Origin of the sequence: Flavobacterium chungangensis, assembly GCF_042654045.1 — a bacterium.
GTDB lineage: Bacteria > Bacteroidota > Bacteroidia > Flavobacteriales > Flavobacteriaceae > Flavobacterium > Flavobacterium chungangensis.
In genome coordinates this window covers 1-57,671 of the sequence record NZ_JBHSFY010000001.1, presented here as the reverse complement: position 1 = coordinate 57,671, position 57,671 = coordinate 1, and the positions used below count along the sequence as shown (strand labels likewise).

The window sequence follows — 57,671 nt, the reverse complement described above, 5'->3', positions numbered from 1 at the left end:
ATGCTTATGGTTCAACCGACTCTCGTTTTGAATTAAATACTCATTTCAATAAAAAATTATCAGATAAATGGGCAACAAGTTTGTTTGTTCATGGAAATGCGCGTGTAGCTAAAAACGATATGAATAATGATGGCTTTTTAGATAATCCGTTAGGAAAACAAATCAATGTTTTAAACCGTTACCAATATTATGATCCGGAAAGCGGTTTGGTTAGTTTTATCAATTTCAGATATATGAATGATAAAAAACAAACAGGAGAAGTTGATTTTGATAAAGATCGCGATCGAGGTACAACTAACCATTGGGGTTCTGAAATTAATACAGAACGTTTTGATGTTTCAACAAAAATCGGATATGTGTTTAAAGATATGCCTTATCAAAGTATTGGTTTTCAAAATGCTTTTAATAGTCATAAACAAGATTCTTATTATGGTTTAAATCAATACGATATCAAACAAAATAGTTTTTATTCTAATTTGATTTTCAATTCGATTATCAATAACACCATGCACAAGTTTACTACTGGTCTGAATTTTACTTACGATCAATATCAAGAGTTTGTCAATTTAACCGATGTGGGTAGAATTGATAATTCCGTTGGCGCTTTCTTTGAGTATACTTACGATAATACAGACAATTTTAGTTTGATTTTAGGAGGGAGAGTAGATAACCATAACCGATTAGGTTTTTTTGTTACACCAAGATTGCACATGAGATATAATCCTTGGAAAAATGGAGTAATTCGTTTTTCTGCGGGAAGAGGGAAACGTTCTGCCAATATTTTTGCCGAGAATCAGCAGCTTTTTGCTAGTTCGAGAACATTTTCGATTTTAGATTCTAGTGGAAAAGTATACGGTTTAAATCCAGAGATTGCTTGGAATTATGGCGTGAGTTTCTCGCAGAAATTCCGTCTTTTCAATAAAAATGCCGATGCAGGTTTTGATTTTTACCGCACCGATTTCCAAAATCAAGCTGTTGTAGATGTGATGCAAAGTCCACAACAAGTTTTGTTTTATGATTTGAAAGGAAGTTCTTTTGCAAACAGCCTTCAAGTAGAGTTTAATTATGAATTGATTCATAACTTAAATTTGAGAACAGCTTACAAATATTACGACATTCAAACCGATTATTTAAGAGGGACATTCCAGCGTCCGCTTCAGGCTAAACATCGTTTCTTAGGAAATTTAGAATACGAAACAACGATGAATAATGATAAACAATGGAGGTTTGACTTTACATATAATTGGTCAGGAAAACAGCAATTGCCTTATACGGCGACAAATCCTGTTGACGATCAATTTCCTGATTTTTCGCCTGCTTATGGGGTGATGAATGCTCAAGTAACTCGTGTTTTTTCATCGGTTTTTGAGGTATATGTAGGAGGAGAGAATATTGGAAATTACAAGCAGCAAAAAGCAATTTTAGGAGCAAACGATCCTTTTGGACCTAATTTTGATGCATCGATAGCATACGCTCCAATTTTTGGACAGATGTATTATGCGGGGTTAAGGTTTAAAATTAAATAACAATTTCAATATCAAAAATCAATATCAATAACAATTTCAAAAGTCAATTTTAATAACAATAAAAAATAAATATAATGAATAAGATAGTTTTAATCGCGATGATGGTTTTTTTAGGATTGTCGGCTCAGGCTCAAACGAAGAAAAATAAGAACTTAAAATATGCAACAGAAGTAAATGGTAACTGCGAACAATGCAAGAAACGAATTGAAAAAGCGGCTTATGGAGTTCCAGGTGTAAAAACTGCAAGTTGGGATGTAAGTTCTCATCAGCTTTCAGTTATTTTAAACGAAGAAAAATGTTCTCCTTCAGATTTAAACAAAGCGATTGCCAAGGCAGGTCATGATACTAAGGAGGTTAAGGCGACAACTGAAGATTATGATAACTTACATAGCTGTTGCAAGTATGTAAGAGAATAATGTAAAGGAAAGCCCAGACAAATAGTTTGGGCTTTTTTTAATAGTTAATTTATGTTTAAAATACCGTATTTTATTGTGGTTAAGCTAAATTATTGTTACTTTCACGAACTTATAAGATAACCAATTCCCCTTTTATGAATAATTTTGAATGGACCCAGTTACTAAACCCTGAATTTTATATTACTTTAAGCGTTGGAGGTTTTCAGATTGGGTTGTTTATTGTTCTGTTTATCGTTTTTGCGGAAACAGGACTTTTTGCAGGTTTTTTTCTGCCTGGAGATAGTTTGCTTTTTTTGGCAGGTATTTACAGCCGTGATCTAGTTGAGAATGTTGCCTCTATTCCAAATGATTTTATAAATGTCTTTTTGCTTGCTACAGCAGTTGCTGTAATGGGTGTTTTAGGTAATATGACAGGTTATTGGTTTGGCGCAAAAAGCGGTTATTATTTATTCAAAAAAGAAGATACATTCTGGTTCAAAAAGAAATATCTGTTGCAGTCAAAAGATTTCTTTGAAAAATATGGTGGAAAAGCAATTATTTACGCGCGCTTCCTTCCAATTTTTAGAACCTTTGCTCCAATTGTTGCGGGTATTGTATCGATGGATAGAAAGAAGTTTATGTTTTACAATATTCTGAGTTCTTTCCTTTGGTCGTTTATTTTAATTTTCGCAGGACATTATCTATACGGCATTTTCTTGAAGCAAGGCATAGATTTAAAGAAACACATCGAATACATTATTATAATTATAGTTATAATCTCAACGTTCCCTGTTCTAGTTAAACTATTTAAAAAGACACCAAAGGAACAAATATAATCTTAAAGAAAATAAAAAAATCCGAAGCCTTAAGCTTCGGATTTTTTTGCTTGTTGGTAAAGTTATTATCGGCGTTTCCATGATATGATATATTGTTATATGCGATATAATTAGTTAGCAGATAAAATCGAAGTTAATAGTGTAAATGTAAAATCAAAAAAGCTGTAATTAGTTTTTAAAACATAATTACAGCTTTTGTATTAAATTATTCTACTTGGAATTTGGCATTTAAAAATTGAATATTTTAAACACTTACCATTCATTCACTTTATTTGCATCCATTTTAAGGAAAATAAACAGCAAAATGGTGAATCCCCAGAGTCCAGATCCTCCGTATGAAAAGAACGGCAGAGGAACACCAATTGTAGGGAAAATTCCAATTACCATCGCGATATTTACAAAGAAGTGTATAAATAGAATTGCGGCGACGCAATAGCCATAGACTCGGCTAAACTTTGTCTTCTGTCTTTCTGCCAAGTAAATTACTCTAAGCAATAAACTAACGAAAAGTAAAATAACGACAAAAGAACCTGCAAACCCCCATTCTTCGCCAACAGTTGTAAAAATATAATCGGTGTGTTGCTCAGGAACAAATCCTCCTTTGGTTTGTGTTCCTTCTAGGAAACCTTTTCCGATCCATCCGCCAGACCCAATTGCAATTTCAGACTGATTGGTATTGTATCCGATACCTTTCATGTCTACAGTTTTACCTAGTAAAATATTGAAACGGTCTCTATGGTGTTGTTTAAATACATTATCAAAAACATAATCTACAGAGAAAACAAATCCTGAGATTAAAACTAATAAGATACCGCTTAAGATAATATTTCGATCTACCGCTCTACCTTTAAAATGTATGATTGCCAAAACCACAAAAGCCATTGCAATAACAGCGTATGGTTCTAAAACCAAAGTAAGAACAAAGAGGATAATGGTTATAAATGCCGTCCAAACATACCAAGAAGGCAAACCTTCTCGATACAGAACAAGAATAAAAGCACTGTAAATTAAAGCACTTCCAGGATCTGGTTGTGGTAAAATAAGTAGTACAGGTAATAGCATAATGGCTAAAGCCTGAATTTGTCTATTGGTTTCTTTTAAGTTGATCTGTGTGTCGCTTAAATATTTGGCCAAAGCCAATGATGTTGCGGCTTTTGCAAACTCAGAAGGTTGCAAAGTAAAACTTCCGATGGCGTACCAGCATCGCTGTCCGGCAATTGTTTTTCCGAAGAGAAACAATCCAGCAAGAGATAATAAAGAAACTCCAAATATGATACTAGCATATTTTTCATAGAATTTACCATCAACAAAAAGCACAACAAATATCAAAGGAATTGTACAGCAAATAAAAATCAGCTGTTTTTGATAAGTACCATCTGTTGATAATAAGGAAGACGAATAAATATTAAGCCAACCTAAAGTTACCAGCGCAATGTAGATAAAGACACTTATCCAATCAATATTATTTTTTACACTTTGATTTTTCATTTGAAATAATCTTTCTTAGTTTTTCTTAGTTGTGTCTACCGCTGTTTTTTTAACTTCAGTTTTTGGTGCCGTTGTAACTGGTGCTTTTGGCTTTACAATTTTAGCTTGTAAAGCAGAATCTTTTGGAACAGATTCAATTTTAAGCGCCTCACTTATTCCTCCCAATTTAGCATATTCTGAAAGTAAGCTTTTGTTTAGTACTCTTATTTCTAGATCGGTTCTTGTAATTTTCTTTCTTAGATATTTTTCAATCATTAAACTCGCTATCGGACCCGCAACTGTTGCTCCAAAACCTCCATTTTCAATCATAACCGCAATAGCAATTTTTGGATTGTCTTTTGGTGCAAAAGCAACAAATATAGAGTGGTCTTTAAGCTGTGTTCTTTTGCCGTTTATTTTGGCAAAGTTCTCGGCAGTACCTGTTTTTCCGCAAATATCGATTCCTTCTACTCTTAAACTGTAAGCAGTACCTTTGTTGTAAACATCAAACAGTCCGCTGATAACTGGGGGAAAATATTTTTGATCAACCGTAGTCACGTGTTTTGTAGTGAACTTTTCGTCGATTTTTTCTCCTTCAATTTTTTTAATGATATGAGGAGTATAATAATAACCCTGATTTGCTACAGTCGCCATCATGTTGGCCAATTGAATAGGCGTCATTAAAACCTCTCCCTGACCAATTGCATTGGATACAATTGTTGAGCTTCTCCATCCTCCGTTAGGATAAATTCTTTTATAGGTTTTAGAAGTTGGGATATTTCCTCGTTTTCCAATAGGTAAATCATATCCCATAAATTGTCCTAAACCGAAACTTTTTACGTGACTGCTCCAAACATCAACAGCTTGACCAGGATCTTTGTACTTATTGATGGTAAGCATATAGGCTTGTCCAAAATAAGTATTACAAGAGTTGTAGATTCCGTTATGCAATTGGTGCGGTCCAAAACCGTGGCATTTCATAAATCGGCCTCCACCATAACTAAATCCGTGATGACACATAAAAGTAGTCTGCTCATTTACTACACCTTCTTGAAGCGCAACTAAACCAGTTAGGATTTTAAATGGAGAACCTGGAGGGTACTCTGCTAAAAGTCCTCTGTCGTATAATGGTTTTGAAATAGAATCGTTATATAAAAGCGTATAATTTTTAGATCTTTGGCGGCCTACCAAAATACCTGGATCGTAGGAAGGAGCAGTGACCAACGCTAGAATTTCTCCAGATTTAGGTTCAAGGGCAACAATTCCTCCTCGCTTATTGATCATCAGTTCCTCGCCATATTTTTGAAGTTCAGCATCAATAGTTAAATTAATGTCTTCTCCAGCTACGGCGATGGTGTCGTATTTTCCTTCTTTATAAGCACCAATTTCTCGGTTGTATTTGTCTTTTTGAATGTATTTTACACCTTTTATTCCGCGTAAAATTTCTTCATAACTTTGTTCTACACCTTGTTTTCCAATTAAATCTCCACTATTGTAATAAGGATTTTTTTCAATCTGTTTTTCGTTAACCTGTGTAATAAAACCAAAAATATTTGCACCATAATCTACTTCATAATCACGAAGTGATCTTTTTTGGAAATAAAAACCATCATATTTTCTGATTTTTTCCTGAAAAGCAGCAAATTCATTTTTGTTTAGCTGAGATAAGAAAACAGAAGGAAGTCTAGGGCTATATACTTTTGCCTTTTCGACGCGTTTATGATATTCTTCTTCAGTAATATTTAGAAGAGCGCAAAATTCGGCAATATTTAAATCTTTTTTTACATCTCTTGGAATAACCATGATGTCATAAGAAGCCTGATTCGCAACAAGAAGTTTTCCGTTACGATCATAAATATAACCTCTTTCAGGATAGTCGTATACTTTTTTTATCGCATTATTTTCCGATTTCAATTTAAAAGAATCATCAATAATTTGCAGGTAAAAAATCCTAATCACTAGCAAAGACGCTGCAATAATAATTATAGTGGGCAGCAAGACTTTTCTCATCGTTTATTGGGCTTAATAAGATAAATTATTATTATTGAGGTGATTATAGTAAAGATAGAACTAAATAAGGTTCGGAGCAAAATGTCCCAGATGAATTTGAATTGAAATGCTTCTAATACAAATAATACAATATGATGCATTAAAACCGAAACCAGTATAAATGAAAATCGTTCTGGTGTTAAAGATTCGTTTAGTTTAATGGTTTGATATTCATAACTCAGACCAAAAGAAAATTTAAAAATATAGGGTCTATAATACGCTAATATAACACACGCAGTCGCATGTATGCCTCCAGAATTACAGAACATATCCATTGTAAGTCCAAGTAAAAAACTAGAAATTATTAATCCTGCTTTATTGCTGTTTACAGGGTATAGAATGATATACAAGATATACGGAAAAGGACTTATATATCCTAAGAAATTCATATTGTTGAAAATAACAATCTGAACTGCCAGTAACATAATAAATCGAAAAATATTGACTAACAGAGCGCTATTCATTTTTTTCTTTGTTTTTGTTTTCTAAGTTAATAAGTTCTTCTCTGTCTTTACTTTTGATGACATATACATGACCCAAGTTTGTCATATCGTTAAATAGTTTAACTTTTATAACATAAAAGCTTGTGTTCTCTTTTTTGTATATAACGTCTACAGTTCCGATATTAATTCCTTCAGGGAAAATTACAGATTGTCCTCCGGTAACAATGGTGTCGCCTTTTCTAATTGATGCTAATCTTGGCACATCTTCTAGCTGAACAAATCCTGTGCTTTTACCGTCCCAAGTTAAAGAACCAAAGTGGTTAGATTTTTTGATTTTAGCATTAATATGCGACTTCATGTTCAAAATGCTCACTACTGTAGAATAGTTTGCAGAAGTATTGTCTACTACTCCAATAATACCTAAACTGTTTATAACTCCCATGTCTGGCTTAACTCCTTCTTTGCTTCCAGAGTTTAAAGTGATATAGTTTTCGTGGGTGTTGTATGTATTATGAATTACTTTTGATACCACGATATCTGCAGGTTTTACACCTTTAATGCTATCTGGCAATGGTGCTTTGGTAGTGTCTTCTTTATTGAACAAAAGACTTTTTAACCTTGCATTCTCTAATACAAGTTCATCATTTTCGGCTCTTAAATTCAAATATTCGTTTACACGATTAATTCTTTCGTAAACACCTCCGCTTAAAAAATTAGCTGAACTGATTACTCTGCTTCTGTGGTAGGAATGCGATTGAATTGTGAGCGTCAACGAAATACCTAAAAGCAGCAAAAACAGCAATCGATTACTGTTTCTTATAATGAAATTAAATATTTGCTGCATTTCTTGTCTGGTTATTTTGTTTCAGGATATGCTTAAAGGTTTCAGTTTTTACAAGGGTCAAATATTAAAAATCTGACCCTTATAAAAGTAAATTGATTGTTATTTTGAATCTTATTTGATTAAGATACTTTTAAATTTAGCGATGTTTTTAAGAGCCATTCCTGTTCCTCGTACAACTGCTCTTAAAGGATCTTCGGCAATATAAACCGGTAAGTCTGTTTTTTGAGAAATACGTTTGTCAAGACCTCTTAACATTGATCCACCACCAGCTAAATAGATACCAGTGTTGTAGATATCTGCTGCTAATTCTGGCGGAGTCTGAGATAATGTTTCCATTACCGCATCTTCAATACGCTGAATAGATTTGTCTAATGCTTTTGCAATTTCACGGTAAGAAACATCTACTTGTTTTGGTTTACCAGTAAGTAAATCTCTACCTTGAACTGACATATCTTCTGGCGGGCCATCTAAATCTTCGATAGCCGCTCCAATTTGAATTTTAATTTTCTCTGCAGTACTTTCTCCTACAAAAAGGTTGTGCTGTGTACGCATGTAATAAACGATATCGTTTGTAAAAACGTCACCTGCAATTTTTACAGATTTGTCACATACAATTCCGCCTAAAGCGATAACAGCAATTTCTGTTGTACCACCTCCGATATCTACAATCATGTTACCTTTTGGTTGCATAATGTCTATACCAATACCAATTGCCGCTGCCATTGGCTCATGAATCAAGTAAACTTCTTTTCCGTTTACTCTCTCACAAGATTCCTTCACCGCTCTCATCTCCACTTCAGTAATACCAGAAGGAATACATACAACCATACGTAAAGCTGGAGTAAACATTCTTTTTTTCAATGCAGGAATACTTTTAATGAACATATTGATCATTTTTTCCGAAGCATCAAAATCAGCGATTACACCATCTTTCAAAGGCCTTATAGTTTTGATGTTTTCATGTGTTTTACCTTGCATCATATTGGCTTCCTTACCAACAGCAATGATTTTGCCTGATACTCTATCACGTGCAACGATAGATGGACTATCAATGACAACTTTATCATTATGAATGATTAAAGTGTTTGCGGTTCCAAGGTCTATCGCAATATCCTCGGTCATGAAATCAAAAAATCCCATAAGTTTTTTAGGGGTTTAAAATGTTATAAATTATTTATCGAACAAAGTTAAACAAATTAATGTTTAAAATGACGAGTTCCTGTAAATACCATTGCAAGATTATTTTCATTGCAATAATTTATACTTAATTCGTCTTTAATTGAACCTCCTGGCTGAATTACAGCAGTTATTCCTGCTTTTTTGGCTAATTCTACACAATCCGGAAATGGGAAAAATGCATCACTTGCCATCGAAGCTCCATTTAAATCAAATCCAAAAGCTTTTGCTTTGTCAACTGCTTGAATTAAAGCGTCAACTCTTGAAGTCTGACCTGTACCTGATGAAATCAATGTTCCGTTTTTAGCAAATACAATAGTGTTTGATTTTGTATTCTTGCAGATTTTAGAAGCAAAGATCAAATCTTCGATCTCTTGAGCAGTAGGTTCTGTAATTGTAACGGTTTTTAAATGCTCTTTATTATCCGTAATATTATTTCTGTCCTGAATTAACAAACCATTAAGACAAGTTCTTACTTGACGAGCTGGTAATTCAACTTCATTTTGAACTAATATAATTCTGTTTTTCTTCTCTTGTAAAACTGTAACAGCCTCATCATCATAAGCTGGAGCGATTACAACCTCGCAGAATAACTTGTTGATTTCTTGTGCAGTTGCTAAATCAATTTTTGTGTTAGAAATTAACACTCCTCCAAAAGCAGAAGTAGGATCACAAGCTAAAGCGGCTAAATAAGCTTCGCTAATTGTTTTTCTTGAAGCCAATCCGCAAGCATTGTTATGTTTTAAAATGGCGAACGTTGGTCCGTCAGTTTTAAATTCAGCAATTAAATTTACTGCAGCATCAACATCAAGTAAATTGTTATATGATAATTCTTTTCCGTGAAGTTTGTTGAACATTGCATCAAAATCTCCAAAGAAGAATCCTTTTTGGTGAGGGTTTTCACCGTATCTTAAAACCTGACCATTTGCAATGCTTTCTTTGTAAATAGTCTCGTCTGTGTTGAAATAATTAAAAATAGCTCCATCGTAGTGAGAGGAAACATGGAATGCTTTAGTAGCCAACAATCTTCTGTTTTCCAAAGTTGTTGCTCCATCTTGCTCCGTAATCAAATCTAAAAGCAAACTGTACTCATTAACAGAAGCTACAATTACAGTGTCTTTAAAGTTTTTTGCACCAGCTCGAATTAATGAAATACCACCAATATCAATTTTCTCAATAATATCTTGTTCGCTAGCTCCAGAAGCAACTGTTTTTTCAAAAGGATATAAATCAACAATTACTAAATCGATTTGAGGAATATCAAATTCCTTCATTTGCTGCACGTCGCTTTCATTATCTTGACGATTCAAGATTCCGCCAAAAATCTTTGGGTGTAAAGTTTTTACTCTTCCGCCAAGAATTTCAGGGAAAGAAGTGATATCTTCAACGGGAACCACTGGAATACCAAGGTTTTTGATGAAATCTTCAGTTCCTCCAGTTGAATAAAGTGTTACATTTTGTTCGTGTAATTTTCTAACAATTGGTTCTAATCCTTCTTTAGAAAAAACAGAAATTAATGCCGATTGTATTTTTTTTGTTGTGCTCATTTTGTAGTTATGATTTTGAGACTGCAAAAGTAGTTTTTTTATATATTATATTAAAGAAAATTAGTGTAACAAAATGCTAAAAAAATCTACTGATGAGTAAGTTAACTTTTATTAGGTTTTTGAATTTAAATTATTGAATTTTACTTTATTGAAATATACAAAAATATGATCGTTTATCTAAGATTATTAAAAGAAAGTCTAAGCTTTGCCATCAATGCTTTGCGAAATAATAAATTACGCACATTATTGTCGCTTTTAGGCGTAACGATCGGTATTTTTTCAATCATTGCCGTTTTGGCCGCTGTTGACTCTTTAGATAAAAAAATCTCTAAAGATCTGAGTAGCTTAGATAAAAATACAATTTATTTAATGAAATACTGCTTTGGGCCGTCTGAAATTCCACAATGGAAGAGAGAACAGTTTCCAAATGTAAAATATGACGAATATATTGGTTTAAAAAATTCAATGAATAATACCGACCAAGTAGCATATCAGCTTTTTGTAAATAGGGAAAGTTTAAAATATGATTCTAAAACAGTCAGCGATGTAAATATTATTCCGGCATCAAACGAAATGGTCGATATTGACGGATTGAGTTTTGACAAAGGAAGATTTTATAACGAATCTGAATCTAATTCGGGAACTCCCGTTATTGTTCTTGGGTATGATATAGCCGAAGGACTTTTTGGTTCCAGTGATCCAATTGGGAAAAATATTCGCTTATATGGACAGAGATTTACTGTACTTGGCGTAATGGCAAAACAAGGAGCCGGTTTTTTTGGAGACAGCAATGATACTTCGGTTTATCTTCCGGCTAATTTCTTAAGAAGAATGTACGGAGACAGCGATTCTATGACCCCAGTTATAGTTTTAAAGCCAGAAAAAGGCGTAGACATGGAGGCGTATAAAGCAGAAATTGCCCAAAAATTGCGAGCAATTCGCGGAATGAAAGCGGGAGAAATGGATAATTTCTTTATTAATGTGCTTTCTGGATTTACCGATTTTATTGATGGAATTTTAGGACAGATGAATTTTGTAGGCTGGATCATCAGCGGATTTTCTCTTCTTGTTGGCGGGTTCGGAATTGCGAATATTATGTTTGTTTCGGTTAAAGAAAGAACCAATCTTATCGGGATTCAAAAATCATTGGGAGCGAAAAATAAATTTATTTTATTCCAGTTTTTGTTTGAAGCCGTTATTCTTTCTGTTATTGGAGGAATTATAGGTCTGTTAATGGTTTGGGGAATCGCTGTGATCTTAACAAAAGCCCTCGATTTTGAATTTGTCTTAAGTTTAGGAAATATTCTTTTAGGAACTAGTTTAGCGGCTCTTATTGGTTTGATTTCTGGAATTCTTCCTGCTATTTCGGCGGCAAATTTAGATCCGGTTGAAGCCATTCGAACAGGAATGTAAAATATTGTTTTTGTGTTATTTTACTGTAAATTTTGTTGAGTGGGAATAAATAGATACATTTGATAGGCAACAAATTAAAACACAAGATAAATGAGCTTTAATCTTAAATCTGTTGATACTGTTGAGTCGATTTCTCGGGAAGATTTTAAAAAGAATTACCTCGATAAAAGAAAACCTTTAATCATAAAGGGACTTACAAAAGATTGGCCAGCAAGAGAAAAATGGTCAACAGAGTATTTCAAGCAGATTGCTGGAGATATAGAGGTTAAACTTGTGGATAATTCAAAGGCGGATCCAAAAAAAGTAATCAATGCTTCGATTGCGAGTATGAAATTTGGAGAATATCTGGATTTGATCAAACGTGAACCAACACAATTGCGTATTTTTTTCTTCAATCTTTTCAAGCACAGACCCGAATTAATTGACGATGTAAAAGTTCCTAAAGAATTAATGGGAGGTTTTATAGAAAGTATGCCTGCTATGTTTTTTGGCGGTTCAAAGGCAATTACATTTCTACATTATGATATCGATTTGCCACATCTTTTTCACACCCATTTTGGTGGAAGAAAACATATTATACTATTTGATAATAAATGGAAGAAAAGGCTTTATTGTATCCCAAATACGACTTATGCTTTAGAAGATTATGATGTCGCGAATCCTGATTTTGAAAAATTTCCAGCGTTGAAAGGAGTAGAAGGCTATGAAGTTTTCTTAGAGCATGGAGATACTTTGTTCATGCCAACAGGAATGTGGCATTGGATGCGTTACATTGATGGTTCTTTCTCTCTAACACTTCGCGCATGGGATCAATCTGTTTCTCGTAAAATAGCCAGTGTTTGGAGCTTGTTTATGCATGGAGCAGTAGATAGTGGTATAAAAGTGATATTTAGAGAACGTTATGCTGTTTGGCGCGAAAAGCGGGCGTTTGTAATTGCTGAAAAAGAATTGAAAAAGGATTTGAAAAAAGCGGGATAATTTATTTTGTTGTCTTTTCTAGTTTTGGTTTTATGAAAGGAATTGTAATTCTGCCTTTATCCCATTTAATGTTTTTTGACTTATAAGTTTCATTGCGTTTCTTATACTTCAAAACAGTGTCCTCTTCTTGAGTTGTTTTTCTTATTAAAAAACTAATGTCTTTTTTATTTAAAAAGTTAAAAAGCAATTCGTTTTTTATAGTGTCATTTTGTGAAGCAATTATTAATATTCCTTTATACTCTTTTTTATTTGTAAAATTATTTGAAATAAAATTACTAAGATTTGATTGCGAGACTTTTATCAAATCATTTGGCTTTAAATTTATCAAATGTGGAATTGTGTCGCTTTCTGGTGTTGTTCCACATCCGTCTCTCATGAAATCTTTTTTGTAAAAATAAAACTCTCTTTTTTTATCCATTATTAATTGTCTTTCTGAATAAAAACCTTTTGGAGGCGGGGAAGTATTAGGGTTATCTTTTTGTAATGAATCATAATATCTTTTTAGTTTTCTGTCTTCATAAGAAATGATATAATCTTTGCTTTTTATAGCCGTTTTTTCTTTTTTGTCACAATTCAAAAAGAGAAAACAAATCATAAAACCAATAAAAATTCTTGCCATAAAGAATAAGATTTAAAATAAAGATATAAAAAAATCTCAAGAAGCAATTTCTTGAGATTTTGTATTGAATTTGTATGTTTTTAGAAAGATTATTTCTCTTTCATTAATTTTTCCAAATATTCGTTTTTTTCTTTTTCTGCCAAAACCAAACGTTCATAAAGTTCAACTACTTTATCTAACGGATTAAATGTGCAATGAGTTGGATTGAACATTCCATTTATTCCGGTACTTGTGCTGTTATCGTAAAAATTATTAAAATAATTTATCATATTTTCTTCAGTAAAGTTTTTAATTGCTTCAACAGTTACTCCAAGCGCTTTTGCTACTTCTGCAAGTTTTGCATCATCTATGGTTTCACTGTTCTCCATAGCGGAAATCGACTGTTGATTTGTACCCAAAGCCTGCGCAAGAGCTTCCTGCTTCATATCTTTAAGTTCACGAATACGACTGATTTTTCGTCCTATATGGTTTTGTTTTGTTGCTGTGCTCATAATTCAAAGATATTTATATTACTTTAGAAAAAATAGATTTCTGTAAAAAACAGGTTTGCATTAGTATGATACGCTATTGTCATTTATGCAAAAACAAAAATACAATTTTTCAGACAAGTTGTTAATTGTACTTATAAAACTTATATGGTTTAAAACAAAAAATCCCAAGAAGCAATTTCTTGGGATTTTCTATTTTAAGTAGTTTTAAAACTATCTAATATCATTATTTTGAATCAAATCGATATATAAGTTGATCTTATCTTTCAATTCTTTTCTAGGCGTGATAAAGTCTAAGAAACCGTGCTCTAATAAGAACTCAGCAGTTTGGAAACCTTCTGGTAAATCTTTTCCAGTAGTGTCACGTACAACACGCGGACCAGCAAAACCAATCAAAGCGCCAGGCTCAGAGATGTTGATATCTCCTAACATCGCGTATGATGCTGTTGTTCCTCCAGTTGTTGGGTCTGTACAAAGAGAAATATAAGGTAATTTAGCTTCAGCTAATTGAGCTAGTTTTACAGAAGTTTTTGCTAATTGCATTAAAGAATAAGCAGCTTCCATCATACGAGCTCCACCAGATTTAGAAATCATTACAAAAGGAAGTTTGTTTTTAATAGCGTGATCAATACCTCTTGCGATTTTTTCACCTACTACAGCCCCCATAGATCCACCGATGAATGCAAAATCCATACAGCAGATTACAAGTTCTCTTCCTTTAGATTTTCCTACTCCCGTACGAACAGCGTCTTTTAAGTGAGTTTTTTCCATTACATCTTTCAAACGCTCTGCATATTTTTTTGTGTCCACAAAATGCAAAGGATCTTTAGAAGTCATGTTTTTATCTAACTCAACAAATTCGTTGTTGTCGAATAAAATTTCAAAATAGGTTGCGCTTCCAATTCGAACATGAAAATCATCTTCAGGGCTCACGAATAAATTTCTCGCTAATTCGTCAGCATCAATAATTTTTCCAGTAGGAGATTTGTACCACAATCCTTTCGGAACGTCCATCTTATCTTCTGTCGCGGTCGTAATCCCTTTTTCTTGTCTTTTAAACCAAGCCATTTTTCTAGTATTCAGTGTTCAGTAATAAAAATTTCAGTGTTCAGTGGTATTCAGTTTTAAGTACTCAGATGTTGAATACTTAAAACTGTAAACTGAATACTTTTTTATAACGTGTTTACGTTATTTAAATCTGCAAAAGCTTGTTCCAATCTTGCGTTGAATGTTACTTCGCTCTCACGAACCCATCTTCTTGGGTCGTAATATTTTTTGTTTGGAGCATCAGCACCTTCTGGGTTACCAATTTGTGATTTCAAATAGTCAAGGTTTTTAACCATATAATCACGGATTCCTTCAGTGTATGCAAACTGTAAATCTGTATCAATGTTCATTTTGATAACTCCGTAGCTAATTCCTTCTCTGATTTCTTCAAGTGTAGAACCTGAACCTCCGTGGAATACGAAATCAACTGGATTGTGTCCTGTGTTGAATTTGTTTTGTACGAAGTCTTGAGAATTTTTTAAGATTTTTGGAGTTAATTTTACGTTTCCTGGTTTGTACACACCGTGAACGTTTCCGAAAGCTGCAGCAATTGTAAATTTAGGGCTAACTTTAGATAATTCTTCGTAAGCGTAAGCTACTTCTTCTGGTTGAGTATATAATTTTGAGCTGTCAACATCAGAGTTATCAACACCATCTTCTTCACCACCTGTAATACCAAGTTCGATTTCTAATGTCATACCCATTTTGCTCATTCTAGCTAAATATTCTTTACAGATCTCGATATTTTCTTCGATTGGCTCCTCAGACAAATCGATCATGTGAGAACTGAATAATGGTTTTCCTGTTTCTGCAAAGTGTTTTTCAGAAGCATCTAATAAGCCATCAATCCAAGGTAAAAGTTTTTTTGCACAGTGGTCAGTGTGTAAGATTACAGTTGCACCGTAAGCTTCTGCCAAAGTATGAATATGTTTTGCTCCCGCGATTCCTCCTGCGATTGCTGCTTTTTCACCTGCATTTGATAATCCTTTTCCAGCGTTGAATTGTGCTCCTCCGTTAGAAAATTGAATGATAACTGGCGCGTTTAGTTTTGCTGCAGTTTCAAGAACTCCGTTAATTGTGCTTGATCCAGTAACGTTTACTGCTGGAAGAGCAAAACCCTTCTCTTTAGCATAATTAAAGATCTCTTGTACTTGATCTCCTGTAGCTACTCCTGGTTTAATGTTATGTGCCATTGTAATTTTTTTTATAGTTGTTTTTAGTTTTTAGGTTGCAAAAATAAGAATTAATTAGCATTAGAACGGATAATTTATCCCAAAATTTAAAACCGAGTGCCCAAAATTGTATTCTTTAAACCATCGATCTCCTTTGTCATGCGAGGGATTATAGGTCTTAAAGCCTAAATCTAAACGAATAACAAAAAAGCTTAAATCGTATCGTAAACCGAATCCTGTACCCAAAGCAATTTCTTCTAAATCGTTTAAGTTGTCAAATTTTGCTTTAGGATCTACGACATTATCGAGCACATTCCAGATATTTCCGGCGTCTGCAAAGAGAGCTCCCTTAACATCTCCAAAAATTTTGAAGCGATATTCGATACTTGCCGCAATTTTCATATTTGCTTCATTAAAGTCATTTACAGCATTTGTACTTCCCGGTCCTAAAGCGTAAGGTTGCCAAGCACGGTTGTCATTTGAACCTCCGGCATAATAACTTCGTGAAAACGGAATGTAATTTGAATTTCCAAACGGAACTGCAATTCCGAAGAAGCTTCTAACAGCCAAAACTTTTTCTTTTCCAAAATCCCAGTGTTTGATGTAATCAAATTCAGTTTTAACATATTCTGAGTATTCTAGGTTGAAAATCTCATAATTTCCTCTTGAATTTTTTTGAAGGTTTCCAATTTCAGAGACTAGAGACAATAAAGTTCCCGCTGATTCTATTTTTGTTCTAAATTGATAGAAGTTGTTATCTGCTAAATCTTTTTTAGTTGTTTTGGTAAAAGAGAAACTTGTTGCTAGAATGAAATCATTTTCAGTTAAACGAACTCTTCTTTCTTCAATACTTTTAACTTCTTGGTATTGAGAGTCTGAAGGTGTTAGAGTAGTTTGGTCTGTTAATACGTCATTAGTAAATCCTGTAGTTCCTTTAGGGATAGTAAGATCTTTTCTTGCTTGTTCCTCTGGCGTATCTCCCCAGTTACTGAGTGTTTCGTTGTAATTTTTTCCAATTCCATTCAAATCATCATAAGAAGAAGTGTAAACTCTAAAATAGTTGTCTGGATTTAAGTTGCGAACAAACTGTGCATTCAATAATTCCAATTTTGCAGTATTATGGCGTTTTGGGCTCCAGTTATACGAGATACCTCCTGTGAAGTTTTCTTTATCTAGACCAATATTTCGCTGCTTAGAAAAACCAGAAGATATGGAGGTATACGGAATCATACTTTTCGGAATGATTTTTTCGGTTCCAAAGGGCAGTAAAATTCTCGGAAAATTCAATTTCATATCTAGACCATATTCCGAAACGTTAAAGAAGTTGTTGTTCGGATTGGCCATGTCTCTAGATGAACCAACATTCAAACGAGCTGAAATTTCAAGAGTTTCTGCTCGATTAAATACATTTCGAATCGTTTCAGAAATGCTGGCTCCAATTCCGAAATCCTGAATATTAGAGTGCGTTACGTCAAGAGTAGCCCCAAAACTGTATTTTTTTCTTGGGGTCAAATAAACATTAGCGATAAGAGATTGAGCTGTAGAATCTCTCTTGTCTACTTCGTATTGAATAGAAGGATAGTTGAAAATCCTCAAATTGTTTAAAGAGCGAGAAGAAAGGGTGGTTCTAAAATCGGCAAAAGTACTCCCTTTTGTAATGAAAATAGCATCGGTAATAGCACGCGGTCTATATTTTAATCCTTTGTAACTGTATAGATTAAAATTGTTGTATGTTACGCTATCTGTTGGTTTTTTCTTAGCATTAGCAGCAGAATAATCGGTGTAGATATTTACATCGCTAATTTTGTATAGTTTAAAAGGCTCTGTACGGCTCGAATCTTTTTCCTGAATAGTGTTGTTGTTAATAATTAAGCTAACATCAGCCTTTGCTTTTTTGCCAATGGTATCAATGTCAAAAGTTACATAAGTAGGCTGAAAATAATAAGCTCCGTGATTTCTAAAGTAGGTTGTAATACGGTTTTTCTCTTCTTCAAAATCGGTAGTTTTATATTGATTTCCAGACTTTAGTAAAGAAGGTTCATTGTTGGTTCTATATAAAGAATCTAGCGCAGGAGTCATTATTTTGGTTCTAATAGTGTCCAATTTATAAGCTGGTCCTGTAGTGATGTTGTAATTAATTTCGGCTCTTTTTACTCCAACCGTGTCGATTGTATAATCGGTATTAACATTGAAAAAACCATTATTAAAATAATAATATTTTAAACGTAATAATGATTTTCTGGTTTTTGACGTGTCAATTATTACAGGCGGTTCACCAGTACTTTTTAAAAACTCATGAATTCCTTTGTAATAAAACGATTGTCCAAGGCGATCTACTTGTTTTGCAGAGAGTATTTTAGACATACGCTCATATTTTCCAGGATTATTTTTAAATTTTGCCTGATAAGTAGAATCTGGATTTAAATTGGCTAAATTGTATAAATTTAATCGAAGTTTATAACCTAATAATTTACCATTTGGTTTTTGGTACATTTGGTTAGAAGCTGTTTCGTCATTTGTAGATTTTCCGTTAACTAAAATATTGTTTTTTACAAGAAGGTTTTTTCCATCGGGAACTCTTTTTACGGCATTACAAGCGCAAATTAATATTGCAATTAGAAGAAATGCTATTATTTTTGTGGAATTATTTTTCAAGTGTTTTTTAATATTTAATTCAAAAGTACATTATTTTATGGTTAGTAAAAACCAAATAAAGCTTATCTCTAGTTTACATCAAAAAAAGCAACGTCTTGCTAGTCAATTATTCTTTGCTGAAGGAGTAAAAGTAATTCAAGAATTGCTGCAATCCAATTTTGAATTAGAACATTTATACACCACATTGAATGATTTTGAAACGGTACATGCTTCAAAACGAACTCTTATTAATGACCAAGAACTGAAAAAAATAAGTGCTTTGTCTACTCCGAATTCTTGTTTAGCAGTTTTTAAAATTCCAGTTCCCAAAAAGACAATCGATTCGGGCTTAATTTTAGCATTAGACGACATTAGAGATCCTGGAAATCTAGGAACTATTTTGCGTCTATGCGATTGGTTTGGTATTAAGCAGATTATTTGTTCTAAAGAAACGGTAGATATTTATAATCCGAAAGTGGTACAAGCTACAATGGGTTCGATTACCAGAGTAAATGTAAGCTATGTTGATTTAAAACTTTTTCTTGCTCAAACTAAACTGCCAGTTTTTGGAACTTTTATGGACGGAGAAAATATTTATCAATCCAAATTACCTCAGGATGGAATCATTATTATGGGTAATGAAGCCAATGGGATTTCAGAAGAAATTGAAAAAATAGTAACCAGTCGCCTAACAATTCCTAGATTTGGAGAGCTTCAAAAAACCGAAAGTTTAAATGTAGCTACTGCAACAGCAATTATTCTTAGTGAATTTAAACGAAATAGTTGATATTTTGTTTTAATGAAAAGTGAAATTTATTAAAATTGCTCTAGATTTCATCGAATCGATATTTCCAGTCCAAGGGCTGTCTGGAGTTTTATCTCTAATAAGTTCATCTGTGATTCCGAACATACCTCTAACAGAAGGAGAAAAAATAAAGTATTCAGTAAAAATATCAATTCCTAAACCTAACTCATAAGCAGCGGTCCATTGTTTTACTCTAAATTTTTGCTCAAAGTTATCATCTTGAGACTTCGCATTACTAGATAAATTTAAAGTTGTAGACATACCGCCAACCAAGTACGGACGTATATTTCCTGTGCGCAAGGCAGAAAACTTCAATAATAAAGGAAAGTGAATGTAAGTGCTATTTACTTCTCTTAAATAGTCGCTTTCTGTAGTTCCTACGCCAGGAAAAAACAAATCACGTTTAGTATAATACAAACCTGGTTCAAAACGAAGGTTAATGTATTCCTGAAGTCTTAAATCGGCTACGACACCAACATTAAAACCAGTAGTTTTTTTTACTTGAATATCTTCCTGTACAGGAGTTTTGTAGTCAAATTTAAAGTCAAAACTATTAAAACCTAGATAATAGCCAAAATAGACACGCTGTTTTTGCCAGTTTTCAAGATTAATGATAGGGTCTTTGCTAAACATGTTTTTAGCAAATTGAGAATGTCCTTTTGTCGTTAAGACTAATAAAAATAAGATTACAATTTTTTTCATACTATTTTTTAGATGCAGAATAAATTGTTGCGACACCAAAAGTTTGGGGCATTGCCACAACATCTATAAACCCAGTTTTTCTCAAAATATTGTTTAAGGCTTCGCCATAAGGAAAAGCGGCAGCAGATTCAGACAAGTAGCCATAGGCATCATTATCTTTAGAGAATAATTTACCAATTAATGGAAGTATATTTTTGCTGTAAAAATTATAACCTTGTTTATAAGGAAATTTATCTGGGACAGAAGTCTCTAATATAACAAATACCCCATTTGGTTTTAAGACTCTTAAGATTTCTGCAAAACCTTTTTCTAGGTTTTCAAAATTTCTTACACCAAAGCCAACCGTAATAGCATCAAAGTAATTGTCCTCAAAAGGCATATTTTCAGAATCGCCTAAAACTAATTCAATAATATTGGATAGATTTTTTTCTTCAACTTTCTTCTTGCCAACTTCTAGCATTCCAGCAGAGATATCTAGGCCAATAATTTTTTCAGCATTAGTCTTTGCCATTAAAATTGCAAGGTCACCAGTACCTGTTGCGATATCCAGAATAACTTTTGGTTTTTTGTCTGAAACAATTTTTAATACTTTTTTACGCCATTTAACGTCAATTCCAAATGAAATTACACGATTCAAATTATCGTAATTCCCAGAAATGGTGTCAAACATTTGGGTTACTTGCTCTTTTTTACCTAAGGTAGAGTCTTTATACGGAGTTACTTTTTCAGACATTTTTTTTATTTAGGCAAATATAAACAATCTAGTTTAACTGTAATTGAGTTTTTTAATTTGTCAAATAAATGTTTTGGAGTGTTTATTTTAAAACAGAATAAAAGGGTATTTCTGCCATCCCTAAATCTAGGTATTTTATCAAAATCCCTAAATCACGGTATTGTCTAATAGGCCTATTATGGCCAACTTTGTCAAAGTAAAAATGATTAAAGTTAATGATTGATAATGTCGCTATGACTTAAACAAATGGTTGCTTTTTTTTGCGCTGGTAATTCATTTGTTCATGAAAGAGTTTTGTAAGTATTGTTCTTTGGGGGGATATACTGTATTAAGTGCAAAGTACGTTCTTAGGATTAAATTTGTTTTTGGAAATTTTAATTTTCTGCCTTTAATATCTTAGTGGTATTTGTTATTAAAGGCTTTTTTGAGATTTAGGTCTCAAACAACATTAAATGTTATTCAGTTTTACGAATGTTTCTCAACATTTGTGATTTTTTTAAACAAAATTTTTCTTGAGCGAGTTAAGCTTCACGTCAATTATTTAAAAACATCCTCCGTAAAAAGAGGATGTTTTTTATTTATTTTCTAATGTAAGTTTCATAAGTATAATCATAAAGATGTTTTTCGTCTTTATAATTTTCTTCAGATTCTACTAAAGTCCACTCACTTTTATTGATTTTAGGAAAAAAGGCATCTGCTTCAAAAGAATGATGAACTTTAGTTAATTCAATAATATCGGTAAACGGAAGGGCTAAATTGTAAATTTCTCCACCGCCTATAACATAGCTGTCGTCATTTTCAGGACATATTGCAATGGCTTTTTCAATACTATCTACTACGATGCATCCTTCTGGTTTGTAATTTTCTTGGCGAGAAATTACAACATGAACGCGGTCAGGTAATGGTTTTGGGAAACTTTCAAAAGTTTTTCTCCCCATAATGATATGATGACCTGTTGTTAGTGATTTAAACCTTTTAAAGTCATTTGGCAAATGCCATACTAATTCGTTATTTTTTCCAAGCGCATTATTTTCGGCTGAAGCCGCTATCATTATAATCATGGTATGCCTAACTAAATTTTATTTTCATTTTCTTCATTAATAGAAGATTCGAGCTGACTGATTCGTTTTTGCTGTAAAGCAACCAATCGATCAATTTGTTCTCTTTCCCATTTTTTATTCATAAAACGGTCAGTTATGTACACTTTTATAAAATGCAGAATAAAAAGGAAAAGCCAGATTGTAATTCCCCAAATACACCAGTTTTGGGTTGTGCCCTCACCAAAACCAAAAAATTTGTTGCCAATAAATAGGAATAAACTTCCTAGAAGGAAAAGAACAAAATGAAAATATAAGATTTTTTTTTGTCTTAACCGGCGTCTAGCGTATTCGTATTGTTCGTGTACTTCTTTTTCCATAAGATAAAAATGAGATTATAAAGTTAAAATTTATTTTCGAAAGTCCATATTTTGGATTGGGAATATTTGCTTTTAAAAATTATAAGAATTTGAAAAACAAAATTTTAACCACTTTAAATTACGGATAAAGCGAAAATAATATGTTGTTTTTGGTATTATCATAAATCGGTTCTGGGGTTAGTTAGTGTTTCGTTGAATTTAATTAATTTTAGATGTATAAATCTAAAAACGAAATAGTTATGTCTTTGAAAAAACAATTTATCAAAACGAAGCCGGTTGTTAAAGTTACATTTTCAATAGATGCCAAAGATGCTGATTCGGCAGCGGTGGTTGGAGATTTCAATAACTGGAATGCCTCAGAAGGAACTTTAAGCAAGTTAAAAAACGGAACGTTTAAAGCAACTTACGATTTGGTGAAAGATGCGATTTACGAATTTAAGTATGTAATCGACGGAAATTATGTTAACGATCCTGAAGCCGATTTTTACAAATGGAACGATTATGCCGGAAGTGAAAATGGAGTTTTAGTTGTATAAAAAAATCCGCTTAAATTTTTAAGCGGATTTTTTTATAATTATACGGCAACACTTCCTTTTATGGCTGGATGCGGATCGTAATCTACAAGTGTGAAGTCATTAAAATCAAAATCAAAAATGTTTTTAATCTCTGGATTTAAAATCATTTTTGGTAATGGTTTTGGTTCACGCGTTAATTGTAATTCCAATTGCTCAAAATGATTGTTATAAATGTGTGCGTCACCAAAAGTATGAATAAATTCTCCTGGTTCTAAATCGCATACTTGTGCGATCATCATGGTTAGCAATGCATAAGAAGCAATGTTAAAAGGAACTCCTAAAAAGATATCGGCACTTCTCTGATACAATTGGCAAGATAATTTTCCTTTTGTTTCACCTTTTTCAGGATCTGGGCTTGCTACATAAAATTGAAAAAAGGCATGGCATGGAGGTAACGCTGCTTTGTTATTGGCAACATTCTCTTCAAAAGACTTTTTAGTATCTGGCAAAACCGAAGGGTTCCAAGCAGAAACCAACATTCTTCTGCTATTCGGATTTGTTTTTAATTCTGTAATTAATTCAGAAATCTGATCTATTTCCTCACTGTTCCAATTGCGCCATTGATGACCGTAAACAGGTCCTAAATCGCCATTAGAATCTGCCCATTCATCCCAGATTTTGACTCCGTTTTCTTGAAGGTATTTTACGTTTGTATCGCCTTTTAAAAACCAAAGCAATTCGTAAATGATGGATTTTAAATGCAGTTTTTTAGTTGTAACCATTGGGAAACCTTCACTTAAATCAAAACGCATTTGGTAACCGAAAACACTTTTTGTTCCAGTTCCAGTTCGGTCTCCTTTTTGATTGCCGTTTTCTAAAACGTGTTTTACTAAATCTAAGTATTGTTTCATGTTTTGTGTATTCGGTTATTCGTTTAACTGTTTAATCGATTTAACGAATAAACAAATCAGCGATTAAACATATATTTATCTTCTAGAGATTTCGTCTCTAATTTTTGCTGCTTTTTCGTAATCTTCTTGAGAAACGGCTTGATCTAAAAGCTCGTTTAATTCCTGTAAAGAATGTTTTGCGTAAACATCTCCAGATTGGTTGCTTTCCTCTTCGTGTCCGAAAGTTTCAGGATTTGAAAGAACATCATCTATTTCCTGAGCTCCAGAATCTGTTTCAGCAGTATTTGATTTTAGATAAATACCAGCTTTATCTAAAATATTTTTATAAGTAAAAATAGGGGCATTAAAGCGCAATGCCAAAGCAATAGCATCAGAAGTTCTTGCATCGATAATTTCTTCGATTTTATCTCTTTCGCAAATTAAACTAGAGTAGAAAACACCATCAACTAATTTGTGAATGATGACTTGCTTTACTACAATATCAAATCTTTCGGCAAAATTTTTGAATAAATCGTGAGTTAAAGGACGTGGAGGTTTTATTTCTTTTTCTAAAGCAATAGCGATTGACTGGGCTTCAAAAGCGCCAATAACAATGGGTAATTTTCTTTCGCCATCAACTTCATTCAAAATTAAGGCATAAGCGCCATTTTGAGTTTGACTGTATGAAATTCCTTTTATGGATAATTTTACTAGACTCATATATGTTTGTAAAAAAGGTACTTAGCACCTTATTTTAATACTTTTTTGGTTTGAAAAATAAAGCTGCAATTTTAATCAAAAAATATGGAACAAAAAAGCTGCCTATAAACAAAGATACAACATCTTGTTTTTAGGCAGCAAAAAATTTAAAGAGAATTCTTTGTGTTAAGAATGCTGAGCTTTAAAAGCTTTTAATTTCTCTGTTAATTGTGGTACAATTTCAAAAGCATCTCCAACTACACCATAATCTGCAACTTTAAAGAAAGGTGCTTCAGGGTCGTTATTGATTACTACTTTTACTTTAGAAGAGTTAATACCAGCAATGTGCTGAATAGCTCCAGAAATACCGATTGCAATATATAAGTTTGTTGCAACTGGTTTTCCTGTTTGTCCAACGTGCTCGCTGTGAGGTCTCCACCCTAAATCTGAAACTGGTTTAGAACATGCGGTTGCAGCGCCAAGTACAGCAGCTAGATCTTCTACTAATCCCCAGTTTTCTGGACCTTTTAATCCACGTCCGCCAGAAACTACGATATCCGCGTCAGCGATAGAAACTTTTCCAGATACTTTTTCTACAGATTCTACTTTTACACCAAAATCATTGTCTCCAATTGTTGGATTGAAATCTTCTGCTGTAGCTGCTCCTTCGCTTTCAAAAAGACCATAAGAGTTTTTAGCCAAACCAAGCACTTTTACGTCTGTACTGATTTCTGTAATATTGAAAGCTTTGTTTGAGAAAGCATTTCTTTTTACTTGAAATGGAGAAGTGCTAACTGGCAACCCAACTACATTTGAAGCAAAACCAGCATTTAAAGCAACCGCCACTAGTGGTGAAAGATAAATACTGTCTGTTGTAGAAGAAAGCAATACTACTTTTGTTCCTTCTTTTTCAGCAGCTTGTTTGATAACATCAGCATAAGCTTTTGCATTAAAACCAGCTAATTTATCATTGCTTACTTTTAGAACTTTATCAACTCCGTATTTGCCTAATTCGCTTACATCGCTAATGTTTACAGTCAAAGCCGTAACAGTTGTTCCTAATGATTCAGCTACTTTCTTAGCGTAAGAAGCTAATTCGAAAGCAACTTTTTTAAATTTTCCTTCTGCAGATTCTGCATATATTAATATTGACATAATTTTTTTGTTTAAAGGTTATTTAGTTTCAGGTTTCAAGTTTCAAGTTTTAAACTGAACACTAAAAACTGATGACTGAATACTAGATTACTTTCGCTTCGTTGTGTAATAAATTGATTAACTCATCTAAATTATCTGCAGAAACTAATTTTACTGCCGATTTTGGAGCTGGTTTCTCAAATTTCACTGCTTTTGTATTTACAGCAGCATCAACTGGTTCAAGAATAGTAAGAGCCTTAGTTCTTGCTGTCATAATTCCTCTCATGTTCGGGATACGTAAATCTTTTTCTTCAACAAGACCTTTTTGGCCTCCAATGATTAAAGGAAGAGTCGTGCTTACTGTTTCTTTTCCACCGTCGATTTCACGAACAGCTTTTACGTTATTTCCGTCAACTGTAAGAGCTGTACAAGAGTTTAAGAAATTAGAACCTAAAATACCAGCGATCATTCCAGGAACCATTCCTCCATTATAATCTAAAGATTCTTTACCAGCAATTACTAAGTCGTAACCACCGTTTTTAATAACTTCTGCCAATTGTTTTGCAACAAAAAAACCATCAGTAGGGTTTGCATTAACACGAATTGCTTCGTTTGCTCCAATTGCCAAAGCTTTACGTAAAGTTGGTTCAGTATCAGGACCTCCGACGTTTACAACCGTTACATTTGCGCCTTGTTGTTCTTGGAACCAGATAGCACGTGTAAGACCGAATTCGTCGTTAGGGTTAATTACATATTGTACGCCATTGGTGTCAAATTCTGAGTCACCGTTGGTGAAGTTGATTTTTGAAGTAGTATCAGGCACATGGCTGATGCAAACTAGTATTTTCATAAGTATATATTTTGAATTTATAATATGCTTTTACAAATTTAGAATTTAATTTGGAATAATTATACTATGCACGCATAATATTTTTCAAAACTATTACGATTTCGAAGATTGTGCAATTTTGTGGGATTTTCATCGTAATCCAAAAATGAAATGATAGTCATTTTGTCTGATTGTTAGGAATTTTGCAATGGCTGATGGTTGGAAAGCGAATTAAATTTGTCTTATAAATACTATTTTTTGGTTTTCTGCGTTATGATGAATGAATTTTGGAGAGATAAGAATTAAACAAATCCATAAAACTTTGTCTGAAAAATATTTTGAGGAGATTAAGTGTGATTTATACGTTATTATATCGATTTCGTAATTATCACAATAAAGATTAAAAAGTTAAAACAAGAGAACAGATAGAAGTTCATGCGATTTTAAATTCAATTTATGCTTTTAAGTTATTTAAAATATTTATTTTTGCTCTTCAGAAAATTCAACATACAATATAAAATATGAGAACAATACAATTTAGAGAGGCCATTTGCGAAGCGATGAGTGAAGAAATGCGTCGCGATGAATCCATATATTTAATGGGAGAAGAGGTTGCAGAATACAATGGAGCTTACAAAGCTTCTAAAGGAATGCTTGCTGAGTTTGGTGAAAAGAGAGTAATTGATACTCCAATCGCTGAGCTTGGATTTTCAGGAATTGCAGTAGGTTCTGCAATGAATGGAAACCGTCCTATTGTAGAATATATGACATTCAACTTCTGTTTAGTTGGTATTGATCAAATTATAAATAACGCTGCTAAAATGCGTCAAATGACAGGAGGACAGTTTAATGTGCCTATCGTTTTCCGCGGACCAACAGCTTCTGCAGGTCAATTAGGAGCTACTCACTCACAAGCTTTAGAAAACTGGTTTGCTAATACTCCAGGTCTTAAAGTTGTTGTTCCTTCAACTCCTTACGATGCAAAAGGACTTTTGAAATCTGCTATCCGTGATAACGATCCAGTTATTTTCATGGAATCTGAGCAAATGTACGGTGACAAAGGTGAAGTGCCAGACGGAGAATACACAATTCCTCTAGGTGTTGCTGATGTTAAACGTGAAGGAACAGATGTAACAATTGTTTCTTTCGGAAAAATCATCAAAGAAGCTTTTATCGCTGCTGATGAATTAGCGAAAGAAGGTATCTCTTGTGAGATCATCGATTTAAGAACAGTTCGTCCAATGGACAAAGATGCAATCTTAAAATCGGTTAAAAAAACAAACCGTTTAGTAATTCTTGAGGAAGCTTGGCCAGTTGCCAGCCTTTCTTCTGAAATATCTTATATCGTGCAAGAACAAGCGTTTGACTTCCTTGATGCGCCAATTCAACGTATTACAACTGCAGATACTCCTGCACCGTATTCTCCAGTACTGCTTAAAGACTGGTTGCCAAATGCAGGTGATGTAGTAAAAGCAGTAAAAAAAGTATTATATAAATAATACAAATACAAAATACTCATAAAACTTCATCAGACAAACATGGATTGGTGAAGTTTTTTTTACTTTATAATGAACAAATTAACTCTACTTCTCTTATATTTTTTATTTGCATTTGCGAATGTTGCTACTGCACAAACTAAGGTGAGTGGAGTTGTTTTGGACAAAACCAATCAGCCAATACCTTTTGCAAATGTTGTATTTAAAGGTTCTAATATAGGAATCGTTTCTAACGAAGATGGACATTTTTATTTAGAATCTCCAAATACGTATACGGCACTTATTGTTACTTCTGCAGGATTTTCGGATAAAGAAGTTCCTTTAGAAAAAGCAGTTAATTATAATTTCAAAATTGTTTTAGGCGAAGCCGAAGCGCTAAATGAAGTTGTAATTTATACGGGTAAAACTTCTAAAAAGAACAATCCCGCATTGGATATTTTAAGAAAAATCTGGGAAAGAAAACGTAAAAACGGACTTTATCAGTTTAATCAATATCAAATGCAGAAGTATGAAAAAGTAGAGTTTGACATGAACACTATTGATAGTGCATTCATGAAAAACAAGCTTTTTAAAGGAATGGAGTTTATCTTTAATCATGTTGATACTTCAGATGTTACAGGAAAAACGTATCTGCCAATTTTTATCAACGAATCGGTTTATGATGTTTACGGTGATAATAAATTAAAGAAAGTAAAAGAAAATATAACAGGAAATAAAATGTCTGGTTTTAATGGAAATCAGCAAATTCTATCCTTTGTAAAAGACCTTTATTCAGAGTATAATATTTATGATAATCACCTTAAATTTTTTGATAAAAGTTTTACAAGCCCACTTTCAAGAACAGGAATTGATGTTTACAATTATGTTTTAAAAGACAGTGCATTTGTAGATAAAAAATGGTGTTATAATATTGTCTTTTATCCTAGACGTAAAAATGAATTAACTTTTAAAGGAGATTTTTGGGTTAACGATACCACTTTTGCGATCAAAAAAATTAATATGGGCGTAACCAAAAGTGCCAATATTAACTGGGTAAAAGATATTTATATCGAACAGGAATTTGACGTGCAAAACGATTCCATTTTCCTTTTGACGCGTGATTATATGATGTCTGATTTTGCTTTAAATAAAAAAGAAAAATCAAAAGGAGTTTACGGTAAAAGAACCACTTTATATCGCAATCATAAATTCAATATTCAGAAACCCGAGAAATTTTACAAAGAAGAAGTCAATTTTATTGATAATGCAGTTTATGATCGACCGCCTGAATTCTGGGACGAAAATCGTTTTGAAAAATTAAATAAAGACGAACAGGGAATTTATAAAATGCTCGATACACTGCAAACGGTCAAGCGATTTAAGCAGTTGTATAATCTCGTCTCTATTTTAGGAAGTGGTTATGTTGAGTTTAAAAACTTCGATTACGGACCAATTTTTTCAACCTTTGGGTATAATGAAGTCGAAGGTTTAAGGTTGAGAGTGGGAGGAAGGACCTATTTTGGGCCAAATGACCCCTGGCGTATTCAAGCCTATACAGCTTACGGATTTGATGATAATAAATTCAAATACGGAGTTTCTGGAAAATGGATGGTTGACAAGAAAAACCGTGTTATTATCTCTGGAGGAAATAGGCGCGATATTGAACAAATTGGTGCAAGCTTAACTACAACAAATGATGTTTTAGGGCGAAGTTTTGCTTCTTCTGCTTTGTTTACAACGGGAAGTAATGGTAAGCTGACTAACATTAATCTGAGTAATGTTTCTGTTGAAATGGAGGCTAAAAAGAACTTTATAGTTCAGGCTGGTTTCTCTTATCGAACATTAGAATCGGCATCAAAAACATTTAGTTTAGATTATTATTCGACTTTACCAACTCCTGAAAATCCAGCTGGAGTTATTGAAAATGCAGTAAAACAATCTGAAGCCAATATTCAATTTGAATATATGCCTAACCGCAAAACTATTGGTTATGGTGTTGAAAGAGATTTAGTTGATAGTCCTTTTAGTCATTTCTTTGTGAATTTTAGTTATGGTTTAAAAGGAGTTTTTGACAGTGATTTTGCTTACGAAAAAATTCAAGTTTTCTACAGACAGCCAATCATTATTGGACCTTTAGGAAGAAGTAATATTACAGTTGAGACAGGAAAAACATTTGGCACAATTCCGTTAGGGTTGATGAGTGTAATTCCTGGTAACCAGACTTATTTTACTATTGAAAATACATTCAGTAACTTGAATTTCTACGAATTCGTTACGGATCAATATACGACCCTGCAGTGGAATCATGATTTTGGAGGAAGATTATTCGCAAGAGTTCCTTTTATGAGAAAACTGAATTGGAGAGAGTTTGTTGGAGTAAGAGCGGTTCATGGAACAATTTCTGATGCCAATCGCGCAATCAATGCTTCTGGATTACCTTATAATGCTCCAGAAAAAGTGTATTGGGAGTACCATGCAGGAATTGGAAACATTTTTAAAGTTTTTCGAATTGATTTTTCTTGGAGAGGAAATTATCTAGATATGCCAGATGCTCACAAATTTGCAGTAAAAGGATCTTTTGGATTCTATTTCTAGTGGTATTTAGGGGCAAAGGTTCAAAGTTACAGAGTCGCAAAGGTTTAAAATCTTTGCGGCTTTTTTTGTGTTTTAATATTTTTTCTCACGCAGATTTTGCAGATAGGGCAGATTTGAGATTCTTTAGAATTTTTAATTTATCTGCTAGATCTGCAAAATCTGCGTGAAAAAAAACTTAGCGACTTGGCGTCTTTGTGAGAACTAATTTCATTTTTCTTATTTTTGGTTTACTTTCAAAACCAAAACCATGCAAGAAGCCATTGATTTTCTTTCATCTAAAAATCCAATATTTCTTGAAATCATAGAAAAATACGGATTGCCTCCAATTCCAAAACGTCCACCAGGTTTTGAAACTTTGGTTTTGCTTATACTCGAACAGCAGGTTTCTATTGATTCGGCGAAAGCTACTTTTTTAAAAATAAAAGCGTACAAAACTTGCAACCCTGAAAACATGGCCGTTTTGTCTGATGAAGAATTTAGAAATCTAGGAGTAAGCCGTCAGAAAACAAAATACATCAAAATCTTAGCGGAAGCAGTTTTAAACAAAGAATTAGATATTGAAAGTTTAGCTTTGAAATCTGCAAAACAAGTTCGCGAAGAACTCATTAAATTAAAAGGAATCGGTAATTGGACTATCGATATTTATTTAATGTTTTGTCTAGCAGAGCCCGATTTGATTCCGCTTGGCGATATTGCAGTAATCAATACCATCAAAGAATTGCTTAATATTCACGATAAACAGGAAATGGAAATCCATGCAGAACAATGGAGTCCGTATCGATCTTATGCGACTTATTTACTTTGGCATTATTATCTTAAGAAGAGAAATCGAAACATTGCCTATTAAATGCTTGTATTTTAAACTCTAATGGCGATAATTTAACCTTGTTTTTTGTTGTAGAACTAGATTCTTTAGTTATTTTTGCAACCGAAATTATAGAAATAATAAAAAACGAAAATGACCGCAGACAAATTAACGACTTTCGATGTATTAATCGAAATACCAAGAGGAAGCAGAAATAAATATGAGTACGATTTTGAAATCAAAAGAATGCGTTTTGACAGAATGTTATTCTCTTCAATGATGTACCCAGCAGATTACGGATTTATTCCAGAAACTTTAGCTTTAGATGGTGATCCTCTTGACGTATTAGTTTTGGTAAACGAACCAACTTTTCCTGGATGTGTTATGGAAGTTAAGCCAATCGGTGTATTCCACATGGCAGATGATAAAGGACCAGACGAGAAAATTATTTGTGTACCAGTTTCAGATCCAATTTGGAATTCATTAAATGATCTTTCTGATATTAACCCACACTTAGTAAAAGAAATTGAGCACTTTTTCCAAGTTTACAAAGATCTTGAAAACAAAAAAGTAGACGTTGAAGGATGGGGAGATGTTAAAGAAGCTTACGATATTATCGCAGAGTGTACAAAGCGTTTTGATGATATTGAAAATAAACCGGCTGGATTATTTAGTATTAAATAATTTTAACCGCATTCTAATATAAAAAAAGCAATACTACCGTCAGGAGTATTGCTTTTTTGTTTAAATTCGTTTTAGTTAGATTGTTGACTATTAACCAAAACCATTAAAATATTATGAATGCATTTATGATTTACCTGCCCATTGTAATGGCAGTTTTAGGATTACTTTTCATGGGAATAAAAAGGACTTGGGTTTTAAAACAAGATGCTGGAGACGGTAAGATGAAAGAGATTTCAGATTACATCTACGAAGGAGCCTTAGCCTTTCTAAAAGCCGAATATAAACTATTAACCATCTTTGTAATTATTGCCAGTTTAGCTTTGGCAGGAATTACTTTTATTCCTGGAGTAAAAACACATTTATTAATCGTAATTGCATTTATTTTTGGTGCTTTATTTTCAGCTTATGCTGGAAATATCGGAATGAAAATAGCAACTAAAACAAATGTTAGAACCACCCAAGCGGCGCGTACTAGTTTACCGCAAGCTTTAAAAGTTTCTTTTGGCGGTGGAACTGTCATGGGGCTTGGTGTTGCTGGTCTAGCCGTTTTAGGTTTAACATCCTTTTTTATCATTTTCTTTCATTTATTTTCTGATGGAGTTTGGAAAGATACAGATACAATGACAGTTGTCTTGGAAACTTTAGCAGGATTTTCATTAGGAGCAGAATCAATCGCTTTGTTTGCCCGTGTTGGGGGTGGAATCTATACTAAAGCGGCCGATGTTGGAGCCGATTTAGTTGGTAAAGTAGAAGCAGGAATTCCAGAAGATGATCCTCGTAATCCCGCTACAATTGCAGATAACGTTGGAGATAACGTTGGAGACGTTGCAGGTATGGGAGCCGACTTATTTGGGTCTTATGTAGCAACAGTCCTTGCAGCAATGGTATTAGGAAATTATGTTATAAAAGATATGGGCGGAAGTATTAATGATGCTTTCGGCGGAATCGGCCCAATTTTGCTTCCAATGGCAATTGCTGGTTTCGGGATTATATTTTCCATTATAGGAACACTTTTAGTGAAAATTTCAGATGATAACGCCAAAGAAGCACAAGTTCAAAAAGCTTTAAATGTAGGAAACTGGGTTTCGATTTTTTTAACAGCTGTGGCTTGTTTCTTCTTGGTACAGCACATGCTTCCAGAAACGATGCAGATGAGTTTCTTTGGAGAAGGATCAAAAGCGATTTCCTCAATGCGTGTTTTCTACGCTACATTGGTCGGATTAGTTGTTGGTGGAGCTATTTCATCTGTAACAGAATATTATACAGGATTAGGAACAAAACCAGTTTTGGCAATTGTTCAAAAATCATCTACAGGAGCAGGAACAAACGTAATTGCTGGTTTAGCAACAGGTATGATTTCTACTTTCCCAACGGTATTATTGTTTGCTGTGGCAATTTGGATCTCCTATGCTTTAGCAGGATTTTATGGAGTAGCTTTGGCGGCTTCAGCCATGATGGCCACAACTGCCATGCAATTAGCAATTGATGCTTTCGGGCCTATCTCTGATAATGCTGGAGGAATTGCTGAAATGAGCGAATTGCCAAAAGAAGTTCGTACCAGAACCGATATTTTAGACTCAGTTGGAAATACAACAGCAGCGACAGGAAAAGGATTTGCTATTGCTTCTGCAGCCTTAACTTCATTAGCATTATTTGCAGCCTATGTAACTTTTACAGGAATAGACGGAATCAATATTTTTAAAGCTCCAGTTTTAGCGATGTTATTTGTCGGTGGAATGATTCCTGTAGTTTTCTCGGCTTTAGCAATGAATTCTGTTGGAAAAGCGGCAATGGATATGGTGTACGAAGTTCGTCGCCAGTTCAAAGAAATTCCTGGAATTATGGAAGGAACAGGAAAACCAGAATACGGAAAATGTGTTGAGATTTCTACAAAAGCTGCTTTACGAGAAATGATGCTTCCAGGGATTTTAACGATTGGTTTCCCAATTTTAATTGTTCTTATAGGAAAGTTAGTTTACTCAGACAACAATCAGTTAATTGCTGAAATGTTAGGAGGATATATGGCAGGAGTTACGGTTTCTGGAGTGCTTTGGGCAGTTTTCCAAAATAACGCAGGAGGTGCTTGGGATAATGCTAAAAAATCTTTTGAAGCAGGAGTAATGATCAACGGAGAAATGACTTATAAAGGTTCTGATGCACATAAAGCTGCAGTAACAGGAGATACAGTTGGAGATCCGTTTAAGGATACTTCTGGGCCTTCTATGAATATCTTGATTAAATTAACTTGTTTGATTGGATTGGTAATTGCTCCAATTTTAGGCGAAGGTCACGCGCCATCAGATATTGCTACAAAAGCTTCTTGCTGTGCTAAAACAGAAATGTATGCAGGAATTTCTAAATGCGGTGATATGTCTGGAATGACAAAAGAAGAATGTATTAAAATGTGTAAAGAAAAAGGTTGCTCTGAAGAAGAAACAGCTAAATGTTTAGCTCATTTTGATGAAAATGGAAATCCGTATAAAAAAACGGATTGTTTTGACACCAGTAAATACGAGAAAAAATCGGTTCGTGTTGAGGTTAAAAATATAAACGGAAAAGCAACTGGAACGGTTACCAAAACTGAAAACGGTAAAACAACCACAGAAGTTTTTGAAGGAACAGAAGAAGAAGTACAGGCAAAAGTTAACGCTGTACAATAATATATACTTACTATCCTAACAGGTTTCCAAAACCTGTTAGGTATGTTTTTTAGGATATACTTTGAAATTTGATATAGATACCTAACAGGTTTTGGAAACCTGTTAGGATAATAAAAAAGAAAATGCCTCTAATAAAAATTTTATTAGAGGCATTTTTTATTTCGTGTAAATCTGTGTAATTCGTGTTTTAAAACAATCCGTTCAATTCAGCATCAATTCTATTAATGATATCACCCAAATCTTCAGGATTGTCAACAAAATTGATATTATCAACATCAATAATCAAGAGTTTTCCTTTAGTGTAAGTCTGGATCCAAGCTTCATATCTTTCATTCAAACGGCTTAAATAGTCGATCGAAATAGAGTTTTCATATTCGCGTCCACGTTTATGAATTTGTCCCACTAAATTCGGAATAGAACTTCTTAAATAAATCAATAAATCTGGTGCTTTAACCAAAGATTCCATCAATTCAAACAAAGATGTGTAATTTTCAAAATCACGACTCGTCATCAAACCCATTGCATATAAGTTGGGAGCAAAGATATGGGCATCTTCATAAATCGTTCTGTCCTGAATGATTCTTTTTCCGCTTTCGCGAATTTGCTGCACTTGACGGAAACGGCTATTTAGGAAATAAATCTGAAGATTAAATGACCAGCGCTCCATTTGATGGTAGAAATCATCCAAGTACGGATTATCAACTACATCTTCATAATGAGGTTCCCATTTGAAGTGTTTCGCCAATAATTTGGTCAGAGTAGTTTTTCCTGCGCCTATGTTTCCTGCTATTGCTATGTGCATTACGGTGTTACGATTTTATAATTTGATATATCTGTAGTTGTAAAAATAGATAAAATTTGGTCTTTGTAATAAAAATTGTCAAAGGTTTTTTCTAAAATTTTAATCTCAGAAATTACCTCTGGATTCGACTTATTAATACCTTTAAAATACAGTAAACGATTCTTACTGAAAAGATATTGTGAAGGACTAATTATAACAATTTTATCAAAATCTTCTATTGAGCCTAGCGAAGTGATTTTTCCAAAAATATCACAAGAATACCCGTTGTTTTTTTTATCAATCCAATAGAAGGTATTAAAATCGGTTTGATAATATTGAATTGGTTCAGTCAACGGAATTGAAACCGTTTTATATTCATTTTTTAAATAATCAAAAAGTCCAATTTGCTGATTTAAAGTGTTGTAAATCCATAATTGGTTTTGCGTTGACATTCCGATGGCACTTACTACAATTGGCGCTGCATTTTGCGAAAAGTTAATTTCGGTCATTTTATTCAATTGATTGTCTAATAAAACGACACTGTTGAAATCTTCATAAAACAAAACAATTTTTAACGGATTCTGAAGATCGACTTTTGTTATTTTTCCCAAAGAAACATTCTTATATTCGAAGATTTCTTTTCCTTTAATTTTGCTAAAAACGTTGTTCGTAATCTGATAGGAATATCCAAACGAATCGTATCCTAAAAATTCATCAGCAGCGTTTTTATACTGCGAAATTAAAGTTGGATTTATGCTCAGATCCTGAGCTGAAAGCGCATGAAAAGTGCAGAAAAGAAATACGGAAAATAAAATTTTTTGCACGTTTCTATACATTAGAAAATTAATTTACAAGAGCACCAAATTACAAAAAACTCTTCTTAAAATTTCAATTTGGAGTCTTAAACCTTTTTAAAATCTAATAGTCTAAAAAATAAGCGGTTCTATCTATGCCTTAATGCCGTTTATATATTTAGTTTTTTGAATCTTAAAATAAGTAATACATTTGAATGTAAGCTTTATCGGATTTACTCACTTAAAGAAAATGAAATGAAAAAGATATTTTTTTATATGACTTTACTGCTTGTTTCTGCACAAATTCAAGCGCAAAAAGATTTTCAAGGAATGGCTGTTTATGAGTCAAAAACACAGGCTCCAAAATTTGAAGGCATGCGCGGCAATAGAGATATTACTCCAGAAATGCAGAAAAACATGGAGGAGCGTATGAAAAAGATGCTCGAAAAAACATTCGTTTTAAATTTTGATAAAGCAGCATCGATTTACAAAGAAGAAGAAAAACTAGAAGCGCCAGGTCAGCAGCAAGGCGGTTTTCGTATGATGTTTGGTTCGCTTACAGGTGGAGGCGGTACTTTTTACAAAGATGTAAAAACAAAAACGTATACCGTTGATAAAGAGTTTATGGGTAAAGAATTTCTTGTGATTGATTCGCTGCCAAAATTAGAATGGAAACTGGAACAAGAAACCAAACAAATTGGAGGCTACAATTGTTATAAAGCAACAGCAGTGAAGCAAGCCAGCAAAACCGATTTTAGAAACTTCAGACCTAAAAAGGATGAAGATAAAAAAGAGGAGGCTAAAAAGACTTCGGGAGATACCAAAACGAATTTTGCTGATAACTTCGAAATTCCTAAAGAAATTGTAGTAACAGCTTGGTATACACCTGAAATTCCTATAAATCAAGGGCCAGAAAATTACTGGGGACTTCCAGGTTTAATTTTAGAAATTAACGACGGAACCACTACAATTTTGTGTTCGAAGATCGTTTTGAATGCTAAAGAGAAAGTGGAAATAAAACCTTCTAAAAAAGGAAAAGTAATTTCTCAGAAAGAATACGATGAAACGGTAATTAAAAAAATGGAAGAATTTAGGGAGATGAACCGTGGCAGAGCAGGCGGACCTCCTCCAATGGGGAGATAAAATTTATAAAATCCAAATTCCAAAATCGAAACTTCCAATATTCTTATCATGAATAAGACACTTTTTTTATTTGCCTTACTTTTTACATCTATTTCCTTTGCGCAAAGTATCCGTTTTGATGGCTTGATTCAGGACGAACAGAAAAATCCGTTAGAAATGGCCAATATCATGGCGATTAATAATGGGACCAAAGCAATGGATTCATACGGAATCACCAATGATAAAGGAAAGTTCCAGCTTACTTTAAAACCTAATACGGGTTACACCATTAAATTAAGTTATTTGGGAATGAAATCTAAGGAAATAGCTCTAGTTACAAAGGCTGAGAATATGACTCAAAATATTGTTATGGATGGTGCTGGAATCGAATTGGAAGGTGTAGAAATTGTTCGAGAAATGCCTGTTTCTATAAAAGGCGATACAATTGTTTACAATGCAGATTCTTTTAAATCGGGAACAGAAAAAAAGCTCGAAGATGTGCTTAAGAAATTGCCAGGAGTTGAGGTAAATGCCGATGGTGAAATCGAAGTTGAAGGAAAAAAAGTCAGTAAATTGATGGTGGAAGGAAAAGATTTTTTTGACGGAGATACCAAATTAGGCGTTAAAAATATTCCAGCCGATGCTATTGATAAAGTTCAGGTTTTAAGAAATTACAATGAAGTAAGCGCACTTAAAGGTCTAGAAAACGATCAAGATAATGTGGCAATGAATATCAAATTAAAAGAAGGAAAAAAGAACTTTTGGTTTGGAGATGTGACCGCAGGAATTGGAGTTGCAGAATTGGATAGTCGCTATATTATTAATCCGAAATTATTCTATTACAGTCCAAAATACAGTATTAATTTAATCACCAATTTTAATAATATTGGAGAATTACCGCTTACTGCACAAGATTATTTTAAGTTCACGGGCGGATTTAAAAATATGATGAAAAAGGGGGGAAGCAATTTTAATGTTTCTTCAAATGATTTAGGAATTTCATTGCTTCGTAATAATCGCGCTAAAGAAATCGAAACCAAATTTGGCGCAACAAACTTTGCTTATTCTGTAAATAAAGCTTGGAATATAAGCGGTTTCGGAATTCTTTCGACTTCAAAAACAGATTTAGAAACGAAATCTCAAACCACGATTTTAGATTCTGGAGATCAGCAGAAACGGGATGAAATGACGCATCAAAAGAATAATTTGGGACTTTTTAAACTGAGTTCGACTTACAAGCCAAATGATAAATTTCAGTTTGATTATGATATCCTGACCAAATTATCAAAGCAGAATGAAGATACAGATTTGCTTCGTGAATCTATTGTTAGCGATGTTTCTGCGGTAGAAACGATTTTAACTCAAAAGAAACAAGATCCAACTTCTATCAATCAGAATCTGAGTTTGTATTATACGCAAAGCAGTAAAAATATTTTTGCTTTTGAAATGCAACATTTATATCAAGACGAAAATCCGTTTTACAATGCCAATTTAAGAACACAGCCTTTTGATTTATCAGGATATATTACGGGACAAAATCGAAACGACTTAAATCAAGATCGTTTTGTGAAAACCAATAAATTGGATACCAAATTAGATTACTATTATATGGTAACGCCAAAAAGTAACATCAATATTACAGTAGGAAATACCTATTCGTATCAAAACTTCAATTCTCACATTTTTCAAATGCTAGATAATGGCGATAAAAATGACTTAAATGATCCGGAAAATAATAATGATGTTGATTATAGTTTTAATGATGCTTTTTTAGGTTTTCATTATAAAATTCTAACAGGAAAATTTACATTAACACCTGGAGTTAGTGTGCATACGTATCAAATGGCAAACGGACAATTGGGAACCGATTATTCTCAGAATTTCGTAAAAGTCCTTCCTGATTTCTTTGCTTTATATCAAATCAAAAAATCGGAAACGCTTACCTATAATTTTTCTTTGACAAACGATTTTACCGATATTAATCAATTGGCTTCGGGTTATGTTCTGTCAGATTACAGCAGTTTGTTTCGCGGAAATCGTTTCTTAGAAAATGCGACTTCGCAAGTGCATTCGCTTCGTTATTTTAAGTACAATATGTTCAATTTTGAGAACATTTTTGCCAATGCAACCTATACCAGAAAAGTGGACGCGATTAAAACAAAAGCCAATTTTGACGGAATTAATCAGTCTTCTGTTCCCTACAATTCCAATTTGGCCGATGAAACTTTTACAGGAATGGGAAATTACGGGCGTTCGTTTTTAAAGAATTATAAAGCTTCTGTCAATGCTAGTTTTAATTGGTCGAAATTCAATAATATTCAAAATGACCAATTGTCGACCACAGAAAGTTTCAGTCAAAGTTATACCGTTAAAGCTTCAACAAATTATAAAAATCTTCCAAATATAGAATTTGGTTACAATCTTTTGGTTAACAAATACAGTGGTTCAACTTTTTATACCGACAAGCCTTTTGCAAGATTAGACTATTATTTCTTGGATAGTTTTTCTTTTGTTTCGGAATACGAATTCTATCATTATTATAATGGAGATAAAACGGTCGATAATGAATATGATTTCTTAAGCGCGAGTTTGGTTTATCAAAAAAAGAATAGCAAATGGGAATATAAAGTTTCAGCAACTAATTTGTTAAACACCACTTATCTTAACGACGACAGCTTTTCTCAGTTCTCTACACGAGTTTCTCAATACACAGTTCAGCCGCGTTATATCATATTTTCGATGAAATACAATTTGTAGTATTTTTGGTGCTAATATTGTGGTTTTTGTGATTTGTTTAATGAAGAATCAAATATCTTTGTGATATAGTATTAACGACAAAAAACGTAATCATGCGCAATTTTATCTGGAGTTTATCGCTCCTGTTTGCTGGAATTTCTATCTCTTTCTCTCAAACAAATGGCATCGAAAAAGGAACTTATTTATCTACAAATAAAGGAGGAAAGATTAAGCTAAATTTATTAGACGATAATAAATACGAATTGGTTTTTTATTCGGGAGGTTACGAAATTAAAGGCGATTCGCTAGTTTTTTTAAAAAGCACTGAAAATAAAACAAATAGATTTGATCTTACTTTTGCTAAAGATAAAAAGGCAAAAAAAGTTAAGATTAAATTCTTGAATCCATCGTATTATTCTTTTTATATTGGAACCCAAAAAGGTGCAGAATGGGTTCGCTACGAGAGAATTTCTGATATAAAAACGAAAGTAGATCCTGATTATATCAAAACAGATTTAGATTTTGAAATTGAGAAAACCGACTTCCTTTATTTGGTTTACGAAGATTACGACGGAAAAAGCGATGTGAGTAAATATGCATTGCCAAAAGATGTTTCGGAAGTGACGATCAATTATGATATGGCAGTTTTAAGCGATTTAAATCTTATTGGATCTTTTGATAAAAGAACAAAAGAATTGAAAATTTCTGATCAATACGGAAAAGATCCTTTGGTTTTTATAAATGAAAAAGAGGAGAAACCTGCTAAAGCTCCAACAGTTGTTCCTATAGAAAATCAAACCATAAAAAATTGGACTTATCCAGGAAAAGAAAATACTTTAATAAATGATGATTTTGGTTCTGGAGTAGCTGTGGATAGTGCCGCTGTTGATGCTACAATTCCTCCGCCAGCGTATACCAAATATGATTTTAAATTAAAAGTTGAAAACAATCTAAAAAAGGCAATAGAATCTACAAAAACGGCAAATAATAAGTTTTTGGTTGTTGTAGTTGATAATAAGGATAAGACTGCAAAAGAAAATTTTGATGCTTTTGTAAAAGAGCAAGAAACACAGACCGGATATAATATGTACGATTCTTATAATGCTCTTTATGATATCTACAATTATTATTTGGCTGGAGCCGATGATAAAAAATGGCTTAAAAACAATAAAATTGCAAGCGACCAAAGTGTAATTATTTTAAATGGAAATGGTGATCTCCTTGCTGTTGCAAAATCAGATTTAACTACGCAACAATATCAATTTAGTTATTATGGCGATTTCTATAGAAAACTTCAGAGAGCAAATGCATTCCTTTCTGTAGATAAAGTTTTAAAGAACAAAAAAGCTTCAGACTCAGATTTAATTGCGGCTTTTAATAAGGCAGCCTTATTAGAGACATCTTATGATTATGATTCAGATTATACAGTAAACGATCCTAATTCGACTGAATTTGTAATTGCAAAAACGGCTTTAAACCAAAAAGAGGTGGCTCAAGCTTGGAAAAAGTTAATTGAAGCACATCAAAAAGATAAAGTTGCCAATATGTATTTGGTAGAAACGATTATTAAAGAAATCAAAAACCAAGGATTTACAAAACAGCTTTTTAGTACAGATAGAATTCTAAATGATACCGATTTCTTAGCAATCGATTATTTGCTAAATCACTCAGAAGATATTGAACGTAATCGTGCAGATTTTAATAGCAAACAAGGAGAACTTCATACGATTGGAAATGTGGTTTCTGAAGTTTCAGATGCATTGCAGCAAAACCTATATCTTGCTCAAGATGGAGTTTCTGGAGAGATGAATAAAGAAAAGATCAATTCTATTTATAAAAAGATTATTGCATCTGGAAAAGGAAATTTTGATTCGTATAGAAACTATTTTTATTACTTAAACCAGCTTGAAGATCAAGACGGTTCAAACACAACTTATTTAAAAGAGTTCAATACTTATTTTGATAATACTTTGGCAGGAACAAGTCCGATAGAAAAATTAGACGCTATTTTTTCGGGATTAGATTCTGGTTCAAGCTATTCTTATGATGGATGGAATTCATTCAAACTATACCATTCAGACATCTGTAACAATGCGGCATGGACAGTTGTATTAAAGCCACAAAATTCAAACTTTATTAAAGAGGCTATTAAATGGTCTGAATATAGTTTGGTGATCTCTAAAAACAATCCGTATTATTTAGACACTCTAGCACAATTGTATTATAAAGATGGGCAGGGACAAAAAGCTATCGAAACACAGGTTTTAGCAGTAAAATTTATTACTAGTGATATGGATGAAGAAACTGCAAATCAAATGAAAGAAGTTTTGACTAAAATGAGCAACGGAACTTACTAGTTTTAGTAATTATATAAGTAAAAAGAAAAAGGCTATCTAAATTTTAGACAGCCTTTTATATATGAATTCAGATCTGAATTACAATCCAAATGCAGCTTTTACTTGGTCAACAAAATCAAGTTTTTCCCATGTAAACAACTCAACAGTAACTGTTTTTTCGTTTCCGCCTGGAGCAGAAAAAGTTTTAGTAACCGTTTCTGGTTTACGTCCCATGTGTCCGTAAGCAGCAGTTTCGCTATAAATAGGGTTTCTTAATTTTAATCTTTGCTCAATAAAGTAAGGACGCATATCGAAGATAGTCTCTACTTTTTTAGCGATTTCACCGTTAGTTAAGTTTACTTTAGAAGTTCCGTAAGTTTCAATGAAAATTCCCATTGGTTCAGCAACTCCAATTGCGTAAGAAACCTGAACTAAGATTTCGTCAGCAACACCAGCAGCAACTAAGTTTTTAGCGATATGACGAGTTGCATAAGCAGCACTTCTATCTACTTTACTTGGATCTTTTCCAGAGAATGCACCACCACCATGAGCACCTTTTCCACCGTAAGTATCAACAATAATTTTTCTTCCTGTTAAACCAGTATCTCCGTGAGGTCCTCCAATAACGAATTTTCCTGTTGGGTTAATATGGTAGTTGATTTTATCGTTAAATAAGTGAGCGTGCTCTGGGTTTTTAGCGATAATTCTTGGAATCAAGATTTCGATAATATCTTTTTTGATTTTAGCCAACATTGTAGCTTCTTCATCAAAATCATCGTGTTGAGTTGAAATTACAATCGCATCAATACGAGTTGGTTTGTTATCGTCACTATATTCTAAAGTTACTTGAGATTTAGCATCTGGACGTAAATACGTGATTTCTTTGTTTTCACGTCTTAAAATAGCTAACTCTTGTAATAGTTTATGAGATAAATCTAATGCCAATGGCATGTAGTTTTCAGTTTCGTTTGTAGCGTAACCAAACATCATTCCTTGGTCACCTGCTCCTTGCTCTTCTGGCTTAGCTCTGTCAACACCTTGGTTAATATCTGCAGATTGCTCATGAATAGCTGAAAGAATTCCACAAGAATTCGCTTCAAACATATACTCACTTTTAGTATATCCAATTTTACGGATTACTTCGCGAGCGATTTGCTGAACATCAAGATAAGTATTCGACTTTACTTCACCTGCTAAAATAACCTGACCTGTAGTAACTAAAGTTTCACATGCTACTTTAGAATCAGCATCAAATGCCAAAAAGTTATCGATTAATGCATCCGAAATTTGATCTGCAACTTTGTCTGGATGCCCTTCACTAACAGATTCTGACGTAAATAAATAAGCCATAATAATGTAATAATAAAATATTAGTTTTTAAAAATTTAAGCAGGGAAAGTAATTGCTAAAAAGGGCTAAAGGAGAGTTCCTGCTTTAGCATTTTTTACTGCTGAAATGAATCTTTCAGCATTCATAACGAAATCATTTCATTATGAAGAGGTTGCAATCAGTTCAAATTTTTCCTCTGTTTCGGGTGCAAAGGTATGAAACCATTTTGATTTGCAAATTAAAGTTCAACTTTTTTTATTTTTTCTAGCAGAAATTTAACAATAACATACTATTTTGATAGGGTAATAGAAAATAATTTGTTTTTTGTTTGGTCGATTAAAAAATAGTTTGCAACTTTGCCCCGTTAAAACAAAAGAAACAAATGAAATTTACAGTTTGCAATATGATGTCTTGTAAGATGCCGGAGTTATCCGCAGAGACGCTATTGTAATTATTTTTCAATAAAAATATAAATAGAACCTCTGCCAAAACGCAGAGGTTTTTTTATGCCAAAAATAAACCTGTAAGATTTTTTTTAAGCCAAAAACAATAATTAATCAGTAAAAAAAGAAATGAAGAAAAATGTACTAATCGTTTTAGGTCTTGTGACTTTTTCAGGACTTTATGCTCAGGACAATAAAAAAGAGCAGGATAGTTTAAAAAACAACGAACTGTCTGAAGTTACTATTATTGGATCAAGAAGTAAAAACAGAGTTAAAACAGATGTGCCAGTTCCGGTTGATGTTTTTAACGTATCAGAAATAACAAAAGGGGCACCGCAAACGAGTGTAACTCAAATTTTAAATTATGTTGCGCCGTCGTTTACGAGTAACCCAACATCTACAGCAGATGCAACAGACCACGTTGATCCTGCACAATTAAGAGGATTAGGACCCGATCAGGTTTTAATTTTAGTAAACGGAAAAAGAAGACATACAAGTGCTTTAGTAAACATAAACGGATCGCCAGGTAGAGGATCTGTAGGAACAGACTTAAATGCAATTCCGTCTTTTGCCATAGAAAGAATAGAAGTTTTACGAGATGGAGCTGCCGCACAATATGGTTCTGATGCGATTGCGGGAGTCATTAATATTGTTCTAAAGAAAAACGCTAATTATTTGACAGGAGGAATACAGTATGGAGCCAATTTGTCTTCGGGATCAAATAATTTTGAAGGAGGAGCAGATGGTCAAACTGCCCAAATCGATTTAAACTACGGAACTTCATTAGGTAAACCGGGAAGTTTCTTAAATGTTACAGGAACTGCGGTAACAAGACAAGCAACTAGTAGAGCAGGAATAAGAAGTAATGGAATTTTTAATGCTTACAATGCCGTTGAAAATAGAGCGGCGCAAAATGGAGTAGAAATCAACTCTTTGTTTAGCAATATTAATACGACTGCAAACTCGGCTCAGATTTTGTCTTCTTTAAAACAATATGCGCCGCAAGTAGGTTATTTTACAACAGCACAACAAAATGCTATTGCATCTGCAACAACAATTGCGCAAATGCAGACGGCTTTAAATTTTGACGTAACTAATAATGAATTGGCTTACAGAGGTCAGCAAAGAAGTGATTATAATATGAGTGTTGGGCAGTCAGAATTGGCTGCAGGACAATTGTATTTTAATGCTAAATATCCTTTGAGCGAAACCACTTCTTTATATTCTTTTGGAGGGGTTTCTTATAGAGGAGGTAAATCGTATGCGTTCAATAGATTGCCAAATGGTTCTGGTACTTTCACGCAAGTGTATCAAAACGGATTCTTGCCAGAAATTGAATCAAAAATTTTAGATGCTTCAGCAGCAGTTGGTGTAAATACGCAATTATTTGGGTTTGATACCGATTTAAGCACCAACTTAGGAACAAACTCTTTCAATTATGATGTGAATAATTCTATCAACGCGACTTTAGGAACCAATTCTCCTTTTAGTTTTGATGCAGGAAAAGTTTCGTTTTTACAGAGCACTACCAATTTAGACTTTAGCAAAAAATTGGATGTTCTTTCTGGGTTGAACGTTGCTTTTGGAGGTGAATTTAGGTATGAAAATTACCAAATTAAAGCAGGAGAAGAAGCTTCTTACGGATTACATGATGTAAACGGAAATTTAGTTTCAGGAATCTTGCCAAGCAATTCACCATTAATTGTAACTGACTTCTTCGGAAATAAACGTGGAGCAGGAGCGCAAGGATTTTCAGGATTTCAGCCTTCGGATGCTAAAGAAAAAGACAGAAAAAGTGGTGCCGCTTATATTGATTTAGAATTGAATGCCACTGAAAAATGGCTTATAAATGGAGCTGCGCGTTATGAAAACTATTCAGATTTTGGAAATACAGTTACATTCAAACTAGCTTCTCTTTTAAAATTAAATGATAATATCAATTGGAGAATTTCTGGACAAACGGGTTTTAGAGCGCCTTCTTTGCAGCAAAGATATTTTGAGTCAAGTTCTACTCAATTTATAAATGGCTCTCCATACCAAGTGGGTTATTTTACCAACGATTCACAAGCAGCAAAAAGTATTGGGATTGAAAGCTTAAAACCAGAAAAATCAAAAAGCATCAGTACAGGATTTACATTCAAAATTCCTGAAGCTAACATAACCATTGCAACTGATGCTTATTTTACAAGAATCAACGACAGAATTGTATTGTCTGGACAATATTCTAGACCTACAGATGCGCAAATCGGTGCTGCAACTTCGCCAGAACAGGCAGAGGCGTTGACTTTGTTTCAGCAAGCATTTGATTTGAAGGGTGTAGAAAGGGCTTCTTTCTGGACAAACGGAATCGATTCTGAAACAAAAGGAATTGATTTGGTAATTTCTCAGAAATACGATGTAATTCAAGATTTTGTCATTAAAAATGATTTTGCATTTAGTTTCAACGAAACCAAAAGAGTAGGAGATCTACATATTCCGCAATCAATAGTGAATGCAGGAGGAGAACCTTATATTTATTCTTTCTTCCCAGAATCAAGTCGAGTGTATTTAGAAGAGGCAATTCCGAAATTGAAAGCCAATTTGATGACTACTTTCAGTATTAAAAAACTAGATATTTATTTAAGAAACAGTTATTTCGGAAAAGTTACAGATCCAGGAGCAACAGATGTTAATCTTGACGGATTTTCTTCTGTGTACGAACATCCAGAATACAGCGCAAAATTGGTGACCGATTTGTCTTTAGGATATCAGATCAACGAGCATTTGAGAGCTACAATTGGAGTGAATAATATAGGAGATGTTTATCCAGACCGAAATAATCCTGCAACTCCAGCCTTTACAAACACAACGCCAACTTTGTCGCCAGCACCAAGTACCGATTTGACAAATGCGAATCAGTTTGCTTATTCAAGAGCAGTTTCTCAATTTGGATTAAACGGAAGATTTGGTTTTGCCCGTTTAAGCTTTAAATTTTAATTAAAATAGACTCTTTCAGGCCTTTATTTAAAAGGCTTGAAAGAGATTCTAAAAAAAATAGCATAAAATTTCAATTTTAATTTGGTCGTTAAAAAAATACTTATTACATTTACTCTATCGAATTAGTCGAATTTAAAAAATAGTCGAATTCAAATTTTAAATCAAAATGAAAACAATAGCAAAAAGAAATATGATGTGTTGTGAGATGATGCAAATGTGCATCCCAATTTGCTGTTGCCAAAAGTGAAAGAGATAATCTTTGTTATAGTTAAACTATAAGCCCTTTTGGTCGCCATCCGAAAGGGCTTTTTTATTTCCAACATTTTAAATTTTAAATTATGAATACACTAGATATAAATACAATCGCATTTCAATACTTATTAAGAAATAATAATTCGGAAGAAGCATCAACTGAAACTCCAAAATATGATCCTGCACAGCAGATAAAAATGCAGAAATCATTACTGTTTCATCTATATGATCTTGAAGAAGAAGCTGAAGATATTTTGGCTTAAATCAATTTTAGATTTCAATATCAATTACAATTACAATATCAATTACATATAACAATATATAAACGTATTAAAAATACCTAAAAAACTAAGAAATCATGAGTACACAAAAATTTGCAACAAACGCATTACATGCAGGTCACGACGTTACTAAAAATTCAGGAACAAGAGCCGTGCCTATTTACCAGACATCATCATATGTGTTTAATAACGCAGATCATGCAGCCAATTTATTTGGTCTTGCCGAAGCTGGATTTATCTACACAAGATTAAATAATCCGACAAACGATATTTTAGAACAACGTCTGGCAGCTCTTGAAGGCGGAATTGGAGCTGTAGTAACCGCTTCTGGAGCATCTGCAATTTCGACAACTTTATTGACACTCTTAAAAGCGGGAGATCATATTGTTGCCTCAAATAGTTTATACGGAGGAACTTACAATCTATTAAAAGTTACCTTGCCAAGATTAGGAATTACTACCACATTTGTGGATCCTTCAAAACCTGAAAATTTTACCAAAGCAGCAAAAGAAAATACAAGAGCTTTCTTTGTAGAGTCTCTTGGAAATCCAAAATTAGATGTACTAGACTTAAAAGCAATTTCGGCAGAAGCCAAAGCATTCAAAGTGCCATTTATAGTAGATAATACAGTTGCGACACCTTATTTGTTGAATCCAATTAAATATGGTGCCGATATTGTAATTCATTCCTTAACCAAATATATCGCAGGAAACGGAACTTCATTAGGAGGCGTTATCATTGATGCTGGAAACTTTGACTGGGCAAACGGAAAATTCCCAGAATTTACCGAGCCATCTGCAGGATACCACGGATTAGTATATCATGAAGCCTTAGGAAATGCAGCTTTTATAGCAAAAGCTCGAATTGAAGGTTTGCGTGATTTTGGTGCTGCTTTAAGTCCATTTAATGCTTTTCAGATTATTCAGGGACTAGAAACACTTCCAATTCGAATTAAGAAACACAGTGAAAATGCTTTGGCTCTAGCCGAATGGTTAGAAAAACAAGATGAGGTGGTTTGGGTAAATTATCCAGGTTTAAAATCGAGTAAATATAATGCTTTGGCCAAAGAATATCTGCCAGAAGGACAAAGTGGTATTATCACTTTCGGATTAAAAGGAGGTTTTGATGCTGCTAAAAAAGTAGTTGATGATACCAAATTATTCTCTCTGCTAGCCAATATTGGCGATACAAAATCGCTGATTATTCACCCGGCAAGTACTACGCACCAGCAATTAACAGATGATGAACAAATAGAAACAGGAGTTTCTAAAGATTTGATTCGTCTGTCTGTGGGAATTGAAGATATCGAGGATTTAATTGCTGATCTGCAAACTGTTTTTGAGAGCGTTTCGCTTTCTCAATTCAGCATCAATAAAAATTAGGTTTTTTTGTTTTTTGTTTGAAAAATTGCCTTTAGCGAGTGGTTTTGCTAAAGGTAATTTTTTATGAAAAGCATCTTTATAAAATTTAAAACCATGGTAGAGGCGCACCGCAGTGCGTCTCAATCTGGTTAAACATTAAAATGTTAGAAATTATGTCAAAGCTTAAAATAAACATTATCCTTTTCGGAATTGGAAATATCGGAAGTACTTTGATTAATCAGATTGTCGAAAGTCAGGAGTTTTTTCTTGAAAGCAAAAATGTCGATTTTCATTTTCCCATAATAACCAATTCGACGGTTGCTTTTTTTGAGAAAGAAGGTGTTGGTTATGCTTGGGAAACCAATTTTAGACAATTGGCAGTTCCTTTTAAAGTAGAAGATATTGTCGAATTTGCACAAGAAAACGAATTTGAAAACTTGATTGCTGTAGATGCAACTGCCAGTGATGAATTGGTAAAGCATTACAATACGCTAATCAAAAACGGATTCAATATCGTAGCGGTAAACAAAAAAGCCAATACGCTCCCGATTGACTTATATAAAGAACTACGATCAGATCTTAAAAAGTATGGCAAAGAGTTTCTGTATGAAACCTCTGTTGAAACTGGAATTCCCGTTTTGCAAACCTTAAGAGATTTGTATTATTCGGGCGAAAAAATCACAAAAATTCGAGGTGTTTTCTCTGATCATCTAAGTTATGTTTTTAATCGATTTTCATCAGAAGAAGTTTCGTTTTCATCTGTTTTAAAAGATGCGAGTCTTTTAGGATTAATGAAGTCAAACTTTAAAGAAGATCTGTCAGGAAATGATACAGCAAGAAAACTTTTGATCTTGGCCAGAGAAATAGGAAAAGATTTTGAGCTTTCAGACATTAAAATCAAGCCATTTATAACCGAAGAGCATTTGGAGAAAAACGGAGTGCTAAACAAAGACGCTCTCGATAAATCTTTTAAAATCACCAAAATTACTCAAGCAGAAAATCATGTATTGAGATATGTGGGTGAGTTTGATGTCGAAAAAGGCATTTTGGAAGTTAAGTTAATTTCGGAACCAGTAGATTCTCCAATCGGACAATTGAAAGGTTCTGATGCCATTTTTGAAATTTTCACTAAATCTTATGCCGACATTCCTATCGTAATTCAAAGTGCTCCGCCTTGTAAACAAGCAATTTCTAGAGGAATTATAACCGATATTCTGAAAATTGCGGAGCGAATTAGGAGCAAAGAAGCTGTTTGGCTTTAATTTTTTAGTTAAAAAAAAGAAAAAAGAGAAAAAAGTTCTTTGATAAATTGATTTGTCAAATGGAGTCATGAAGAAAAAATTAGCTTTTTTGTAAGTTTTTTACCTTTGTTATTTTGTTTTCGTTTTTGTAAGATGTTTTTTGTCGTTAAAAAACACATTTTCAACGAATTTTGTAATTAAATTCTTGAATTTTATTTGTGTAATAAAAAAAATATTTGCATATTTGTTATACCCAAAAACTACTAGAAATCAAATGAACTTAAAAGTCAACAAAATGTTTTGTGCCATTTCGGTTAAGACCGAGGCAGGGGTGTCTATTGCTTAAAAAAATTGTAAGAATACAATAACAATATAGTAAGAGCCTCCGATAGAAATATTAGGAGGCTTTTTAATTTAACAGAAATGCAAAATTTTAAAATACAATATAAATCACAGATGAATAAATCCTTACAGATGAACAAGATGTTTACTGTCGCGCTTATTTGCGCATACGTCTGTTGATACTAAAAGCATACATGAGTGTAAAAACTTAAACCCTTTTGGTATCTAAAAATCCAAAAGGGTTTTTTTATTCGGTAAAACGAATTAACAAAAAGATAAACGAGAAATAAAGATTATAAAACACAACTTAACTAAAACTTAATATCATGAGCAAATTGAACTACTTCGCAGAAAAAATTTCTAAATTGAAAAACAGAAGGACAAAAAATAATAATCCACCGCCAACAAACGAATTGGCTCACCCAAGGTTCGGAATCACAGAGGAAGATAAAAGCGCTGCAAAAAAAGCACCAAACTCTTTATTGTTTTTGATGTATTCAAAAGAAAATGAAACGCTTTTTATCTAAACGGAAAAGAATCATAAACTAGGTGAAAACCTGCTTAATTTTACTGGGCATTTTTGTTCGGTAAATTTTTGCGTATAATAGTTTTTGCTAAAGTATGTCACAGAAATTTAACAAACACTTTTAGATAAAATTTGTTTGTTAGCGAAATTAGTAGTTAATTTGCACTCGTTAAGTTCAAACACGTATTGAAATGTTATAAAGAAAGGACGAGGGATTAGACCCGATGAAGCCTTAGCAACCCTTCGGTAAAACGAAGAAGGTGCTACATTCTACCACGCCAAACGTGGAAAGATAACAACAAGATTTTTTCTAGTTAAACCTAGTTTTTCTTTCTAATATTTCCATATACAAATCAATAATACAACAGATTTGAAATTGGAAAATATACCAAATCCCATTATAATTCAAGATTTCATCACAGAAAGTGGTGCAACTTATCATGCTATACCATTAAGTTTTACGCTGGCAGGGCAACCTTTGCACAGTGCGCCTATTGTTTTGGTTAATCATGCTTTAACTGGAAATTCGCAAGTTACTGGTGAAAATGGCTGGTGGAATGACTTGATTGGTAAAGATAAAACCATTGATACTGATGTTTATACCATTCTAGCTTTCGATATTCCAGGAAACGGAAGCAATTCTTTTTTAATTGACAACTATTTAGATTTTACAGCGAGAGACATTGCCAAAATCTTTATCGAAGGTGTAAAAACTCTAAATATCGAAAAGCTTTTTGCGGTTATTGGAGGTTCTGTTGGTGGCGGAATTGCTTGGGAAATTTTAGCATTAGCGCCAAATATTACAGAAAACCTTATTCCGATTGCGAGCGACTGGAAATCTACTGATTGGCTTATTGCAAATTGCTTTTTACAAGAGCAAATTCTCAATAATTCTTCGAAACCAATTGAAGACGCCAGAATACATGCCATGCTTTGTTACCGTTCGCCAGAATCTTTCAAAGAAAAATTTCAGCGTACAATCAATCAAGACCTTTTGATTTTTAATATAGAAAGTTGGCTGGCGCATCACGGGAAAAAATTGCAGAAAAGATTCCAATTGTCTTCTTATAAATTAATGAATCAGTTGCTTAAAACAATTGATATTACTAGAAATAGTGAAAGTTTTGAAAATTTAATGTCTAAAACAAAAGCTTCAATTCATATTATCGGAATCAATTCGGATTTGTTTTTTACAGCAAAAGAAAACGTAGAAACCTACGAAGAATTGAAGAAATTTAAAGATAATGTTTTCTATAGCGAAATTGATTCGGTTCACGGACATGACGCTTTTTTAATCGAGTACAAACAATTAGATCATTTACTTGCCGACATTTTTAAGGCAGAAACAATAAAGAAATAAAATGAAAGTATTAAAATTTGGAGGTAAATCGTTAGCAAACGGAGAAGGACTTAACAAAGTTGTTTCAATCATTTCTGATAAAGTAAGTCAAGGTGAAAAAATTGCCGTTGTGGTTTCTGCACGCGGAAATGCTACAGACGAATTAGAGTTTATTTTGAGCATTGCTGCTAAAAACGGCAGTTACAAAGAATTATTAGAGAATTTTAAAAAATATCAAATATCAGATTATCCCAATGTAGATTTATCGGAAGAATTTGGAGTCTTAGAAAAACTTTTTGAAGGTGTAAGCTTAATTGGAGATTACAGCAAAAAAATCAAAGATCAGATTTTATCAAAAGGAGAATTACTTTCGGCTAAATTATTGACAGCAATTTTATTGGAAAAAGGAATTCCTGCCAATTTTGTAGATACAAGAGATTTGCTGAAAACAGATTCTAAATTTGGTGATGCACAGCCTTTAGAGCAGCTTTCAAAGAAAAACGTAGTCAATTATTTTAAAGAACATAACGGCGAAACGGTTAATATAGTTACAGGCTTCATTGGCTCAAACAACAACAACGACACAACTACTTTAGGTAGAAATGGCAGTAACTATACCGCTTCGTTAATCGCAAATTATTTAAATGCAGAAGAATTACAAAACTTCACGCACGTAGACGGAATCTACACGGCAAACCCAGATTTGGTTGCCGATGCTAAGAAAATTGAGTATTTATCGTTTAATGAAGCGAACGAATTGGCAAATTTTGGAGCAACGATTCTTCATGCTAAGACAATTATTCCTTTGTTAGAAAAGAATATCCCATTACGAATTTTAAATACTTTCAATCACGAAAATCGCGGAACTTTAATTACATCTGATTCTTCTAAGGAAGGAATTAAAACGCTTTCTGTTTTAGAAAATGTCTCTCTTGTAAATCTTGAAGGTCGTGGATTGCTTGGAAAAGCAGGAGTTGATGCTCGAATTTTTAAAGTAATGGGCGATCACAATATCAGTGTAAGCATCATTTCGCAAGGTTCTTCAGAAAGAGGAATCGGATTGGTCGTGGCGACAGAAAAAGCTACTCTTGCAATGGTCGAATTAGAGAAAGAATTCGAAAATGACTTTTATTCTAAAGATGTAAATCAGATTACGGTAACAGATAATGTATCGGTAATTTCGATTATTGGTCAGGATTTGAGCACTTTCCATAAACCGTACACGGCTTTAATCAAAAATAAAATTGTTCCGATTTTGTTCAACAACACTGTAACAGGTAAAAATGTGAGTTTGGTTGTTAAAAAAGAAGAACTAAATAAAGCTTTAAACGTAATTCACGGAGAGATTTTTGGAGTTTCGAAAAAGATCAACATTGCAATTTTCGGTCACGGATTAGTTGGCGGAACTTTAATCAATCAAATTTTAGAATCGGCTGCAGCGATTGAAAAACGTAAAGATATTAAGCTGAATGTGTTTGCTATCGCAAATTCTAAAAAGTTGCTTTTAAACAAATATGGTGTTACAGATAACTGGAAAAACGATATTCAAACAAAAGGTGAAGCTTATACGATTAAAGATATTATTACTTACGCAAACGAACATCATTTAGAGAACTTAATTGCAATTGATAATACAGCAAGTGCGACTTTCGTTGAGAATTATATTCCGCTTGTAGAAAGCAGTTTCGATTTGATTTCTTCGAATAAAGTAGCTAATACTTTGACGTACGGTTTCTATAAAGAATTGAGAAAAGCTTTGGCAGAAAACCAAAAGAATTACCTATACGAAACTAATGTGGGGGCAGGATTACCATTAATTGATACGATTAAATTATTGCACCTTTCAGGAGAAAATATCACTAAAATTAAAGGAGTTTTCTCTGGAACATTAAGCTATTTATTCAATAATTTCTCTGCGAAAGATGCGCCTTTTAGCGAAATCTTACAAGAAGCAATTGATAATGGATATACAGAACCAGATCCGCGTGAGGATTTATGCGGAAACGACGTTGGTAGAAAATTATTAATTTTAGCTAGAGAATTAGATTTACAAAATGAGTTTGAAGAAATCTCAATTCAGAATTTAATTCCAGAACACTTACGTGAAGGAAGTGCTGCCGATTTCTTGACGAAATTGAAAGAATTCGATCCAATTTACGCTAAAATAAAAGCAGAGCAACAGCCAAACCATGTCTTGAGATATATTGGTGAATTGTCTGGAGATTTGCAAAATGACAAAGGAAATCTAGAAGTAAAATTAGTTTCAGTGCCAAAAGATACTGCATTAGGCGGATTAAAAGGTTCTGATTCTTTCTTCGAAATTTATACAGAATCATACGGAGATCGTCCAATCGTTATTCAGGGAGCTGGTGCAGGTTCTGCAGTAACAGCAAGAGGGGTTTTCGGAGATATTTTGAGATTGTCTGATAAAGGATAAGATGATTTTAGATTGCAGATTTTAGAGTTTAGATTTAAGATTTGCAAGCCTAGTTTGTCATTTCGACGAAGGAGAAATCTCCGCAAGTAGCTCGACAAAGTAATATCAATCTTTGTCGATTTAGCAACGAAGATTTTTCCTTCGTCGAAATGACAAGATTGAGGAAATTGAAATTAAAAAACAAAAAAATAACAACACAATGAAAGTAAGTTTAAACAGAGTAAATGACGCATTTCATTTTAAAGTAAAAAATGAACGCGGACACGTAGTTGACGTTGACAGCAGAGCCGAATTTGGGGGAAGCGATTTAGGTGCAAGTCCAATGGAATTGGTATTAATGGGAGTTGCAGGATGCAGTGCTATCGATATGATTTCAATCTTAAAAAAACAGCGTCAGGAAATCACTTCTTTTAATGCTGAGGTTGAAGGAACAAGAGTTCAAATCGAAGAAGCAAAACCTTTTAAAGAAATCGATGTGGTTTTTTATTTAGAAGGAGAAATCAACCCAGAAAAAGCCAAAAAAGCAGCGCAACTTTCTTTCGAGAAATACTGTTCGGTTGCCAAAACGGTTGAACCAACAGCGACAATTAAATACAAAGTTGTCTTGAACAACGAAGCTTTATAAGTTAGATAATTAGTCAATTAGGGAATTAGATAATTCTTTGATTGAGTTAAATAATAGACTCGTTTTGGTTAGGTTTTTAGATTTCTTTTGCCTCGTTGGAAAACTTGAAACTTAAAACATGAAACCTGAAACAAAAAAACAAAACAACACACAATGAATACAGAAGAATTTGGTTTTGAAACACAAGCCATTAGAACACAATTAGAAAGATCTCAATATTTAGAACATTCGGTGCCTTTGTACCTTTCATCAAGCTTCGTTTTTGAAGATGCTGAAGATATGAGGGCTTCTTTTACAGAAGAAAAAGAGAGAAATATTTACAGCCGTTTCAGTAATCCAAACACTTCGGAGTTTGTAGATAAGATCTGTAAAATGGAAGGGGCTGAGTCTGGTTATGCTTTTGCAACAGGAATGGCGGCAGTATATTCTACTTTTGCAGCTTTGTTAAATTCTGGAGATCATATTGTTTCTGCAAGCAGTGTTTTCGGTTCAACTCACGCTTTGTTTATGACTTATTTTCCAAAATGGAATATCGAAACTTCTTATTTCGAAATTAATAAGCCAGAAACAATCGAAAGCTTTATTAAGCCCAATACCAAAATATTATACGCCGAATCTCCAACAAATCCAGGAGTTGATGTAATTGACTTAGAATTGTTAGGAAATATTGCTAAAAAACACAATTTGATTTTAATAATCGACAACTGTTTTGCAACACCATATTTACAGCAGCCAATTAAATTTGGAGCGCATTTGGTTATCCATTCAGCAACAAAACTAATTGATGGACAAGGTCGTGTTTTAGGCGGAGTAACAGTTGGAGATGCAGAATTAATCAGACAGATTTATTTGTTTTCAAGAAATACAGGTCCAGCTTTATCGCCATTTAATGCTTGGGTTCTTTCAAAAAGTTTAGAAACATTAGCAGTTCGTGTGGATAGACACTGCGAAAATGCTCTAAAAGTAGCTGAATTTTTAGAAAGCCATCCAAATGTAAACAGTGTAAAATACCCGTTCTTGAAATCGCATCCGCAATACGAAATTGCTAAAAAACAAATGAAAGCAGGTGGAAACATCATCGCATTCGAAATTAAAGGCGGAATCGAAGCAGGAAGAAAATTCTTGAACTCAATTCAACTTTGTTCATTATCAGCAAACATTGGAGATACAAGAACAATTGTTACGCATCCGGCTTCAACAACACACAGCAAATTATCTGAAGAAGATCAATTAGCAGTGGGAATAACGCAAGGTTTGGTTCGTGTTTCTGTTGGTTTAGAAACTGTTGAGGATGTAATTGCAGATTTAAAACAAGCACTTTCTTAATTTTAGATTTTAGACTTAAGATTTTAGATTTCTATATATAAAGACGATTTTTGATAGTAAGTTTTACTGTTGAAAATCGTCTTTTTTCTGGTTTATATAAAAAGCCTATTTTTGTGTGTCTGAAATGAACTTAACGAAGTAATCTGATAGATTTAGTAGAATTTAACTTTATTCTTTGTGATAGTTCAAACAAAAAGCATACTTTTGTTATTCAATAATTTGCAAGAGTTTGATTTGAAATTAAATTCTGCAATCAAAATTTTACATTAGTGCTTTCAAAGAAAACAAAATACGGAATTAAAGCTTTAACTTATTTAGCCAGACGTGAGAATAATGAACCGGTACAAATAGCTGAAATTGCGAAAAGCGAACATATTTCGATAAAATTTTTAGAAAGTATTTTACTGCTGTTAAGAAACTCAGGTTTCCTTGGTGCTAAAAAAGGAAAAGGCGGAGGTTATTATCTGATAAAAGATCCAAAAGATATCAGCATGGCAAAAGTGTACCGAATTCTTGAAGGTCCAATTGCGTTACTGCCTTGTGCAAGTCATAATTTTTACGAAAGATGTGACGATTGCGATGATGAATCAACTTGTGCTGCTAGACGTTTAATGACAGAAGTGCGTGATAATACACTTAAAATATTAGAAAGTAATTCTTTGGCAGACATTGCGTTTTAGAATTTACTTTGCAACCAAATAAAAAAGACCATTTCAGCAGATGCACTGCCCCCAAAAAGTTAGACGCTATTTGGGGGCATTTTTATGGAAAGAAAAGTCAAGCACAGCTATGAATTCAAACTTGAGTGTGTAGAATTAGTAGTTGTTAAACATTATTCATTTGCATT

General features: G+C 33.4%; 47 protein-coding genes and 1 riboswitch (1 of these 48 running past the window's edge). Of the genes, 25 read left to right on the top strand and 22 right to left on the bottom strand.

Annotation, left to right across the window (positions count from 1 at the left end; genetic code table 11):
- The 3 genes from ACFO3N_RS00235 to ACFO3N_RS00225 all read left to right on the top strand — a co-directional run.
- Window positions 1-1,526, top strand: partial view of a TonB-dependent receptor plug domain-containing protein gene (locus tag ACFO3N_RS00235; RefSeq protein WP_379794697.1) — the 3' portion only. 481 nt of this gene lie to the left of the window's left edge; the window shows 1,526 of its 2,007 coding nt (coding positions 482-2,007); its start codon lies beyond the left edge, outside the window; the stop codon is at window positions 1,524-1,526.
- Window positions 1,527-1,600: 74 nt separating this feature from the next.
- Entirely contained in the window at window positions 1,601-1,942 is a 342-nt protein-coding gene (locus tag ACFO3N_RS00230) for a heavy-metal-associated domain-containing protein (protein WP_379794695.1), read from the top strand.
- A gap of 134 nt (window positions 1,943-2,076) precedes the next feature.
- Window positions 2,077-2,757 carry a DedA family protein gene (locus ACFO3N_RS00225; protein ID WP_095928106.1) on the top strand — a complete coding sequence of 227 codons (681 nt, stop codon included), beginning with the start codon at window positions 2,077-2,079 and terminating at the stop codon, window positions 2,755-2,757.
- 252 nt (window positions 2,758-3,009) lie between these two features.
- On the opposite strand, the gene rodA is transcribed toward ACFO3N_RS00225, so the two are convergent.
- The 6 genes from rodA to purH all read right to left on the bottom strand — a co-directional run bounded on the left by rodA (window position 3,010) and on the right by purH (window position 10,283).
- Complete coding sequence (gene rodA, locus ACFO3N_RS00220; RefSeq protein ID WP_250834285.1) at window positions 3,010-4,245, bottom strand: rod shape-determining protein RodA; 1,236 nt, start codon at window positions 4,243-4,245, stop codon at window positions 3,010-3,012.
- A 15-nt stretch (window positions 4,246-4,260) separates the two neighbouring features.
- On the bottom strand, window positions 4,261-6,234 hold the full coding sequence (mrdA, locus tag ACFO3N_RS00215) for a penicillin-binding protein 2 (RefSeq protein ID WP_379794692.1): 1,974 nt from the start codon (window positions 6,232-6,234) through the stop codon (window positions 4,261-4,263).
- The gene (locus ACFO3N_RS00210) at window positions 6,231-6,737 is read right to left on the bottom strand and encodes a rod shape-determining protein MreD (RefSeq protein ID WP_095928103.1); all 507 of its coding nucleotides are present in this window, start codon (window positions 6,735-6,737) and stop codon (window positions 6,231-6,233) included. The genes mrdA and ACFO3N_RS00210 overlap by 4 nt, the downstream gene beginning before the upstream one ends.
- Window positions 6,730-7,560 (bottom strand): rod shape-determining protein MreC, encoded by an 831-nt coding sequence (mreC, locus tag ACFO3N_RS00205; RefSeq protein ID WP_095928102.1) that lies wholly within the window; start codon window positions 7,558-7,560, stop codon window positions 6,730-6,732. Before mreC ends, ACFO3N_RS00210 begins: the two co-directional genes overlap by 8 nt.
- 111 nt (window positions 7,561-7,671) lie before the next feature.
- Window positions 7,672-8,700: a rod shape-determining protein gene (locus tag ACFO3N_RS00200; protein WP_008466528.1), complete on the bottom strand. Its 1,029-nt coding sequence runs from the start codon at window positions 8,698-8,700 to the stop codon at window positions 7,672-7,674.
- A 56-nt stretch (window positions 8,701-8,756) separates the two neighbouring features.
- Window positions 8,757-10,283, bottom strand: coding sequence for a bifunctional phosphoribosylaminoimidazolecarboxamide formyltransferase/IMP cyclohydrolase (purH, locus tag ACFO3N_RS00195; RefSeq protein WP_379794689.1), 1,527 nt, complete (start codon window positions 10,281-10,283; stop codon window positions 8,757-8,759).
- 165 nt (window positions 10,284-10,448) lie between these two features.
- On the opposite strand from purH, the gene ACFO3N_RS00190 reads away from it, so the two are divergent.
- Window positions 10,449-11,696 carry an ABC transporter permease gene (locus ACFO3N_RS00190; protein WP_379794688.1) on the top strand — a complete coding sequence of 416 codons (1,248 nt, stop codon included), beginning with the start codon at window positions 10,449-10,451 and terminating at the stop codon, window positions 11,694-11,696.
- A 90-nt stretch (window positions 11,697-11,786) separates the two neighbouring features.
- A complete protein-coding gene (locus ACFO3N_RS00185; protein ID WP_379794686.1) occupies window positions 11,787-12,674 on the top strand; it encodes a cupin-like domain-containing protein in 888 nt (295 codons plus the stop codon).
- A 1-nt stretch (window position 12,675) separates the two neighbouring features.
- Here ACFO3N_RS00185 and ACFO3N_RS00180 read toward each other — a convergent pair whose 3' ends face one another.
- From ACFO3N_RS00180 to tamL, 5 genes are all read right to left on the bottom strand, one after another.
- Window positions 12,676-13,293, bottom strand: a complete 618-nt coding sequence (locus ACFO3N_RS00180; protein ID WP_379794684.1) for a hypothetical protein — start codon at window positions 13,291-13,293, stop codon at window positions 12,676-12,678.
- An 89-nt stretch (window positions 13,294-13,382) separates the two neighbouring features.
- Complete coding sequence (locus ACFO3N_RS00175) at window positions 13,383-13,784, bottom strand: helix-turn-helix domain-containing protein (protein ID WP_379794683.1); 402 nt, start codon at window positions 13,782-13,784, stop codon at window positions 13,383-13,385.
- 210 nt (window positions 13,785-13,994) lie between these two features.
- Window positions 13,995-14,849, bottom strand: coding sequence for an acetyl-CoA carboxylase, carboxyltransferase subunit beta (gene accD, locus ACFO3N_RS00170; protein ID WP_026728501.1), 855 nt, complete (start codon window positions 14,847-14,849; stop codon window positions 13,995-13,997).
- Window positions 14,850-14,953: 104 nt separating this feature from the next.
- On the bottom strand, window positions 14,954-16,021 hold the full coding sequence (fbaA, locus tag ACFO3N_RS00165) for a class II fructose-bisphosphate aldolase (RefSeq protein WP_035645669.1): 1,068 nt from the start codon (window positions 16,019-16,021) through the stop codon (window positions 14,954-14,956).
- A 60-nt stretch (window positions 16,022-16,081) separates the two neighbouring features.
- On the bottom strand, window positions 16,082-18,655 hold the full coding sequence (tamL, locus tag ACFO3N_RS00160) for a translocation and assembly module lipoprotein TamL (RefSeq protein ID WP_379794681.1): 2,574 nt from the start codon (window positions 18,653-18,655) through the stop codon (window positions 16,082-16,084).
- Window positions 18,656-18,692: 37 nt separating this feature from the next.
- Here tamL and ACFO3N_RS00155 point away from each other — a divergent pair, with 37 nt between their 5' ends.
- Window positions 18,693-19,421 carry an RNA methyltransferase gene (locus ACFO3N_RS00155; RefSeq protein WP_379794679.1) on the top strand — a complete coding sequence of 243 codons (729 nt, stop codon included), beginning with the start codon at window positions 18,693-18,695 and terminating at the stop codon, window positions 19,419-19,421.
- A gap of 9 nt (window positions 19,422-19,430) precedes the next feature.
- Here the strand turns inward: ACFO3N_RS00155 and porT are convergent, their stop codons facing one another.
- The 4 genes from porT to ACFO3N_RS00135 form a co-directional block, all read right to left on the bottom strand.
- Entirely contained in the window at window positions 19,431-20,141 is a 711-nt protein-coding gene (porT, locus tag ACFO3N_RS00150) for a type IX secretion/gliding motility protein PorT/SprT (protein ID WP_379794677.1), read from the bottom strand.
- Window position 20,142: 1 nt separating this feature from the next.
- Complete coding sequence (gene ubiE, locus ACFO3N_RS00145) at window positions 20,143-20,874, bottom strand: bifunctional demethylmenaquinone methyltransferase/2-methoxy-6-polyprenyl-1,4-benzoquinol methylase UbiE (protein WP_095928095.1); 732 nt, start codon at window positions 20,872-20,874, stop codon at window positions 20,143-20,145.
- Window positions 20,875-21,452: 578 nt separating this feature from the next.
- Entirely contained in the window at window positions 21,453-21,935 is a 483-nt protein-coding gene (locus ACFO3N_RS00140) for a dihydrofolate reductase (protein ID WP_379794674.1), read from the bottom strand.
- Window positions 21,936-21,946: 11 nt separating this feature from the next.
- Window positions 21,947-22,291 (bottom strand): 2TM domain-containing protein, encoded by a 345-nt coding sequence (locus ACFO3N_RS00135; protein ID WP_095928093.1) that lies wholly within the window; start codon window positions 22,289-22,291, stop codon window positions 21,947-21,949.
- 239 nt (window positions 22,292-22,530) lie between these two features.
- Here ACFO3N_RS00135 and ACFO3N_RS00130 point away from each other — a divergent pair, with 239 nt between their 5' ends.
- Entirely contained in the window at window positions 22,531-22,827 is a 297-nt protein-coding gene (locus ACFO3N_RS00130) for an isoamylase early set domain-containing protein (RefSeq protein ID WP_095928206.1), read from the top strand.
- Window positions 22,828-22,865: 38 nt separating this feature from the next.
- On the opposite strand, the gene ACFO3N_RS00125 is transcribed toward ACFO3N_RS00130, so the two are convergent.
- The 4 genes from ACFO3N_RS00125 to ACFO3N_RS00110 form a co-directional block, all read right to left on the bottom strand.
- Complete coding sequence (locus ACFO3N_RS00125) at window positions 22,866-23,717, bottom strand: thymidylate synthase (RefSeq protein WP_379794672.1); 852 nt, start codon at window positions 23,715-23,717, stop codon at window positions 22,866-22,868.
- Window positions 23,718-23,792: 75 nt separating this feature from the next.
- A complete protein-coding gene (locus ACFO3N_RS00120) occupies window positions 23,793-24,416 on the bottom strand; it encodes a bifunctional nuclease family protein (RefSeq protein ID WP_008466556.1) in 624 nt (207 codons plus the stop codon).
- 165 nt (window positions 24,417-24,581) lie between these two features.
- Window positions 24,582-25,550: an electron transfer flavoprotein subunit alpha/FixB family protein gene (locus ACFO3N_RS00115; protein WP_379794669.1), complete on the bottom strand. Its 969-nt coding sequence runs from the start codon at window positions 25,548-25,550 to the stop codon at window positions 24,582-24,584.
- A gap of 82 nt (window positions 25,551-25,632) precedes the next feature.
- Window positions 25,633-26,379, bottom strand: a complete 747-nt coding sequence (locus ACFO3N_RS00110) for an electron transfer flavoprotein subunit beta/FixA family protein (protein ID WP_281634704.1) — start codon at window positions 26,377-26,379, stop codon at window positions 25,633-25,635.
- A 500-nt stretch (window positions 26,380-26,879) separates the two neighbouring features.
- On the opposite strand from ACFO3N_RS00110, the gene ACFO3N_RS00105 reads away from it, so the two are divergent.
- The 5 genes from ACFO3N_RS00105 (at window position 26,880) to ACFO3N_RS00085 (ending at window position 34,577) form a co-directional block, all read left to right on the top strand.
- Complete coding sequence (locus ACFO3N_RS00105; RefSeq protein WP_008466560.1) at window positions 26,880-27,857, top strand: pyruvate dehydrogenase complex E1 component subunit beta; 978 nt, start codon at window positions 26,880-26,882, stop codon at window positions 27,855-27,857.
- Window positions 27,858-27,926: 69 nt separating this feature from the next.
- Window positions 27,927-30,428, top strand: a complete 2,502-nt coding sequence (locus tag ACFO3N_RS00100; protein WP_379794667.1) for a DUF5686 and carboxypeptidase-like regulatory domain-containing protein — start codon at window positions 27,927-27,929, stop codon at window positions 30,426-30,428.
- 247 nt (window positions 30,429-30,675) lie between these two features.
- On the top strand, window positions 30,676-31,275 hold the full coding sequence (locus ACFO3N_RS00095; protein ID WP_379794665.1) for a DNA-3-methyladenine glycosylase family protein: 600 nt from the start codon (window positions 30,676-30,678) through the stop codon (window positions 31,273-31,275).
- 111 nt (window positions 31,276-31,386) lie between these two features.
- A complete protein-coding gene (locus tag ACFO3N_RS00090; RefSeq protein ID WP_111288276.1) occupies window positions 31,387-31,917 on the top strand; it encodes an inorganic diphosphatase in 531 nt (176 codons plus the stop codon).
- Between the two features lie 113 nt (window positions 31,918-32,030).
- Window positions 32,031-34,577, top strand: a complete 2,547-nt coding sequence (locus ACFO3N_RS00085) for a sodium-translocating pyrophosphatase (RefSeq protein WP_379794663.1) — start codon at window positions 32,031-32,033, stop codon at window positions 34,575-34,577.
- Window positions 34,578-34,764: 187 nt separating this feature from the next.
- On the opposite strand, the gene ACFO3N_RS00080 is transcribed toward ACFO3N_RS00085, so the two are convergent.
- Window positions 34,765-35,379 carry a deoxynucleoside kinase gene (locus ACFO3N_RS00080; protein ID WP_095928085.1) on the bottom strand — a complete coding sequence of 205 codons (615 nt, stop codon included), beginning with the start codon at window positions 35,377-35,379 and terminating at the stop codon, window positions 34,765-34,767.
- Window positions 35,379-36,194 carry a hypothetical protein gene (locus ACFO3N_RS00075; RefSeq protein ID WP_379794661.1) on the bottom strand — a complete coding sequence of 272 codons (816 nt, stop codon included), beginning with the start codon at window positions 36,192-36,194 and terminating at the stop codon, window positions 35,379-35,381. Before ACFO3N_RS00075 ends, ACFO3N_RS00080 begins: the two co-directional genes overlap by 1 nt.
- Before the next feature lie 213 nt (window positions 36,195-36,407).
- Between ACFO3N_RS00075 and ACFO3N_RS00070 the strand changes: the two genes are divergently transcribed.
- The 3 genes from ACFO3N_RS00070 (at window position 36,408) to ACFO3N_RS00060 (ending at window position 42,367) form a co-directional block, all read left to right on the top strand.
- Window positions 36,408-37,295, top strand: a complete 888-nt coding sequence (locus tag ACFO3N_RS00070) for a GLPGLI family protein (RefSeq protein ID WP_379794658.1) — start codon at window positions 36,408-36,410, stop codon at window positions 37,293-37,295.
- Between the two features lie 48 nt (window positions 37,296-37,343).
- A complete protein-coding gene (locus ACFO3N_RS00065; protein ID WP_379794656.1) occupies window positions 37,344-40,031 on the top strand; it encodes a carboxypeptidase-like regulatory domain-containing protein in 2,688 nt (895 codons plus the stop codon).
- A gap of 92 nt (window positions 40,032-40,123) precedes the next feature.
- A complete protein-coding gene (locus tag ACFO3N_RS00060; RefSeq protein ID WP_379794654.1) occupies window positions 40,124-42,367 on the top strand; it encodes a hypothetical protein in 2,244 nt (747 codons plus the stop codon).
- Between the two features lie 78 nt (window positions 42,368-42,445).
- Here ACFO3N_RS00060 and metK read toward each other — a convergent pair whose 3' ends face one another.
- Window positions 42,446-43,696: a methionine adenosyltransferase gene (metK, locus tag ACFO3N_RS00055; protein ID WP_379794652.1), complete on the bottom strand. Its 1,251-nt coding sequence runs from the start codon at window positions 43,694-43,696 to the stop codon at window positions 42,446-42,448.
- A 551-nt stretch (window positions 43,697-44,247) separates the two neighbouring features.
- Between metK and ACFO3N_RS00050 the strand changes: the two genes are divergently transcribed.
- From ACFO3N_RS00050 to ACFO3N_RS00005, 10 genes are all read left to right on the top strand, one after another.
- On the top strand, window positions 44,248-47,094 hold the full coding sequence (locus ACFO3N_RS00050; protein ID WP_379794650.1) for a TonB-dependent receptor plug domain-containing protein: 2,847 nt from the start codon (window positions 44,248-44,250) through the stop codon (window positions 47,092-47,094).
- A gap of 338 nt (window positions 47,095-47,432) precedes the next feature.
- Complete coding sequence (locus tag ACFO3N_RS00045) at window positions 47,433-47,609, top strand: hypothetical protein (RefSeq protein ID WP_379794647.1); 177 nt, start codon at window positions 47,433-47,435, stop codon at window positions 47,607-47,609.
- A 95-nt stretch (window positions 47,610-47,704) separates the two neighbouring features.
- Entirely contained in the window at window positions 47,705-49,009 is a 1,305-nt protein-coding gene (locus ACFO3N_RS00040) for an O-acetylhomoserine aminocarboxypropyltransferase/cysteine synthase family protein (protein ID WP_379794644.1), read from the top strand.
- 152 nt (window positions 49,010-49,161) lie between these two features.
- The gene (locus ACFO3N_RS00035) at window positions 49,162-50,250 is read left to right on the top strand and encodes a homoserine dehydrogenase family protein (protein WP_379794642.1); all 1,089 of its coding nucleotides are present in this window, start codon (window positions 49,162-49,164) and stop codon (window positions 50,248-50,250) included.
- Between the two features lie 647 nt (window positions 50,251-50,897).
- Window positions 50,898-51,098, top strand: a complete 201-nt coding sequence (locus tag ACFO3N_RS00030; RefSeq protein WP_379794640.1) for a hypothetical protein — start codon at window positions 50,898-50,900, stop codon at window positions 51,096-51,098.
- A gap of 190 nt (window positions 51,099-51,288) precedes the next feature.
- Window positions 51,289-51,396, top strand: a riboswitch (SAM riboswitch).
- Window positions 51,397-51,473: 77 nt separating this feature from the next.
- Window positions 51,474-52,457, top strand: coding sequence for an alpha/beta fold hydrolase (locus ACFO3N_RS00025; RefSeq protein WP_379794639.1), 984 nt, complete (start codon window positions 51,474-51,476; stop codon window positions 52,455-52,457).
- A gap of 1 nt (window position 52,458) precedes the next feature.
- Window positions 52,459-54,873: a bifunctional aspartate kinase/homoserine dehydrogenase I gene (thrA, locus tag ACFO3N_RS00020; RefSeq protein ID WP_379794637.1), complete on the top strand. Its 2,415-nt coding sequence runs from the start codon at window positions 52,459-52,461 to the stop codon at window positions 54,871-54,873.
- Between the two features lie 199 nt (window positions 54,874-55,072).
- Complete coding sequence (locus ACFO3N_RS00015; RefSeq protein ID WP_095928071.1) at window positions 55,073-55,498, top strand: OsmC family protein; 426 nt, start codon at window positions 55,073-55,075, stop codon at window positions 55,496-55,498.
- 153 nt (window positions 55,499-55,651) lie between these two features.
- A complete protein-coding gene (locus tag ACFO3N_RS00010; RefSeq protein ID WP_095928205.1) occupies window positions 55,652-56,824 on the top strand; it encodes a trans-sulfuration enzyme family protein in 1,173 nt (390 codons plus the stop codon).
- Between the two features lie 269 nt (window positions 56,825-57,093).
- Window positions 57,094-57,504 carry an RrF2 family transcriptional regulator gene (locus ACFO3N_RS00005; protein WP_008466594.1) on the top strand — a complete coding sequence of 137 codons (411 nt, stop codon included), beginning with the start codon at window positions 57,094-57,096 and terminating at the stop codon, window positions 57,502-57,504.
- The last annotated feature ends 167 nt before the right edge of the window (window positions 57,505-57,671 follow it).

Bases quoted from the DNA above. Each gene is read 5' to 3' on its own strand.
- ACFO3N_RS00130 (WP_095928206.1), top strand. From the start codon at position 22,531: ATGTCTTTGAAAAAACAATTTATCAAAACGAAGCCGGTTGTTAAAGTT.
- ACFO3N_RS00135 (WP_095928093.1), bottom strand. From the start codon at position 22,291: ATGGAAAAAGAAGTACACGAACAATACGAATACGCTAGACGCCGGTTA.
- ACFO3N_RS00200 (WP_008466528.1), bottom strand. From the start codon at position 8,700: ATGGGATTTTTTGATTTCATGACCGAGGATATTGCGATAGACCTTGGA.
- ACFO3N_RS00085 (WP_379794663.1), top strand. From the start codon at position 32,031: ATGAATGCATTTATGATTTACCTGCCCATTGTAATGGCAGTTTTAGGA.
- ACFO3N_RS00080 (WP_095928085.1), bottom strand. From the start codon at position 35,379: ATGCACATAGCAATAGCAGGAAACATAGGCGCAGGAAAAACTACTCTG.
- fbaA (WP_035645669.1), bottom strand. From the start codon at position 16,021: ATGGCACATAACATTAAACCAGGAGTAGCTACAGGAGATCAAGTACAA.
- mrdA (WP_379794692.1), bottom strand. From the start codon at position 6,234: ATGAGAAAAGTCTTGCTGCCCACTATAATTATTATTGCAGCGTCTTTG.
- ACFO3N_RS00110 (WP_281634704.1), bottom strand. From the start codon at position 26,379: ATGAAAATACTAGTTTGCATCAGCCATGTGCCTGATACTACTTCAAAA.
- ACFO3N_RS00060 (WP_379794654.1), top strand. From the start codon at position 40,124: ATGCGCAATTTTATCTGGAGTTTATCGCTCCTGTTTGCTGGAATTTCT.
- purH (WP_379794689.1), bottom strand. From the start codon at position 10,283: ATGAGCACAACAAAAAAAATACAATCGGCATTAATTTCTGTTTTTTCT.
- ACFO3N_RS00185 (WP_379794686.1), top strand. From the start codon at position 11,787: ATGAGCTTTAATCTTAAATCTGTTGATACTGTTGAGTCGATTTCTCGG.
- mreC (WP_095928102.1), bottom strand. From the start codon at position 7,560: ATGCAGCAAATATTTAATTTCATTATAAGAAACAGTAATCGATTGCTG.
- ACFO3N_RS00180 (WP_379794684.1), bottom strand. From the start codon at position 13,293: ATGGCAAGAATTTTTATTGGTTTTATGATTTGTTTTCTCTTTTTGAAT.
- ACFO3N_RS00065 (WP_379794656.1), top strand. From the start codon at position 37,344: ATGAATAAGACACTTTTTTTATTTGCCTTACTTTTTACATCTATTTCC.
- ACFO3N_RS00030 (WP_379794640.1), top strand. From the start codon at position 50,898: ATGAGCAAATTGAACTACTTCGCAGAAAAAATTTCTAAATTGAAAAAC.
- ACFO3N_RS00050 (WP_379794650.1), top strand. From the start codon at position 44,248: ATGAAGAAAAATGTACTAATCGTTTTAGGTCTTGTGACTTTTTCAGGA.
- accD (WP_026728501.1), bottom strand. From the start codon at position 14,849: ATGGCTTGGTTTAAAAGACAAGAAAAAGGGATTACGACCGCGACAGAA.
- ACFO3N_RS00115 (WP_379794669.1), bottom strand. From the start codon at position 25,550: ATGTCAATATTAATATATGCAGAATCTGCAGAAGGAAAATTTAAAAAA.
- ACFO3N_RS00015 (WP_095928071.1), top strand. From the start codon at position 55,073: ATGAAAGTAAGTTTAAACAGAGTAAATGACGCATTTCATTTTAAAGTA.
- porT (WP_379794677.1), bottom strand. From the start codon at position 20,141: ATGAAAAAAATTGTAATCTTATTTTTATTAGTCTTAACGACAAAAGGA.
- ACFO3N_RS00040 (WP_379794644.1), top strand. From the start codon at position 47,705: ATGAGTACACAAAAATTTGCAACAAACGCATTACATGCAGGTCACGAC.
- ubiE (WP_095928095.1), bottom strand. From the start codon at position 20,874: ATGTCTGAAAAAGTAACTCCGTATAAAGACTCTACCTTAGGTAAAAAA.
- ACFO3N_RS00120 (WP_008466556.1), bottom strand. From the start codon at position 24,416: ATGAGTCTAGTAAAATTATCCATAAAAGGAATTTCATACAGTCAAACT.
- ACFO3N_RS00095 (WP_379794665.1), top strand. From the start codon at position 30,676: ATGCAAGAAGCCATTGATTTTCTTTCATCTAAAAATCCAATATTTCTT.
- ACFO3N_RS00190 (WP_379794688.1), top strand. From the start codon at position 10,449: ATGATCGTTTATCTAAGATTATTAAAAGAAAGTCTAAGCTTTGCCATC.
- ACFO3N_RS00125 (WP_379794672.1), bottom strand. From the start codon at position 23,717: ATGAAACAATACTTAGATTTAGTAAAACACGTTTTAGAAAACGGCAAT.
- ACFO3N_RS00140 (WP_379794674.1), bottom strand. From the start codon at position 21,935: ATGATTATAATGATAGCGGCTTCAGCCGAAAATAATGCGCTTGGAAAA.
- ACFO3N_RS00075 (WP_379794661.1), bottom strand. From the start codon at position 36,194: ATGTATAGAAACGTGCAAAAAATTTTATTTTCCGTATTTCTTTTCTGC.
- metK (WP_379794652.1), bottom strand. From the start codon at position 43,696: ATGGCTTATTTATTTACGTCAGAATCTGTTAGTGAAGGGCATCCAGAC.
- ACFO3N_RS00210 (WP_095928103.1), bottom strand. From the start codon at position 6,737: ATGAATAGCGCTCTGTTAGTCAATATTTTTCGATTTATTATGTTACTG.
- ACFO3N_RS00035 (WP_379794642.1), top strand. From the start codon at position 49,162: ATGTCAAAGCTTAAAATAAACATTATCCTTTTCGGAATTGGAAATATC.
- ACFO3N_RS00070 (WP_379794658.1), top strand. From the start codon at position 36,408: ATGAAAAAGATATTTTTTTATATGACTTTACTGCTTGTTTCTGCACAA.
- rodA (WP_250834285.1), bottom strand. From the start codon at position 4,245: ATGAAAAATCAAAGTGTAAAAAATAATATTGATTGGATAAGTGTCTTT.
- ACFO3N_RS00045 (WP_379794647.1), top strand. From the start codon at position 47,433: ATGAATACACTAGATATAAATACAATCGCATTTCAATACTTATTAAGA.
- ACFO3N_RS00175 (WP_379794683.1), bottom strand. From the start codon at position 13,784: ATGAGCACAGCAACAAAACAAAACCATATAGGACGAAAAATCAGTCGT.
- ACFO3N_RS00225 (WP_095928106.1), top strand. From the start codon at position 2,077: ATGAATAATTTTGAATGGACCCAGTTACTAAACCCTGAATTTTATATT.
- ACFO3N_RS00100 (WP_379794667.1), top strand. From the start codon at position 27,927: ATGAACAAATTAACTCTACTTCTCTTATATTTTTTATTTGCATTTGCG.
- ACFO3N_RS00230 (WP_379794695.1), top strand. From the start codon at position 1,601: ATGAATAAGATAGTTTTAATCGCGATGATGGTTTTTTTAGGATTGTCG.
- ACFO3N_RS00010 (WP_095928205.1), top strand. From the start codon at position 55,652: ATGAATACAGAAGAATTTGGTTTTGAAACACAAGCCATTAGAACACAA.
- ACFO3N_RS00105 (WP_008466560.1), top strand. From the start codon at position 26,880: ATGAGAACAATACAATTTAGAGAGGCCATTTGCGAAGCGATGAGTGAA.
- ACFO3N_RS00090 (WP_111288276.1), top strand. From the start codon at position 31,387: ATGACCGCAGACAAATTAACGACTTTCGATGTATTAATCGAAATACCA.
- thrA (WP_379794637.1), top strand. From the start codon at position 52,459: ATGAAAGTATTAAAATTTGGAGGTAAATCGTTAGCAAACGGAGAAGGA.
- ACFO3N_RS00155 (WP_379794679.1), top strand. From the start codon at position 18,693: ATGGTTAGTAAAAACCAAATAAAGCTTATCTCTAGTTTACATCAAAAA.